Genomic DNA, 57,671 nt, shown 5'->3' on the forward strand with positions numbered 1-57,671 from the left:
CACAAGGTGTGAAAATTTCTGCACCAATGGTCCATATTTTTTGGTTGATTTCTTCAAATGGAATCATGTTTTCGGAAACCAATTTGTTGCCGTCTTTGTTTAGGAATAAGGTTCTGATTTCTTCGAAAGAGAAACCATTTTCGTTGATTAATCCTCCGTCTCTATCAATGATTCCAACGATTTTGGCTCCCATTTCAGCCAAATAAAAAGCTGCTGCTGAACCTACGTTTCCAAAACCTTGAACAATCGCTTTTTTACCTTTGATATCGCCACCGTAAATGCTATAATAATGGCCAACAGCTTGAGCAACACCATAACCGGTAATCATATCGGCAACGGTGTATTTTTTGGTTACATCAGGGGAGAATTTTGGGTTTTCGATTACTTTGATTACGCCTTGACGTAATTGCCCGATGCGATTGATTTTGTCTGCTTCTGTAGGTTTGAAGTGTCCGTTAAAAACACCTTCTTGCGGATGCCAAACCCCACATTCTTCGGTCATTGGGATTACTTCGTGGATTTCGTCTACATTCAAATCGCCACCGGTTCCATAATAACTTTTTAATAAAGGAGAAACCGCCTTGTACCAACGTTGCAAAACACCTTTTTTTCTTGGGTCGTTAGGGTCAAAGTTGATACCCGATTTGGCACCACCAATTGCTGGTCCTGAAACAGAGAATTTTACTTCCATCGTTTTGGCTAGAGACAAAACCTCGTTCATATCCAATCCTTTTCTCATTCTTGTACCGCCACCAGCAGCACCTCCACGTAAGGAATTGATTACGGTCCATCCTTCGGCCTCGGTTTCAGAATCTTTCCAATTGAAGATGATTTCAGGCTGTTTATTTTCGAATTTCTTTAATAAATCTTTCATTAAAAATGGGTGTTATTTTGTTAAGCAAATTTACTTTTTTCAGTATATGAAAAAAAAAATTTCACATTTTTTGAAATATTTGATACCAATCGGTATCTTTGCGTATGAAGTCGTCAGAAATTACAAAAGGCAAGGTACTACAAGAAGCAATTACTCTTTTTAATACAAAAGGGTATCGGGCTACTTCGTTGAGTGACATTACCAATGCCACTGGATTGACGAAAGGTGCCATTTATCGCCATTTTGAAAATAAAGAGCAATTGGAAATCGAAGCGTTTCAAAATATGATGCATTCGATTTTCAATACATTGCAAAAAAGAATCAAAGCGGAAAGCAACACAAGGGACAAGTTGTTCTGTGTTTTGGAGCTATTTCAAGGCTACATTAATAATCCTTTTTTTAGTGGAGGTTGTCCTTTACTGAATGTGTCAACAGAAGTTGATGACACCACAATGGTGCTAAAAGACAAAGCCTTACAAGCTTTAACCGTATTTAGAAATTCAATAGAAACGATTGTTATCAACGGTAAAACACATAAAGAGGTCAATGCTATTGTGAACGAAAAATTAGTAGCCATTGTTATGATTTCCTCGCTTGAAGGAGCGATTATGATGAGCAAATTGCAGGATTCTAATAATGATATAGAAACGGTAGTAAAGCATCTAAAAAATTGGATAGTGGCCGATGTTTTACTATAAAAAAATTTATCCAAAACGATACCGATTGGTATCAAAAAACACAAAAGAAGATGAAACTAAAGAGAATGATTCAAAAAAACATAGGATTTTACTTTAATATTTTAGCCTGTGTTCACCCAAAAATGCTACAGCGAAAAGGTTTTGCACTTTTTTGCAACCCATTTGCTCATAAAGTGAAACCACATCAAATGCAATTTTTGAAAAAAGGGATTTCTGAGGTAATTGAGTATGAAAATTATAAAATCCAGACCTATAAATGGGGGAATGGTTCCAAAAAAATACTAATGGTGCATGGCTGGGCAAGTCATTCGTTTAGATGGAAGAAATATGTGGAGCAGTTGGTGCAACAAGATTTTACCGTTTATGCGCTAGATGCACCTGCACACGGATTGTCTTCTGGCAAAATGATTCATGTGGTTTTGTATGCTCAAGTAATTGCGATGTTTTTGCAAAGAAAGCCAGAAGTTAACGCAATCATTAGTCATTCTATTGGTGGATTTGCAACGGCTTATTATTTGAATCAATACAAGACCAATAACATAGAAAAGGTTGTCATTATGGGGGCTCCAGGCGAAGCTACTGATTTTTTTGACTTTTATAAAAAAACGCTGGGGCTGAGTTCAAGAGCTTTGGAGCTAATTATCAAGGAATTTGAGTTGCAGTTAGGACAATTGCCTAGCTATTTCTCAACTGCAAAATTTGCAGAGCATCTTACTATTCCTGCTTTAATCGTTCATGATAAAGGAGATGAAGCAACGCATCATCACTATTCAATTCGATTAAACAAACACTGGAAAAACAGCCAATTGGTCTTGACTGAAGGATTAGGTCACGATTTAAAAAGTAAAGAAGTAATTCAAACGGTTGTAAGTTTTGTCAACTAACATGCTTAAAAAAAAAATGCCGCTGCTGATGATGATCAGTAACGGCATATCCTTTTTTGGGCAAAAAGGGGGATTGTGCGATGCTTTTATTTTATTTTATTTTTCCTAAGAGTGCATCTTTAAGTTCAGCATCTACAGGATTGTTAGATAACCAAATTCCAAAAAAAGCTTTTTTAAAATCAAACCCCGGAATTTTCCCTTCTAATTTGTTGTTTTTGTATACTAAGATTGCTTTTTCTGTAGAAGAATAAATCAAATTAAAAGCATCATTTTCTACTGTTGCTTCTCGATTTAATAGTTCTTCTAACTTATCCAATTGCATTTTGATTTGCGGGAGATTTTCTTCACCAATAGATTTCACCATCCCCTTGTGTAAAGATTTTGAAAGCTTTTGTGAACTCACCAAAGAAGAAGTAATTTGCAAACGAATGCCCATATTAGTATCGCTTTCTAAAATATCCTTAGCATCTTCTGATAATTGTGTCAAATACAAAGCTTGTACATAAACATCTGTCCAAAATTTTGTTCGAGATCCGAACCCGTTCAATTGTAATTTTTGATTCTCAAAATCGATGGTTCTTGGAACTGTAACCCCATTGATCTTAAATTTTTCTTGGGCAATTCCTTTTGAAAATGAAAGTGTTAAAAAGAATACCACAAGTAAAGTAATCGCTTTTTTCATAAATTGTACTGAATTAAATATAGAGTGCAAATTTATAGTAAGCCAAAGGTTATTCAATATAGATTTTTGACCCACTGATAAGTATTAAGCATTTTGTTTTAATTTAAGTCGGTATCATTTAGTAAGTCAAAATATTAATTTAAAAAAATAAAATTTACATTATTATTATGTTAAATTATTGTGTATTTAAAACATGATAAAATGGCTCTTTTGATCAATAAGTTAAATTTTTCATAGTGATGACAGATTAAAAGTCGTATTCTCTGTTCTAAAAACGGATGATCTTTCTGTTTTTAAAAAAATCTTATTTTGTGCAAAAACAGAAGATTCTAGACCATATTTTTAGCGATGTACAAAAAAAAATGTCAATTATTTTAAACAAAAGCTAAATTGACGAAATCGTTTGAGTTTTTAATATATAAATTCTACTTTTGGATTCAAAATTTGAATACTTACTTAATATAAACTAAATACAACATGGATTTTAACCTTACTGAAGAGCATTTGATGATTCAGCAGGCAGCAAGAGATTTTGCTCAAACGGAATTGCAACCTGGAGTTATTGAAAGAGACGAACATTCTAAGTTTCCAACTGAGCAAGTGAAAATGATGGGTAACCTTGGTTTTCTAGGGATGATGGTAGATCCCAAATATGGTGGCGCTGGTTTGGATAGTGTGTCTTATGTTTTGGCTATGACCGAAATTGCCAAAGTAGATGCTTCTGCAGCAGTAATTATGTCTGTGAACAATTCATTGGTTTGCGCAGGATTAGAAAAATACTGTAACGAAGAGCAAAAAATGAAATATCTTGTACCCCTGGCTAAAGGTGAAGTGATTGGTGCGTTTTGCTTATCAGAGCCAGAAGCAGGCTCGGATGCTACTTCGCAAAAAACTACAGCAATAGATAAGGGAGACCATTATGTTTTGAATGGAACCAAAAACTGGATTACAAATGGCGGTACGGCTTCTACCTATATCGTAATTGCTCAAACCGATATCGAAAAAGGACACAAAGGAATCAATGCTTTTATCGTAGAAAAAGGTTGGGCAGGTTTTGAAATTGGTCCAAAAGAAAAGAAAATGGGAATTCGCGGTAGTGATACCCACTCCTTATTATTTACTGATGTAAAAGTGCCTAAAGAAAACAGAATTGGTGCCGATGGTTTTGGATTTGCTTTTGCCATGAATGTTTTGAACGGAGGTAGAATCGGGATTGCTTCTCAAGCCTTAGGAATTGCAACAGGCGCTTATGAACTAGCCTTGAAATATTCGCAAGAGCGCAAAGCCTTTGGAAAAGAAATTTTCAAACACCAAGCCATTGCTTTTAAATTAGCCGATATGTATGTTAAAATTACAGCCGCTAAGTTATTGGTGATGAAAGCAGCTTGCGAAAAAGATGCTGGACAAGATATTGCACATTCTGGAGCTATGGCCAAATTGTATGCTTCTGAGATTGCACTTGAAGTAGCCAACGAAGCGGTTCAAATTCACGGTGGAAACGGTTACGTAGCAGAATACCACGTAGAGCGTATGATGCGCGATTCCAAAATAACTCAAATTTATGAGGGAACTTCAGAAATCCAACGTATTGTAATTTCTAGAGGTTTGGTTTCGTAATTAAACTAAATATATTTTCAAACCATTAAAAAAGTAAGACGGTAAGTTCCTAATTTACCCCATCTTATTTTTTTGATGGTTTTTTTATTTATTTATGATACATTTGTTTCATGTATGAAGAATTAAAATATTGGTATCTGCGTGACCACAAGTTGTTTTCGACCCTAAGTGGTAGCCAATTGAAACAATTGTGCATAATTACAGGTTTTAAAAAAGCGAAGAAAGGAGAAGTTATTTATTTTCCCTCTACGGATTTGCCACGCGTTTTTTTGCTTAAAAAAGGGAATATCAAAATTGTTTCGGTAGACGAAGATGGCAATGAAACCATAAAAGACATTATTCAAAAAGGAGATATGTTTGGTGAATTAGAATTAGAGAGCGACAAAAACTCGAATGAATACGCCAAAGCATTAACCGACGAAATTTTTATTTGCAGCTTCCTACTGTCTGATTTTGAAAATTTATTATTGCAACATCCTACCTTGGCGTTGTCTTATACTAAGTTTGTGGGGTTAAAAATGAAACGCATCAAGAACAACTACGCGAATCTTATTTCAAAAGACGCCAAAACACGCTTACTTACTTTTCTAAAAGAATGGGCTGAGCGAGATGGGAAACACAATGACAATCGCATCGTTATTGACAATTATCTCACGCAAAACGATATTGCCCAAATCATTTGTACCTCTAGACAAACCGCAACTCAATTACTCAATGAGTTGGAAGAAAAAGGCATCTTACATTACAGCCGGAAAGAAATTATAATTGAGAATATCGCACTTTTGTAGTATTTGAGAAAACATAAAGGGTTCTACACTGAATTGTGTGGGTTTTACTGTTTTAAATTGTGTTACTCTAACACTAACAACTTCTGTTTTTGAACCATTTAAGGCATTTAAGGGCATATAAGTTTGATAAAAATACCGCTCTTATTTCTTAGACAATTCTTACTGTCTCTACTACAGCGAATGAATCTACTACATTTATAAATAGATAATGGTGCATTTTCTCAATTCTTATATGACCTTACAGAATCTTATATGGTTGTTTTTTTGCTTGTGTGTTTACCCACACAGTTGAGGGTAGCACCTTCACAACTTAACTGATTTCCAAATGGATTGGCTATTAGCGGGTCGAATTTTAACCTAAATCGTCTTTTTTATTTGAAATGTAAAGTAGCAGACAAATCATTACAACTAAAACGGCTAGCTTTGCTCAACAAAAAAGGAAAATTATGAGCACTAAATTTTTACTGTTACCAATACTAGCCTTATTTTGTTCCTGTGAAACTGAAGGTGTACTGACTAAAGACAAAATAGAAAGCACAATTGATCCTGCTACCTCAATCACGGTTGCTCAAGGTAGTTTTGCACCCAATGCAGGAATTAAAGTTTCGGGTGCTGCAAAGATCGTTAAGGATGGCAATCAATTTAAAGTAGTTTTCGACAACTTTAGCATTTCTAGCGGTCCGGATTTAAAAGTGTATTTGTCAAAATCCAATTCTCCAACTGATTTTATTACACTAGGGAATTTAACTTCAGCAACTGTTTATCCAATTCCTGATGCCGTTTTGTTGGCATCTTATCCATTTGTATTAATCCACTGCCAGCAATACAATCATTTATTTGCTTCGGCTAATCTTAAATAATAACACTATGAAAAATATAATCTTTATTAGTTTGTTGTGCTTTTCAGTACAAGGAACGTATGGTCAAGGATGCAGTGATGCAGGAATTTGTTCCATTGGTCATGGATTTGAAAAGGCAAATGATCAAAAAAACACACTTGAAATAGCTACAATTTTTGGTGCAGGAGAAGCCGATGTGACTTATTTTTCTCCTTATATCTCCTATACAAGAAAGGTAAGTGAGCGTTTTTCTTGGAGCAGTAAGGTAACGTTTTCATCTGCAAATGGAAGTTTTGGAACAAGAACTAGTTTAGGAGATGCTTTCTTAGTTGGTAATTATCGCTTTACAGAAAAAAAGGATACACAATGGAGTATCACTTCGGGCTTGAAAATTCCGTTTACAACAGCAAACCTTAAAATAAATGGTTATTCAATACCCTTAGATTATCAGGCCAGTCTTGGTACATTTGATTGGTTGTTAAATACCAATTTAAAATACAAAAAATGGGACTTTAACACAGCGATTCAAGTCCCCGTGTTTAATAACAATAAAAACTCCTATTTCAAGGAGTTTTCAGGAACAGATGACTTTCCATCAACCAATTTATTTGAACGCAAAGCCGATGCACTTTTTAGAACAACGTATACGTTACAAACAGCCAATAAAAAATGGATTTTTAAACCCAACATTCTATTTATTTATCATTTAGGCGAAGATACTTTTGAGAACCGTTTTGGTATTCGCGAAAAAATTATAGGCTCTGATGGATTAACCATCAACGGAAATTTAATTTCTTCATATGCACTTACACCAAGCAGTGCGCTTGAAGTTTCTGTAGCCACACCGTTTGTCGTTAGAGACGTACGTCCCGATGGTTTGACTCGAAGTTTTGTCTTTGCATTACAATACAACATCTCATTTTAACAAATTTTAAAATAGAAAAAATATGAGAAAAACTATTTTCACCTTACTTATCGCTATTTCTTCAACAATAGCAATCGCACAAACAGATAATAGTGCAGAACACACCAACCTAAAAAACGGAATTGCCCTCCAAGGATATGATCCTGTGGCTTATTTTACTGTTTCGAAACCAACACCAGGAGATAAAACAATTCAAGCGACTTACGAGGGAGCAACGTACTATTTTACTTCGCAAGAAAACAGAGACGCTTTTACTAAAAATCCTGAGCAGTATGTGCCTCAATTTGGTGGTTTTTGTGCTTATGGAATGTCCGAAGGTTACGAAGCTCCCATTAAACCCGAAGCATTTACTATTGAAAATAACAAACTCTACTTAAACTATAATTTGAAAGTTAGAGAAGATTGGTCCAAAAACAAGAACGTTCGCATTGCCAAAGCAACCGTTAATTGGGAAAAAATAAAGAATTTATAAGCAAATGTAAACTAACGGACAAAAGGTGAATAATTCACTCAATACATTTGTACCATAAGAAAACAACCATTTAAAAATAAATGAAATGAAAAAAATAATTATACTATTCTTGCTAGCCTTTACAACGGTTACGACATTTGCTCAAAGTGCTACTAAACGCGCAACAGCATTTAATTTAGAAAAAAAAGTAGCGATTCAGGGATATGACCCTGTGGCTTACTTTAAACAAAACAAAGCACTAGAAGGCAAAGCTAATTTAGCGGCCACTTACGAAGGAGTTACCTATTACTTCTCCTCGCCTACTAATAAAGATAGTTTCCTCAAAAATCCAGCGGGTTTTGAACCACAATATGGAGGTTGGTGTGCTTATGCCATGGGAAGTGCAGGTGAAAAAGTGGAAATCAATCCAGAAACATTCAAGATTGTAGAAGGCAAATTGTATCTGTTTTATAATGCCTTTTTTACTAATACTTTGAAAAGTTGGAATAAAGACGAAAACCAATTGAAAGCAAAAGCTGATTCGAATTGGAAAAAAATAATTAAATAAAATTACTATGAAAGCCACCATTTTACCCTGGATATTGCGTTTAATAGCCGCTGCCATTTTGATTCAAACCTTGTTTTTTAAGTTTACTGCTGCGCCAGAAAGTGTCTATATTTTTACCACTTTAGGAATGGAACCTTTTGGTAGAATTGGATCTGGAGTTGCCGAATTAATTGCTGCCATTCTACTTCTTATCCCAAGAACTACTTTGTTAGGTGCCTTTTTGAGTTGCGGAGTAATGCTAGGAGCCATTGCATCACATGTCTTGATTTTAGGGTATGAGGTTCAAAATGATGGAGGGACACTTTTTATTTTGGCTTTAATTACGTTTATTTGTTCAGCGGCTTTGGTTTTTATTTATAAAAATCAGATTTTTAATCTGTTAAAATTTAAATTTTAATATGCTGATAGCATCTGTTAGAAATAGTTTGAACGAGTTAATTGCACTTTTAGAGCAGTTATCTGATGCAGAGTATTCATTTCCTTGTCCCGAACTTAGCGGAGCAAGTATTGGAGAACATACGCGCCACATCATTGAAATGTATCAATGTTTACAAAACCAATACAAAACTGGAATTGTAAATTATGATTTAAGATCGCGAAACCGACAAATTCAAACCGATATCCTTTTTGCAATCACTAAAATTGAGGAGGTAAAAGACAACATAGATTTAGCGAATAAATCTTTGATTTTACAACAAGTAATAGATGGAGAAACAATTGTTATCGAAAGCAATTACACCAGAGAGCTATTGTATAATTTAGAACATTGTATTCATCACCAAGCCTTGATAAAAGTAGGGTTGCTACATTGTAACACAATTACCATCGACGATAATTTTGGTGTGGCACGTTCTACCATCGAATATAGAAAACAATGTGCACAGTAAGTTTTGTTCACACGAACGGAAAAATAATCCTTACTTCTAATCGGGATGAAAAAGTAAATCGCCCAGCAATTGCGCCTAAGCGTTATTGTCATAACGGAAAAGTAGTGCTATTTCCTAAAGATCCAAAAGCAGGTGGAACTTGGTTTGCCGTTTCGGAAGAGGGTATGGTGGCCATTTTGCTTAATGGTGCCGAAGAAAAACACCAAGTGCTACCCCATTACAAAAAAAGCAGAGGCTTAATTACATTGGAAATTTGCAGTGCCAATGACGCTATACAACAATGGAAAACCCTCGATTTAAGCACTGTAGAACCTTTTACATTGGTGGTTTTTGAGAACCAAAAGTTGTTTCAATTGCGTTGGAATGGGAAACTAAAAACCCAACAAGAATTATCTATTTCTGAGAAGCATATTTGGTCCTCAGCCACATTGTACACACCCGAAATTAGAAAGCTCAGAACAGAATGGTTTGACGCTTTTATTCAAGAAACGCCCAAACCAACTCCTGAAGAAGTGCTCCATTTTCATCGACACACCCAATCTGATAATAAAAAATTTGGATTAGTAATCGATCAAAACAACCTATTAAAAACTACAAGTATTACCCAAACGGTTATAGAATCCAACAAAGTAACATTAATCTATCAAGATCTATTGCTGGAGGAAAATACAATCGATAGTTTTATCATTATTTAAAACCTCAAAATTGAAGTTATTTTTGCACAAACTTTTTCATTGGGAGTATTGGCCATTTCAAGTGGTGTACTTTCCTATATATTTCCTTTGGGCTTATTATTCCATAAAAGCGCGTGCTATTTTTTTCTTTAATGCTGCTAATCCATCTATTAAAAATGGAGGTTTCATGATGGAATCCAAAATGGCAATTTTTGATTTGATACCCAAAAACAATTACCCAGAAACACTTTTAATATATGAAGGAACCACTGTTGAAACGGTTTTGGAATACATTGAAAAAGCAAAAATAAGCTTTCCTTGTATCGCTAAACCCGATATTGGTTTAAGAGGTTCTGGAGTAAAAAAAATTAAAACCTTAGCCGATTTAGAAAGTTATGTTAAACATGCTGATTTTGATTTTTTGATTCAAAATTTAATCCCTTTTTCCAATGAAGTAGGTATCTTTTACGTACGATACCCCCACGAAAAATCAGGAAGAATCACAGGAATAGTAGCCAAAGAATTTTTGATTGTCGAAGGAGATGGTATTTCGACAATAACCCAATTGCTACAAAAAAATCCTCGCTATGCTATGCAATTGAAAGCCTTGCAAAAAGAGTATGGCAAAAAACTAAATAAAATCCTTCCAAAAGGGAAAAAGCGAAACCTAGTCCCCTACGGCAATCATGCTCGTGGAGCTAAATTTATAGATGCAAGCGATGTAATCACCGAGAAGTTGAACGCAGTAATTAACGCAATATGCATTCAAATTCCTGGGTTTTATTTTGGGCGCATGGACGTAATGTATAATAGCTTTGAGGAATTAGAACGAGGCCTTAATTTTTCGATTGTGGAATTGAATGGAGCCGCAAGCGAACCCACTCATATTTATGACCCTAAACATTCCCTTTGGTTTGCTTGGAAAGAATTAGCGAGACATATTACTTACATGTTTGAAATTAGTGTGGCTAATCATAAATTAGGCGTTCCATATTTGAGCTATTCAGAAGGAATGAAACAGTATCTCATGCATTTGAATCAAAACAAAAAAATAATTAATTTTTAAACGATGCCAATTCTTAAGAATCTTTTTTTTGGATTTCTTGTTAGTTTCTTAGGATCACTTCCTTTGGGATATCTCAATATTGTTGGAGTAGCGATTTTGGCACATTCCAAATGGCAATCTTTGACATTCTATCTATTGGGAGTCATTTTGGTAGAAGTACTAGTGGTTTACGGGACTATTCTTTTTGTCAATCGGTTGGTGATCAATAAAAAATGGATGAGAAATATTGATTTTTTTGCTATATTTTTTTTGTTAGGACTGGCTTTGGCGTTTCGGTTGAGCTCCCGTTATTCGGTTACTTCTGTTGATTTTTTGAAACAATATGTTGCCTATTCTTCTTTCGTTATAGGATTAGTATTGTGTGCGCTTAATTTTTTGCAAATTCCGTTTTGGGTGGGTTGGAATTTATATTTGGTCAACGCTAACCGTATTGTTTTGACCCACAGACTTAAGCATTTTTATCTTCTAGGCATTGTATTGGGAACTTTTTGGGGTATGCTTCTGGCTATTGTCGTATTGGATTCACTTGCCCAAGAAAATTTCTTTTTCAGTTCTTATATCTTACCCGTTTTCATTCCTGTTTTCTTTGTGGTTTTGGCAATTTTTCAAACGAAAAAAGTATACCAAAAATACTTAAGATGAGTGCATCACTTTTTGTTGCATTTCGTAAGCCAAAACATAATAGACATTGCTGTTATAATGGAATTCATCGATTACCTCCCAAGAAAGTTTCTGTGTATGCGCCTTATAAGAAGGAATATTGATTTTGTTGATAAAGGTTAAAGACAAAGGATATTTATCCATCATTTGAATTCTCATATAGTCAAAGAGCTCCGTGATGATGCCTTGCCCTCGGTAGTTTTTGTGGATACAGATCGGCCCATATTGAAAGCTATTAGTAGTTGTTATTTCGAAATTTTTAAAAGAAAAACTCGGAAACAATTGGATCATATATTCAAAAATGGGCCATTGTTTAAAAAATTCCCAGTCGGCTGCAATAATAAATCCAATGATGGCATTTTCATCTTTTGCAATAAAGACGCCTTGTTGTTGGATTACTGTTTGGATTTGTTCAACGGTCAAAGCAGTGGTCACAAATCCTCCTTGTTGTTCTACTTCGGTTAAGTTGACTACCAAATTGGCTTTGTGCAGGGCTACAATTCCTGGAATATCTCCTTCAGTAGCAATTGTTATTTTGATGTTTGACGGCATAGTTTCGGATAATAGATTTTAAAAATACAAAATTGAGACTAAAAATAGTATTGTATGATAAGCTTTTGTATTTTTCAAAGTCAATTTGTTTCGGTTTTGTTATTTTTGCCGTATGAAAAAAATTATCATTACTGGCACCAGTAGAGGCATCGGATTTGAATTGGCTTTGCAATTCGCCAATGCGGGTCATCAAGTGTTGGCCATTTCTAGAAAAATTCCCCAAGCGTTGATCGAGAACGAAAACATCACTTGCCTGTCTGTTGATTTGTCTACAGAAGACGATTTGTATCAAGTAACCGATTTTCTAGATAGCAGTTGGAAAAAGGTAGATGCCATTATCCACAATGCAGGCGCTTTATTGAATAAGCCTTTTGCTACCATTACGCAAGCGGATTTTGAAGCCATTTACAAAGTTAATGTTTTTGGAGTGGCCAATTTGACGCGAGTTGTTTTGCCATATTTGCAAAAAGGAAGTCATGTGGTTACCATTAGTTCGATGGGTGGCGTACAAGGAAGTTTAAAATTTGCTGGTTTAGCCGCATATAGCTCAAGCAAAGGCGCAGTGATTACCTTATCAGAATTATTGGCCGAGGAATATAAAGAGCAAGGCATTGCATTTAATGTTTTAGCGCTTGGAGCTGTTCAAACCGAAATGCTTGAAGAAGCTTTTCCTGGGTATCAAGCACCACTTTCAGCCTCGGAAATGGCTAATTATATCTTCGATTTCACACTTACCGGAAATAAATACTATAACGGAAAAGTATTGCAAGTTACAACGAGTAATCCGTAAAAATTATCGATTATCGGTTAGCTGTTATCGGTTGTCTGTTAGCTGTTATGGATTGTGATTTTTAAGATATGAGTGAAAGTATTATTAAAACAAAAAGTTTTGAATTAGCGATAAGAGGTGTTAATTTCCACAAATATTTAGTTGCTGAGAAGAAAGAATTTGTACCCAGTAAGCAATTCTTAAGGTCTGCAACTTCTGTTCGTGCAAATGCAAGAGAGGCAATAAATGCTCAAAGTAGGCTGATTTTATTCATAAATTATCAATTTCTCAAAAGGAATATGATGGTTAGAACTTAATAAAGAAACAAATTATATTTCTGAAAATGATTTTTTTTTCAATTCATCAGCAAAGCAATGAAGTTTTAAAAATCATTAGAAGTATACTAATTACGTCAAAGAAAAACTCATAACTGATAACAGATAACCGATAATCGATAACAGCTAACCCATAACTGATAACCGATAACTCAAAACCGATAACAGAAAACGGATAACCGATAACATAACTCAATTTGTCAGACACTCTCTTAAAATATTTGCCTGAACATGCCGTGAAACCAGTTTTTGATCTGATTGTTGCGAATCAGGTACATTTGAAAATTGTCAATGAACGGGTGACGCGTCATGGGGATTATCGAAGAGGAAGTAGCGGAAAACACGAAATCACGGTAAATTCAAACTTAAACAAATACCGTTTTTTAATCACTTTAATTCACGAAATCGCCCATTTGGTCGCTTTTGAAAAGTTTGGCCGCAACATTAAACCTCATGGCGCCGAATGGAAATATACATTTCAGCGTTTGATGGTTCCGTTTATAAGACCCGAAATTTTTCCAAACCAGTTACTGCCTTTATTAGCAAGACATTTTAAAAATCCGGCAGCAAGTAGTGATACCGATGCTACTTTGGCATTGGCCTTAAAACAGTTTGACCAACAAAGCGATAAAAACTATATCTTTGAACTTCCGTATGGGAGTGTTTTTAGAATCCATAACGGAAAAATTTTCAGGAAAGGGGCACTAAGAACCAAAAGATACGAATGTGTAGAGTTGAGTTCCAATCGGATGTATTTGTTTAATCCTAATGCAGAAGTTGAACTCTTACCACATTAAATGCACTGCCATTTTGTATGGCAAATGTGCTAAATGATACTAAATACCATGAATAAAAATTATTATGCCATCTTGATGGCTGGAGGAGTAGGGTCAAGATTCTGGCCAGTGAGCACGACAGATTTTCCAAAACAATTTCACGATATGTTAGGAACGGGAGAAACGTTGATCCAAAAGACATTCAGCAGATTGTCGCATCTAATCCCTAAAGAAAACATACTAATCCTTACCAATGATGCTTATAATTCCATAGTGCTAGAGCAATTACCTATGGTGAGTCAGGATCAAATTGTATTGGAACCCGCCATGCGAAATACAGCTCCTTGTATTTTATTTGCTTCGCTAAAGATCAAAAAACTGAATCCAAACGCTGTAGTCGTGGTAGCTCCAAGTGATCATTGGATTGAAGATGAAGTGCAGTTTATCGCCAATCTGCAACTCTCTTTTAATTTATGCGAAAAAGAAGATACCCTAATGACTTTGGGTATTTTGCCTACTTTTCCGAATACGGGTTATGGCTACATCGAATATGATAAATTAGATAGCAGACCTATAAAAAAAGTCGTTCAGTTTCGTGAAAAACCTGATTATCCCACCGCCAGAAAATTTATTCAGAGTCGTAACTTTTTATGGAATGCGGGAATTTTTATTTGGAGTATTCCTTCTATTCTCAAGGCTTTCGAGGCTTTTCAACCAGCCATGTTGGCTCATTTTATGAAGGGGTATAGTAGTTATAATACCGCTTCTGAGCATGATTTCATAAAAGAATATTACCCATTAGCCGAGAACATTTCTATAGATTATGCCATCATGGAAAAAGCAAAAAATACTTTTGTTCTATCCGCTACTTTCGATTGGAATGATTTAGGGACTTGGGGGTCACTTTATGACAAATTACCCAAAGACAAACAAGATAATGCCGTGGTCAATGCAACTGTGATTTTAGAAAATGCTTCTAATAATATCATCCGTACGGCTGCCAAAAAACTAGTGGTGATTGATGGATTACATGATTTTATTATTGTAGACAAAGAAGATGTTTTGTTGATTTACCCTAAAAGCAAGGAGCAAGACATCAAATTGATTGCCAATAAATTGAAAAAATAAGGTTTAATAGTCAAAAAAAAGAAAGCCATATAAGTCAATAAAACACTTTGGTTTAGCTATCAAAAATTACTTTTTACTTTTTAATAGTACTATTCATGTCACTAGTGCGGTTTGATACTAAAAAATTCGTTATTCTTGAATTTTAAAGTTAGGGAAATGAAAAAAAGCTGTTGTGGGTCTTCATTTGGAAGAACATAATCTTCCTCTACATATTTAACTTCTCGAAGAATAAGACATCATACACAACAAATTAATCTGCTATTTAGAACGCTTTACGGAGCGGATTCTAAATTATAAAATTTAAGAGTTTAAATGCTCCAATTCCTAATCCAGCTCCAATCAAGACCCAACAAAGTCTTTGTCTTTTGTCTGCTTGAACAATTTGTCTTTCAATTGTCTTACCGTTTTTAACTAATTCCAGTTCGATTTCTCCTTTATCGAATTGTTTGTATTTTGATTTCAAAATAAAATTTTCAGAATGCAAGTTTAGATTGTGTTTCACTCCAGAGAATGAGAATTTTTTAGAAACCGTTTTTCCGTTTAACAAAACACTTTCAATTCCGAACACAGAATTCAGAAATTCTATTTTATTATTTTCAATATTAAATTCAGCGTATTTCATTTTTCGTTAGTTTTTTTTAGCATTGTTTACAACGTTCGGGCACTACAGCGGGATTTTATATAATGATTTGACACATAAAACATCTAAAGATATTTACGTAAAAAGTCAGGAGACTTTTATCACTTTTACGGTTTACAAAACGATTTAAAATGGCGCGAAGTCTGAGACATTCGCGCAGCCTTAACGACAAATTTATCTATTACTAAGAACACTTTGTGGAGCGGGGGGGGGCTTTGTGGCAGTAGGGGATTTATGAAAACCGAAACAATCTACCGTCGCTGAAACTTGATAAAAGTAATAAATTTCAATTAACCACGAAAACCCCTATTGCACAAAACCCTTGTTGTGCGACATCTATCTAGGTTAATGCCTTTCTCAAGGAAATTCCCAATTCATTCATCTTTGAATATATTTCACCAGGTCTAAATTCGTGATTAGCAAAGTTTGGAGTAGGATTACTTCCTCCGAAAGTTTTTCCAATGCCTCGTGCTCTACTCATGTCTACCATAGTTGGATGTTTATTTACAATCATCATTATTCCCGAGTTAACAAATTGTTCTGTGTGTTCTACTGGGAATTTTTTATCATCAAGTTCAAGGAATTTGAACAAATCTTTGATAAATAAATGCTCAATCGCTTTACAACATTTAAGAAACTGTTCATAGGTTATTTTATGTTTTAAAAATGCTTTGAATAATTTTCCGACTATTTCTGCTTTCTGAGAATCTTCACTTTTATCGATTATGTACAGTAACTTTTCACCGACTTTTATTTCATATTCTTTTGAAGATTCAATTTTATTAATTTCATCAAGCCTTATCTTTGGTGGTATTTCAGAAATTTCTTTTAAAAAACGAATTAGTTTTCTAGTGAACAATGCATCTTTAATTCCAATATATCCTTTACCTAGTCCCATAATTGTAGAAAGTACTGGAATTTCTTTAAGAATGCCATCTTTTAAAAAGGTATCTCCAATTATTTCAGCTAATTCAATTGTTATGTTTTGAAGTTCACTTTCTTTAATTGTTGATTCTAAAGCGTCTGATAAAGTGGTTATATTCGTCATATTTTACGTGGATTTTGAATGTGGCACAACGTTCCCGCGCTACACGCAGGCTGGAATTAAAGATGCGTAATCTTTCTGTTAAAAACAAATGCATCAAACACAAACCATTTTTCCATTAAGCCAATTGTCCAAATCCGTTGTAGCTGTTATGCGTTCGGTTTTTTCTGTTTAGTTTTTATTCAGCTTTTTCAGAATTATAATTGGTTTAAATTCAATTTCTTCACAAGCATAACAATTTGCTTTATGAAACTGTTCAAATTCTCCAAACTTTGTCTGATAAGTTTTATAACCAACTTTTTCAATTTCAAAATTTCCGTAACAGTAAGCAAAGGGCAAATCTAATGGTGTATGTATCCATTCAATTCTTGACTTTTCTTCAAGTTGAAAATTTCCATTTTCATCAGTCTTTGTCGTCTGTGATCTATACTTTGTATATTCATAATATCCCCATTTTTTGTTTACTGATTCTAATTCTTCAATTCGAAAAACAATTGCACCTTTTATTGGATTTCTATTTTCGTCAATTACCTTTCCTTTTATTTTAGGTACATATATTACTTTTGATGGATGTATAAAAATTCCAATTACAAGAATTAGAAAAACTGTTAGAAATATTTTAGTTGATTTTTTCATTATTCATTTCGTTCAGTTAAAATAACGGCTAACTTGCTTATAGATCTGTGATTGTATTCTTGCTTTTGTCTCTCCCAAATATATTTCTTTTTCCTTAAAAAATATAGAAATTTTCTGTAAGAATGCTATACAATCTGCAAAATCCCAAATCCCAAATCCTAAATTCCAAATCTCAACTTCTAACTTCGCATAAGGGATAGGAATGGCATCCTTTGCTGGCGGTTCTTTTAGCCAGCAAAGATATAATGGATAGCCCGACCCCGAGGAGCAGGGTCGTGTGGTTTGGCAAGGTTGTGTGGCTCGGGGGTATGCCCAAAACAGAAAAAATGTGAAATTACCAGCCTTGGGTGAGGCCATTTTTTACGACTTCTTCGTAGCGTTCTTTGTCAAAACGGTACAAGTTGGGCGCCTTGTGTGCGACGTTGCTTTTCTTTTCGTCGAGTTTGATGAGGATGCCTATGGCCGTGATTTTTCGGAGGAAATTGCGGCGGTCGAGCTGGCGTCCTAGTATGGTTTCGTAGAGTTTTTGCAACTCGGGTATGGTGAATTTTTCGGGTAAAAGGTTGTAGCCTACGGGCATCAAATTGAGCTCGGTGCGGAGTGTGGCCAAGGCGGTGTCTAGGATTTCGCGGTGGTCCAAAATGAGTTCGGGCACGGCGCTGTGGTCAATCCATTCTACTACTTCTTTGTTGCCCTCGGGTTGTGGTACCGTTTGCGAGAAATCGACCAAGGCATAATAGCCCACGGTGACAAATCGGTTCAAATACCATTGTGCAGCTTCGGGGGTAAGTCCATAAAATTGCACAACTTTTTGACTAAAATCGGCCTGGTTGCGTTGCACTTTTCCAAAGGTGGCAAACTGGCGCAGGAAGATGCCTTTGACTCCCGTTCGTCCGTACAAAATAGAGACTGCTGCTTGGTCCAAATCTTCGTCGACGGGAACAAAACCGCCAGGCAATGCCCATTGGTCGCTGTATTTGGTCTTGTTCAAGAGCACTTTGAGTTGGTTGTTATGAAAACCAAAAATGACACAATCTATGGATAATCCAGGTTGGAATTGGTCTTTATTCTCGAGTATTTTCAGTAACATCTGCATCTTCTTTAAATTAATACGCCGCTATTGTGAGCGCAATTTAGTTTTTTTTGAGGAACAAAATACCAATTTTTTGCTCAAGCCAAGTATTCGCTTTTAAAATTTCCGCCACAAATTACACGAATGAACGCTAATTCATAACTGTTGGATGAAAGTGAAACAAAATAAAAAAATAACCACATAGAATCATAGATAAAATTTTGTAGAAGAAAATAACAGAAATAGCACTATTTCTCACATAGGAATGGCTATGTGAATAGTAAAACGTCTATTTCTTTCTTTCAAAAACTATAAATTCTATGAAACTCCTATGTGGTAAAAAATTAAAACAACTTATTGACAGTGCTTTAACCCAATAAATTCTCATATAGATTTTTGAAATAACTTCTTAATCCTTAAAATTTTACGTACATAAAACTAGATTTCACTAAAAAAGAGGCTTTTTTTTGAGCGATGTGTTTTTTTAATCAAAAATAAATGTACATTGCGTCAAAACAACACAATACTATTTTACTATAAACCAAACCTTTACCAGTATGAGAAAAAGTTATGTTTTGGGATGCTTCTTTTTTGCCGTGCTCTCAGCGAGTGCGCAAACGACCGATTATCGTGAGAAAGCCAAGAAAATAGTGGCACAAATGACGCTTGAAGAAAAAGCATCGTTGTGTTCGGGCGAAACCGCTTGGTCTACACAGGCAATTCCAAGATTGGGTGTTCCGTCGATTTTTATGACCGATGGCCCACACGGTTTGCGCAAAGCAGAAGGTTTTGATTTTACGAATAGTGTTCCTGCGACTTGTTTTCCAACAGCTTCAGGTTTGGCTTCGTCGTGGAATAAAGAATTAGTAAAACGAGTGGGCGAAGCCTTAGCTACCGAATCTCAAGCCAATGACGTACAGATTTTGTTGGGTCCTGGCATCAATATGAAACGTTCTCCGCTTGGTGGACGCAACTTCGAATATTTCTCTGAAGACCCCGTTTTGTCTGGAAAAATTGCCGCTGCTTTTATCAACGGCGTGCAAAGCAAAGGCGTGGGAACTTCGTTAAAACATTTTGCCGCAAACAACCAAGAATTTGAACGTATGTCGAATAGTTCAGTGGTGGACGAACGCACGCTAAGTGAAATTTATTTTCCTGCTTTTGAAATTGCGGTAAAAGAAGCCCAACCTTGGACCGTAATGTGTTCGTACAACAAACTAAACGGGGTATATGCCTCAGAAAACGAATACTTACTGACCGATGTTTTGAAGAAAAAATGGGGATTTCAAGGTTTTGTAGTATCGGATTGGGGCGCTGTCAACGACCGACCTTTGGGCGTAACCGCAGGTTTGAACTTAGAAATGCCTGCTAGTGGAGGTTTTAACAACAAAAAAATTGTAGACGCGGTTAAAAAAGGCACTTTATCCGAATCGAAATTGGATGAAATTGTCATCGAAACCCTGGCCATCACGCTCAAAGCCAAAGACAGTCACCAACAAGGTATCGTGGTCGACAAAGCCAAACATCATACTTTGGCAAGAGAAGCCAGTGGAGAATCGATTGTGCTTCTAAAAAATAGCAATGGGATTTTGCCCCTGAAAGTATCTGCTAAAAAAGTAGCTATCATTGGCGCTTTTGCCAAAAAACCACGCTATCAAGGCGCGGGAAGTTCGCAAGTAAAACCTACTCAAATAGAAAATGCTTTCGACGAATTGCAAAAATTAGCAAAGGGAACTACTTTCAGTTATGCCGAAGGTTATACCTCAGCGGGAGACACTAACGCTACTTTGCTTAACGAAGCTGTAAAAAATGCCAAAGGCGCTGAAACTGTTCTATTGTTTGCAGGCCTTCCAGACGTGTACGAATCCGAAGGTTATGACAGAGCCAATATGGATTTGCCCGCAGGTCACAATCAATTGATTGATGCGGTTGCGAAAGTAAATAAAAACGTGGTCGTTATTCTATTGAATGGGTCGGCAGTAAGCACTCCTTGGAAAAAAGAAGTCGCTTCCATTGTAGAAGCCTATTTGGGCGGACAAGCTGGAGGTGGCGCCATAGCCGATGTGCTTACGGGCAAAGTAAACCCTTCTGGAAAATTGTCTGAAACTTTCCCGATGCGTTTAGAAGATACACCAACGGCTATCGATTTTCCCTCAAAAGATGGAGTTGCTAATTACGGTGAAGGTGTTTTTATTGGTTACCGTTATTACGACAAAAAGAAAATCGAACCTAATTTCCCTTTTGGATTTGGATTGAGTTATACCACTTTTAGCTATTCGGATATCAAAGCCAATATGACTTCTGCCAAAGATTCGGATGCGATTACTATCTCCGTGAAAGTAAAAAACACAGGAAAAGTAGCTGGAAAAGAGGTAGTACAATTGTATGTTCACGAACAAGAAACAGCACTTAGTCGTCCTGAAAACGAATTGAAGCATTTCGAAAAAATAGCTTTGGCACCTGGAGAAGAAAAAACAGTACAGTTTCAATTGTCCTCCCGCGATTTTGCCTATTACAGCACCACCGCTCACGACTGGATTGTGAAATCGGGTAAGTTTGACATTCGTGTGGGAAGCTCCTCTAGAGATTTGCCTTTGCAAGAAACATTGGACATTCAGTCTACCAAAATCCTTACGCCTGTTTTTACCCGTAACTCTTTGTTGAAAGAGTTCAAACAAACCAAAAACAGCGCTGTAATCTACGAGGCCTTGACGCGAAGCTTTACGGGTAGCACTAAAAAAGCGGAAACAGAAGAAGAGAAAAAAGCCGAAGCCTTTATGATAGCAATGCTTGCCGATATGCCTATCAATAAATTCTTGTTGCTTTCTGGCGGAAAATTTACCGAGGAACAGTTACAAGCCTTGTTGCAAGCGGCTAATGCGAAATAGAAATTTAATTTTATCTATAAAACACTGAGTTAATTGCTATAAAATAAATGTATAACCACATAGAATCATAGAACTATGCTAATGCTACAAAGAAAAAATAGAAATAGCACTATTTCCCACATAGCATAACTATGTAAAAGTAAAACGCCTATTTCATTTTTAAAAGCTTTAAATTCTATGCCTCTATGTGGTGGAAAATAATTTCATAGAACAGTTTTCTATAAATTTTGGTTGTTATAAATGTTGTTTCAATTGAGGCTGTTTTGAGCGACAGCCTCATTTTTTAAAATCTTTGCCAATGCAAAATCCAACACTACCTACAAAAAAACATTACGCCATTTTAGATGGTTTGCGAGGAGTGGCTGCTATTATGGTGGTCGCTTTTCATATTATGGAAGCGCACGCCACGAGTCGGTTTGACCAAGTCATCAATCACGGGTACTTGGCGGTTGATTTTTTCTTTTTGCTTTCGGGCTTTGTGATTAGTTATGCTTATGATGACCGCTGGAGCAAAATGTCTATAGGCGATTTTTTCAAAATCAGACTCATTCGATTACAACCAATGGTTATTATGGGAATGATTGTGGGCGCCTTGTGTTTCTATTATCAGGATTCGGTTTTGTGGCCCAACATTCACCAAGTGCCGCTTTGGAAAATGCTGCTCATTATGGTCATTGGCTTTACTTTGATTCCTGTGCCCACTTCAATGGATATTCGAGGATGGCAAGAAATGCATCCGCTAGATGGCCCAGGTTGGTCGCTATTCTTTGAATATATTGGTAATATTTTATATGCCTTGTTCGTGAGAAAATTTTCGAATACTGCTTTGGCTGTGCTCGTTTTTCTATCGGGTTGCTTTTTGATTCATCTAACCTTAACCAGTCCCAACGGAGATGTAATCGGAGGTTGGTCATTGGTTCCCGAACAACTTCACATTGGCTTTGCCCGACTTCTTTTTCCGTTTTTTGGTGGGTTGTTATTGCATCGAATCGTGAGACTTACGACTATCAAAAATGCTTTTCTGTGGTCGAGTTTGTTACTTGTCGTTGTTTTGGCAATGCCAAGAATTGGTGACAGTACGACTGTTTGGCAAAACGGATTATACGATTCGTTGAGCATTATCATTCTTTTTCCGCTCATCGTTTATATTGGCGCTAGCGGAACCCTAGAAGGTAAAAACGCTTCACGGGTTTGCCAATTTTTGGGCGACATCTCCTATCCTATTTACATCACGCATTATCCTTTAATTTATATCTACACGGCTTGGGTTGCCAATGGAAAAATCCCGTTTCAAGAAGCGTTACCGATGAGTATTTTGACCGTGGTGAGCGCAATTGTTTTGGCCTATGCCTGCTTGAAATGGTATGACGAACCCGTTAGAAATTGGCTTAAAAAGAAAGTTCTTAAGTAATTAGTGCTTGGTTAACCCGTTGGGTGAAATACAAATAAAAAAAGAATTAACCACATAGATTCATAGATTAAACTAAATGAACATAGAAAAAATAGAAATAGCAGTATTTTTTACTAGATGAGCTATGTGAATAGTAAAACGTCTTTTATTTCTATTAAAAACCTATAAATTCTATGCTTCTATGTGGTAAAAAGCATTTTACACAATGAGTAATTGGTTATTTAAAAGTAGCTAAAAATTAAAAAGTTAGGAACCCATAAATCCATCAAAGGGAAAATTGCGTATATCAGAAGATACGTTCCTAAAAAATAAAAGGAACACCTCAACAACATATCGACCATTAGCTAATAAAAAACCCAGATAAATACCACACCCCAAAATTCTTTCACTACGAAAGTTCTCCGGAATTTTATTACTAAAAGCCAATGGTTAACTTACCAAAAGAGCGATACTCTCACACAGAAAGTATCGCTCTTGTTTTTATCAAAAATCTTAATGGTCTATTTAACTTGGACGCTTACCGAATTTACAATTTCTTTTGAGGAAGTGCCTATATGAAAAACAAATTCTCCTGGTTCTACTTTCCAGTTGGCATTTTTTTCATCATAAAAAGCCAAATCTTTTATCTTGACTTTAAGCGAAACTTCTTTTTGTTCGCCTGATTTCAACACTACTTTTTCAAAAGCTTTCAACTCTTTTTGAGGTCGTAGCACTGAACAAACGGGTTGACTAGCATACAACTGAAGTACTTCTGCTCCTTCAAGTTGTCCTGTGTTTTTGAGGGTACATTTTAGCGTTACCGTATCGTTTACATCGAAAGTTTTTTTATCTGTTGCAACATTGGAAATAGCAAATGAAGTATACGACAATCCAAAACCGAAAGGATAAAGTGGTTCTATTTTCTTGGTGTCATACCATCTGTAGCCAACTAAAATATCTTCTTCATACTTCACTTTTAAATCCCTTCCCGGATAATTTCCTAAAGCAACATCGGGTGATTGTTGCAAACTAACTGGCAAAGTTATCGGTAATTTTCCTGAAGGATATTGCTTTCCGCTCAACACATCCATCACAGCATTTCCAGCTTCCATTCCACCGTACCACGCCCAAACAATTGAAGGAACACGTGTTTGAATTCCTGACAATTCCAAAGGAGAACCTGCAATGATTACCACAATGGTTTTCGGATTGGCTTTGGTTACTTCTTGAATTAAGGTTTCTTGTCCATAAGGCAAACGCATATGAATTCTATCAAACGACTCCGAATCGAAATCGTGATTTAATCCTGCAAAAACAATCGCCACATCGGACTTTTTGGCTTGAGCCACTGCTTCATCGATTAATTTCCAATCGACAAAATCAGAATTTAATTGCCCTTTGTTGCTGCCTTCTCCTGGCGAAGATTGCTTATTGTAGCCTTGAGCATAATTAATTTGCAATTGGTTTCCGTACTTATTGGTAATCGCTTCTAATGGTGTGATTTCGTACAAAGGCTTAATTTCGGAGCTCAATCCACCGCCACAATGCTTTCTGGTCGCATTGTCCCCAATAACCGCCACCGATTTCAAAGCATTCATGGGCAGAGGCAACAGTTGGTTTTCGTTCTTTAATAAAACTATAGATTCCACTGCCGATTGATACGCTAGCGCTTGGTGTTCCTTGGTATTCACACTGCCTTTGATTCTGGTTTTGGGATCTAAAACTTTCGTTTTAATCATCACTCGCAACACATTGGCTACTTTTTCATCTACTACGCTTTCTTTTACTTTTCCCTCTTGCACCGCTTTAATCAAAGGATCCGCAAAATACCATTCGTTATAATTGGTTTTATTAGTTCCCATTTCTAAATCCAATCCAGCCAAAGCCGCATTGACTGTACTGTGAGTTGCATCCCAATCCGACATATAAACGCCTTTGAATTGGTATAAATCGCGCAAAATAGTTCGTCCCAACAACATATTCTCCGTGCAATAATCACCTCTAAATTTATTGTAAGCGCCCATCACGGTTAACACTTTTGCGTCCATAACTGCAGCTTTAAAACCAGGCAAATAAATTTCGTGCAAAGCCCTGTCGCTCATCGTTACATCAATCACAAATCGATTGTCTTCTTGATTATTCGCCGCAAAATGTTTTACACTTGCCGCCACATCTTTGCTTTGCAAAGCTTTAATATAGCTAACCGTCAATTGAGAAATTAGAAAAGGATCTTCACTTAAATACTCAAAATTTCTTCCACATAAAGGACTTCTAATAATATTGATACCTGGTCCTAAGAGCACATCTTTTTTTCTAAATCGGGCCTCTTCTCCCAAAACATAACCTCGTTGGGCAGTCAAATCTAAATTCCAAGTGGCGGCCATAGCAGTACCGGGAGGAAAACAAGTAACCGCATCATCTTTCCAACCAGCATATTGCCAATTGTGTCGGTTCATTTCGGCACGCACGCCGTGGGGCCCATCAGACAAAGCCCATTCTGGTATGCCCAATCGTTTAATATCGGAAACATAAAACTTAGAATTACCGTGCAATAAACTCACTTTTTCTTGGAGCGTCATTTTTTTTACTAATGACTGAATTCGTTTTTCAGTTGTAGCCTCATTTTGAGAAAACGAAAGCAACCCAACTAATAAAACAAATAATAGCAATATCTTCTTCATAGCATTGATGTTAAAATTTAGCATTAGTTAAAATGAAGGTCACAAGCGCCAATAAAAACACCGTAACTTTCTGTATTACAATATAATGAAATTTGATTATGAATCTCTATTTCAATTGTACTAATTGTGTTGCATTTCTGGGTGATTGCTATCTTTCTTGTTAAGATTTACAATGGCTATGGCAAATTCTTTTCCCAAATCTATATATCCCTCGCTTTTATAATGGTATTTATCCGAATAAAAATACTTGGAGGTGCTTCGCACAATACGCACGTTGGGTTCCGTAAGGGCAAATTTTTCTTGTCCGTATTGAACTAATTCCCCAAAACCCCAAACTTTCCCATCGGGATCATCTCCAGAATCGGATATTTTTCCGATGACAATTGGTAAGTCATTGTTTCTAAAAGCGGCTCGAATGAGTTGCATCAATCGTTTCAAATTGTCATAATAGTGGTTTGCAATTTGTTCTGTTTTGTCGGCATCGCTTTCGCCTTGCATCCAAAGAATTCCGCTAGGCACCAACACGTCTTCAACACCATCGCCATTGATATCCTTTACAGCCATCGCAGCTTGCACTGTTTTTAAAAAATAATCGTATTGATTTTTTACTCTTCTAAAATCAGGCTCCCAAGAACCATATAATTTAGTGCCACTGCTATCAATTGCTGAACCGTTTCGGGCATATTTTATAATGGCAATCTTTTGATTGGGATATGCCTCTTGCAATTTTTGAACAAACGAAAGCTCAACCCCAAATCGGTCAGATAGCGTATTGCTTTTGCCATCCGAAGCAAAACCCGTTCCGTGACCAGGTTGCAAAACGGCCCACTTTCCTAAACCGCCATTGGCATCATTATCCCCAACTGGATTGCCTTGATATATAAAAGCATTTTTACTTTTTTTGCGTAAGGCTTCTGGTAACTCTTTCACATAGCCAAAGCCTTCCATATTAGATTGTCCTCCCAAATAATATACGCTGATGGTATCTTTTTTTGTCTGTGCGAAAAGCACAAAAGGTATCAAAAGAAAAAAGGTCAACTTTTTCAATTTCATTTTTTTAAAGATTAAAATATTAATTCAAAACTGTCTTTCAAGCGAATATCGGCGGATGAAGCTCCTAATTGCACTTCGAACGCACCCGGTTCAGGCGCCCATTCTAATTTGGCATTATAAAAAGCTAATTTTTCTTTATCAATCGTAAACGTAATCTTTTGCGAAGCTCCCGCTTTTAAAAACACTTTTTGAAAATCACGCAACTCTTTTATAGGTCGCACTACGCTACCCACTTGATCTCTTAGATACAATTGTACCACTTCTTCTCCATCGAATTTTCCGGTGTTGGTAAGGGTAAACGAAACGGTTATGGTTTCATTTTTCTTGATTACTTTTTTAGACAATTGTAAATCGGAGTAGTTGAAAGTGGTATAACTCAATCCGTAACCAAAAGGAAACTTCGGACTGTTTTTTAAGTCGATATAAGCCGAAACATAATTAGTAGCCGTTTCGTTCGGCGCTGGTCTTCCGGTATTGAAGTGATTGTAATAAATTGGAATTTGTCCTTCTTCTCTCGGAAAAGACATTGGCAATTTTCCTGAAGGATTGTAATCGCCAAACAACACATCGGCAATGGCATTCCCCGCTTCAGAACCCAACCACCAAGTATACAAAATAGCAGGCACTTGATCTGCTGTCCAATTAAAAATAAGTGGTCTTCCCGCATTGATCAATACGACTACTGGTTTGCCCGTGGCTTGAATGGCTTTTACTAATTCTTCTTGTACTCCTGGCAGACGCAAATTGCTACGGCTTTTGGCCTCGCCACTTTGATCTCTTCGTTCGCCAATGCTCAAAACTACCACATCTGCTTGATTGGCCACGGCAATAGCTTCTGCAAAACCTTCTGTATTGTCTCCTTCGATGTCGCAACCTTTGGCATACAAAAGTTGTGTGTTCTTCCCTACTTTATTTTGCAATCCGTCCCACTGCGAAACAATCTCTTTGGTATAATCCAATTCGGGTAATTCTACCGACCAGAAACCCATATTTTGTTTGTATTCTTTTACCAAAGGACCAATGAATGCAATGGTTTTGATCGATTTTGAAAGTGGTAAAATTCCTTTTTCGTTTTTCAACAAAACAATACTTTTGGCTGCCATTGCTCTAGCCACTTTTCGATGTTCTGGATTGTTTAAGGCTTTTTGCTCGCGCTCTTCATTATTGAATTTGAAGGGATCATCGAACAATCCCAACTCGAATTTCTTTCGTAATATCCGTTTTACCGCATCATCAATCAAAGCCATTGGCACTTTTTTCTCTTTTACCAATTGTGCCAAATGATAACGATAGGCATTGCTTTCCATATCCATATCGCTACCCGCTGTAATCGCGGCCAATGCTGCTTCTTTGTTATCTTTTGCATAACCGTGATTGACCATTTCGCCAATAGAGCCCCAGTCTGAAACTACGAAACCTTTAAAATTCCACTTCCCTTTAAGAATATCGCGTTGCAGATAGGCATTCCCTGTGGCTGGAATTCCGTTCAAGTCATTAAACGAATTCATAAATGTTGCCGCACCCGCATCTAAAGCAGCTTTGAAAGGAGGCAAATAGGTTTCCCACAACATTCTATTACTCATATCTACTGAATTATAGTCGCGTCCGCCCACCGCAGCACCATAGGCCGCAAAGTGTTTGACACAAGCCATCACCGAAGTAACGTCTCCTAAATTTCCTTGAAAACCTTTAACTCTTGCATAAGCAATTTTAAAACCCAAGTAGGTATCTTCTCCAGCACCTTCCATCACACGACCCCATCTTGGATCTCTAGAAATATCGACCATAGGCGCAAACGCCCAGTGAATTCCGGCAGCCGCAGCCTCTGTAGCAGCAATTCTTGCCGTAAGTTCCATCGCCTCCAAATCCCAAGAAGCGGCTTCCGCCAAAGGAATTGGAAAAGTGGTTTTGTATCCGTGAATCACGTCTTGACCAAACAACAACGGAATTTTCAAACGCGATTGCATTGCCAATTCTTGGTATTGTCGCGTATATTTGGTACCCAAAATATTCAACATAGAACCAATTAGTCCTTGTTTGATTTCGGTTTGTTTGTTGGGATTAATGGTGATAGGACCAGTAGCAGCATTATCACCAGTATATTGATTGAGTTGCCCTATTTTTTCTTCCAAAGTCATTTGTCGCAATAACGCCTCGACTTTTTGATCAATATTCTTGGATTGTGCAAAAACCAGCACATTGCACCCCAAAAATAGCATTAGTATTACCTTTTTCATTTTCTTTAGTACTTATTTAGTTGTGGAATGATCCACACATTTTTTTTAAAATCGACACTTCCTTTGCTTTCTTCTTGTACGACTCTATCGATAATTTCAATTCCTTTTTGAGCCATATTTTCAAAAGTGTCGATTCCGTTGTTTGGGAATCCCATTCGGGTTCTGTGAATATTAAATTGATTTGAAAACTTTCGATTAAAGGCTTTTTCAATACCTTCTTTACCCAACATAAAACCTAATAAACCTCCCCAAGTAGCTGTAGGATTATCAGAATCCCAACCTGCTAGTGTTCCTATCTTAATTGTTTCGACGATATTTCCTTCTCCATAAAAAAGGCTGATTAAACTCGAAGCGAAATTAATTCCAGAAGCAAAGCAGCCATTGCAATACCGATTCTTTGAAGTCATATCGTACCCGTCTTTTTGTTCGACTTGATAGCGCTGGTACACCTCATCTCGGGTTTGTTCCCAAGGTATGTTTTTCAAATACCTGCTCTTTACAAAATCATACATTTTGCTAGCATACGAATCTTTAGGAAGTTGCTTTTTAGCAACCTCAGCCATCCAAAGAATACTGTCCTTGTTTGATTTTTTGGTATCCGCAACAGAAGCCAAAGCATACATAGACACATAAAAATTAGCAATCCATTCGGAGTCGTATCTAGCGGTGTTTTGAATGGGAAGTTTCGCCATTTTTAAAGCAATGTCCGGTCTTGATGGCGCAAAAAAACCAAAAATTTCGGTGGTCAATTGTGCGTCAATCATTTCGTATTCAGGATTATTCTTTGGATCTCCGGTAGCAGGAGGAATCATTCCAAGCTGCATTAAATCAAATGCTTTTTGGTTGGAAACCCACAAATAATTTTCCTCTTCTTTTTTAATATGCCGCAACCATCCCTCTCTTATATCTTCGCCTGAAAGGATTGATTTTTGCTTGGTATAAAGAAGTTCTTGGTAGATGTATTCTATGTCGGTATCATCATCGGAACCCCAAATGCCCTCGGGACCTACAAAAACAAAATCGATGTTTTTAGACAAATCACTCGGAACACCTTGTCCCCAAATACTTGGCTGATCTGGTTTTCCCCAATCCAATCGGGTATAAAATTTACCCGTTTTGATCTCTCCGATATTGCCTATTTTGTCCATCTCGGTAACCAAACCTGTCCAATTGGCAATGCATTGTCCTAACCAAAAACCATAAAGCTTGTCTTTATAATCCCTTCTGGAAATGATCAAATCAGTAGTTTTAGTCGGAGTCGTTGTAACTAGAGATTTCCTTTTTTTTGTGTCTTTTTGATTTTGACTGTTTAAGGAAACACTCCAAAGCAAAAGAAAAACAGCTGTAGCAATGGGGTACTTCATTTCTATTTTTTCTTGTTAACTACCAATTCTATATAAACCGGAAAATGATCTGAAGGATAGCGCAAGTCTTTAGCATCAGTCAAAACCGCATATTTTTGAACCGTCAACCCGCTATTTTTGGACAAAAAGATATAATCAATTCGGTCTTTTACCGCCACATCATAACGAAAACCATTAAAAGTTCCCTCGGGTCCAAAAGGTTTTTCTTGGGATAGTTCTCTGGCATCTTCCATCACTTTTTTCAATTCCAAAATTCTACTCTCGTTGGGAGTCGTATTGAAATCGCCCATGAAAATAACGGGGTAATTTTTAGTATTTAGGTCAGCTATAGTTTTTAAAATAAGCTGAATTCCTTTGGTACGGGCTTCCTGACCCATATGATCCAAATGCGTGTTGAATACCCAAAGGAATTGCTTGCTTTTTTTGTCTTTCAATAAAACATAGGTACATACTCGATTGCACGCAGCATCCCATCCCATAGAAACCTGATTAGGCGTTTCGGACAACCAGAAGGTATTGGATTGCAGGAGATCAAATCGGTCTTTTTTAAAATAAATACAAGAAGCTTCCCCTTTTCCTTCCAATTCTCTGCCAATTCCCGTCTTGACATAATTCCCAAAAGCTTGAGTCAAATCCGTTACTTGATTGGGTGTTGCTTCTTGAACCCCAAAAACATCTGGTGCATAAAACTGTAGTTGTGTTATCAAAAAGTCCTTTCGGTGCGACCAATCATTGAGTCCATCGCTGGCTATATCCAAGCGGATATTGTAGGTCATCACTTTTAAAGATTGTGCCGAAACTGTTACTCCAATCAACAGTACTAAAAGTCCAAGGATTTTGTTTGCTTTGCTTTTCATCAGATAAAGGAATTCGTTGGTATTAATTATAGACTCTAATATAATCAATTTCGAAAGTAGATGAAGTAAAATTCGGATCTACGTCTCCACCCCAAACTCCACCCATTGCCAAATTGACAATCAAGTAGAAGTTTTTATTGAATGGAAATTTATCAGAATTTTGAAACGTATAAAACAACACATCATCTACATAAAATTTGATTTCGGAAGCAGACCAATTGGCTTTGTAAATATGAAACTCAGTGCTGCTGTTTGGAACTTTTATGATTCCGGTATCAGGAGTCGCTCCAGAACGTCCAGGCGAATGCAGTGAGGAATGATTTTGATCCAAATTCTTCCCAACTGATTCTAGAATGTCTATTTCTCCACAAGCTGGCCATCCCACGGTTCCAATATTGGCGCCAAGCATCCAAACTGCTGGCCACGTTCCTACACCAACTGGTACTTTGGCTCTGATGACAATCGTTCCATAGGTAAATTCAAACTTGCCATTGCTCTCGATTCTGCCTGAAGTAAATTTACCTTTTCCATAATCTTCTCTGTAAGCCGTAACTTTTAAAACGCCATTTTCAACGATTAGATTTTTAGAACGATTCGTATACGATTGCAACTCATTGTTTACGTGCCCTGGATCCCAAACTTGAGTGTTCCATTTTGAAGGATCAGGAGCTCCGTTTACGTTGAACTCATCAGACCAAACCAATTTTGATTCTACTTTTACCGTTACCGAAATAGACGTGTTAATGTATTTAGCACCATTATAAGCCGAAGCTAAAATGGTATAACTATTTGTTCCTGTAGTTTTAAAAACATAAGCATAATCGGTAGTGGTTACATCAATCACTTTGCCTTCGATCAATAGTTTGTATGAAGTAGCATTGGTGGCATTAATTTTAAAATTAACTTTTCCGCTTCCGTTACCGGTAGGATTTTGCGCATCGGCACCCACAATAGTTGCCGTAACCGAAAGATTGGAAGGTGTTGAAATAACAGGTTCTTCAGAACCGCTACCCGAGCTACTGCAAGAAAGAAAAACTAATAAAAACAAGCCTAAAACAAAGCCTATTTTGGTATTAAAAAGATGTATTTTCATCGTAAGTTCATTTTTTTTTTTAATTTAAAAAAAAGATTTGTAAAAGCCTTATCGCGGTATCTTGCAAATCAATGAATGTTATAGCCTACCAAACAAATGTGGCTACTGCACCGGCATCAAGCGTGATGGTCACCCATTTTCCGCTATTTTTAAGGTTAAACGTTTCGTTGGTATTGCCATCGTTTTCTACAATCAAAACTTTTTTACCCGCAGGCGTTTTGAAAGCTACATTGTTTAGGTTTCCTACTACGTTACTGGCAATTCTTGTAGACCCCGCCGGAACAAATTTAGAAGCATGAGCAATGATATAATAGGCTACATTGCGATCGAAAGATTCACTAGAATTTATTGTCAAAGCACCTTTGCAAGTAGTACAACCGCCATTAGTGTGTGGTCCGAAAGCACCGTCATTGGCCAAATTCCATTCTAAAGCATTTTTACTCCAATTGCGCATAGAGCCAATGATTACATTTTTCACATGCCATTTTAAATCCCCTCCAAAATTACCCTCTGAAGAAGTGTATTGCTCTGTAAAATAAACATTCTTGGTAGGAAAAGCATTGTAGATTGTAGAAAGCGCACTGATATCGCCAGCATACAAATGATACGCTGAGCCGTCTACAAATGGAGCTGCTCCTGCATCGCTAAAAATAGTATTGGCATATTGAATGTTATCGCAATTGTGGTCGTAAGCAATGATCTTAGTCGTAATTCCAGCGGTTTTAAAAGCAGGCCCCAAATTGTTTTTGATAAAATTGGCTTGTTCTACGGCTGTCATAACCATACTTGGATTATTACCACCGTGCAAAGGTTCGTTTTGTGGCGTAATCGCATCGATGGTGATGCCCTCGGCTTTCATGAGTTGGATGTATTTTACAAAATAGTTTGCATATACTCCATAGTATTTTGTTTGCAAACTTCCTCCAACGAAACTGGCTTTGTCTTTCATCCAAAGGGGCGCTGACCATGGCGTTGCTAAAATTTTGATGGCTGGATTGATTGCCTGAATTTCTTTTAAAAGAGCAATTACTCCATTTTTATCTGGGGCTAAACTGAATTTTGACAAAGTCAAATCGGTGTCGCCAGCAGGAAGATCATTGTAAGTGAATGGAGTAGCATTCATGTCTGACGCTCCAATACTGATACGAATGTAGCTCACGCCGATGCTGGTTTCGGACGCACCATAAAGCTCTTGCAATACTTCTTTCTTCTTGGCAGGAGTTAGTTGGTTGATGACATCGGCACTACCGCCTGTTAAGGTATACCCGAATCCGTCTATGGTTTGAAAGGTTTGGGTGTCGTTTACTTCGATAGTAGCATAAGCATTAGGCAAAGTCCCGAAAGCAAGAATCGCATTTTGTTTGGTCAATCGAATGGATTGATCGCCTTTGGTGAGCCAGTAATCGACTTCGTTTTTGGTAGCGGGTGGATTGGGCGTAGGTGTGGGCGTTGGAGTGGGATCTCCTCCTTCGCTTGGGGACGAACAACTGATTTGTATGGCAATGGCCAAACTGTATAGTAAGTATCGTGTGATTTTTTTTATATAAATTTTCATAGTTATGATTGTTTTTGGTTCTACCCTGAATGGTGTGGTTTTTACTATTTTAAGTAGTGTTATTCTAACACAAGCAACTTCTATTATTGAACCATTTAAGGCATTTAAGGTCATATAAGTTTGATAAACATACCGCTCTTATTTCTTACACAACTCTCACCAACTCTACTACAACGAATTAATAGACCTACCTTTATAAATAGCCAATGATTCTTATATGGCTTTACCTACCTTATATGGCTATTTTTTTACTTGTGTGTTTACCCACACAATTGAGGGTAGTACCTTGTTTTTATACTATTAAGATGGTTAGTTTTTATAGGTTGTTTGCTAGTGAATGCTTCCAAAAATTTACAATTGATAGCTGCCTAGCCCCGACAGGAGGGATAAGCAGCTGAGCCGGTGTTCGGCTCGGCTGCTTAGGAAGGATGGCGGGAACGTTGCCTACTGGTACTGCCTAATGTTTCGCTCCTTTTTCCTATTCCTGTTTTTGCTGTTTTAATACAGTAAGGTCTGAATACTATGTGGCGGTATTGTGGTTACGGTTTTGTCGGAAGCGATCATCAAATTGTAGGTAACCTCTTTGTCGCTTTGGTTCATGACCACGGTAACCATAGAGCCATCTGCATTTTGAAATGATGTGCTGATTAGACTACTGCGGCTTGAAGCGGTGGCTACTCTGCGCGCTTGCGGGCGAATGAATTTGGCAAAATGACCAATATAATAATACGACGGCGTGTAGATTAAGGCTCCCGATTGAGAGTCGGCATGGATAGGCGCGAAACAAAAATTGCCCACGTGATTAGGTCCTCCGTTTTCGTCGAGGAGGATATTCCAATCGGTCCACGCTACAGTTCCGTTATTAAAATCATGTATCATTGAAGCTCCATATCGTTCGGCGTTTGGCCAAAATTGGTATTTTTGAGCGTCGAATTTTTCGATACAACCTTCGGTGAAAATGAGGTTTTTGTCTGGGAAAGCTTCGTGCACTTTGGCTACATTCTCATACATTGGCGCGCCTCCTGCCCAAGTTTCGTACCAGTGAAATCCCATTCCCCAAGCGTACTTAGAGGCTTCGGGGTCGGTAAAAATCACATTGGCTCTTTGGTTCATCAAATCGCGGTTGTGATCCCAAACAATGATTTTTTTGTTGCCTAGTCCTTCTTTTTTTAAGGTTGGTCCTAGGTAGTTTTTTAAGAAGTCTCTTTCGGCTTCGGCAGAGAAAACACAAGATTCCCAAGTTTGAACTGCCATGGGTTCGTTTTGAATGGTCAATCCCCAAATAGGCATTCCTTCTTTTTCGTAGGCTTTGATGAACTTGGCGTAATAATTGGCCCAAGCTTGGTAATAGTCTGGCAAGAGTGTTCCGCCTTTTAGCATTTGCTTGTTGCTTTTCATAAAGGCTGGTGGGCTCCAAGGAGAAACATAGGTTACTATTTTTCCACCTGCAGCTTGAGTGGCTTGCTTAATCATTGGGATTCGGAATTGTTTGTCGTGCGCAATAGAAAATGTTTTCAAATCCTTATCGCCTTCTTCGATATAAGTATAGCTTCCACTGCTAAAATCAGAGCTATGAATTGTTGTTCTTAGCAATGAATAGCCTATGCCTTTTTGTGTATCGTAGTAAGCGGTTAAAAATTCTTGCTGTTTTTCTTTTGACAACTTGGCAAACACTTCGGCGCTTGCATCTGTAATGGCGCCACCAATTCCCATCAAGGATTGGAATTTTCGTTGGGGCTCTACAAAAATGGATATTTCTGTTTCTAACGGTTGCGCTGCTTTTGCAAAAACCAAATGAGCTGTGGGGCTTAATCGCAGGTCGGTATTGGCTGCTGTGGTGTAAACGGTTACTTTTTTTCCAGCTGTTGTAAACGCTTGTTTTCCTTTGCTTTCTTTTTGTTGTGCAAAAAGAGTTCCCATAAGAAGCAAACAGAATAGAGATATAGCAGATTTTTTCATTTTATTAAATTTTATTTTAAATGCCTGACAATTAATCTTCTAAGTTACACACTTTTGTTAAAAAATAGCCCATAATCAGAATGAGAATGGGCTATTAAAAACAAAACTCAAAACTTAACTCAACCTAACTTAAACATTTTATTTTCCTCTAAACTCCACTTTGGAAATGGTAATTCCGCTTGGAGTAAATGTGTTTCCGCCGCAGCGAATCACTAGATATATTTTTCCGGTTTGACTAAATTTTACGGTGTTTGAGATCACTCCAGCGGCATTTTTTACGCAACCTACAACTGATAGTTTTCCAGAAAAGGCCGCTTTTGCACAACCGTCCCATGTACTTAATCCCATCACTTTGTTGTCTTTGTATTCTACTCCTGAAGCGGGTACTGTAGTTCCAGCATAGACTTCGAACCAAGTTTCGTTCGAACCATTGTTTGAAGAAACTAGCATATCGATGGTGTACTCTTTATCTTTTACCACATCGATAGCTTGATAAATAGCTTCTTGAGCCCAACCACCATTAGAGTTGATGGTAGCACTTCCTGTTTTGAAGTTCCATTTGGCAGCGCCTGATGGACTCAAATTACAACTCGTCCATTGTGCATGATCAGCAGCATTGGCAAAGTTGCCTCCTTTTACCAAATTTCCTTTTAGTGGGTCTGAAGTAGCTACAACAATTTCTTTAGTCATGGTATTTTCGGCACCACCTCTTCCTACTGCAATGTGTGTGATTTTGTAGGTTCCTGCATCTGGAAGCGAAATTTTTTCGGTCATTTTTCCAGCGTACACTCCATCACCAATGTTCCATTTTGAGGCGATAACATTTTGGGTTTGTGCTTCTAACTTATAGGTATTCACTGCACCTTCTACCGGTGTAATGGTAAATGAAGCATCAACATTAGCATCGGTCAATCCGTTTCCGTCAAGCGCATCATCAGGCTGACAGCTAAGCAAAGTACTTACAGATGCAAAAGCAAAGAATAAGTAAATGGCTCTTTTTGAAATTATATTTACAAACATATTTTTTGATTTACGATTAATAATTTGGATTTTGAACCAGTTTGGTGTTTTCTAATTCTTTCAATGGAATAGGCCAGATTTCGTTTTTACCTGCGACAAAACCTCTACTTGCCAAAACAGCTGCTGCTCTACCAGTACGAACCAAGTCGAACCAGCGGTGCCCTTCGCAAGCCAATTCTAATCTACGTTCTGCTAAGATTGCATTTATAGAGACTGGTACAGAAGGCAATCCAACTCTAGCACGAACGGCATCAAGAAGGGCTTGTGCTCTAGTTCCTGTTCCGCCCAAAGCTTCGGCTTCCATCAAGTAAGTATCGGCCAAACGCATTACATATACGTTTTGTTTGTAGTTCAAAACTGCATCGCCACCCCCAGTCGTTACATCGGCAGTTGTAGGCATAAACTTTTTGATAAAGTACCCTGTGTCTTTATAACCTGGTGAATAATCAGCAAGACCTTGAGCTTTCAAATCTTTCATATCAACAACAGTTGAACTAAAACGAGGGTCGTTTTTTAAGGCATTATACAAATCAACTGTGATTGGATTGAAGCTCCAACCCGCAGCATAATCTGGAGCTGTAGAGTTGCTAGGTCTAGAATATCCTCTAGGTCCAACCATTACGTTAATAGAATTTCCTTCATCCGAACCTGAACCCCAGTTGCCCCAACCAGAATTACTTTTGTTGGTATGAGATACTTCGATAATTGCCTCTGAATTGAACTTGTTACTAATTACCCATAAATCAGAATATTTAGCCAATAATTTATAACCAAAAGGACTTGTTCCTCCAGGTGTTCCATTCACTTCAGCCAATTCGGAAGCCGCCAAAGCATTTTTGCCTTGGTACAAATACACTTTTCCAAGTAATGCTTTAATAGCTCCTTTAGTAAAACGTCCAGATTCTGTAGTAGGGTTAGTAATGGTATTAGGCAAATTAGGAATCGCTTCTTTCAAATCTTTTTCGATTTGAGTGTACACTTCTTCTGGTTTTGCTTGTAATACATTGTAAACTTCACTGGTAGGGATTGGGGCCGTAATCAATGGAATGTTTTTGAATAAACGAACTAACTCAAAATAGTAGTAGGCACGCAAGGCTTTTGTTTCAGCAGTAAATCTTGCTTTTTGAGCATCGGCCATAGGAACATTTGGCAATTTTATTAATAACGTATTGGCTCTAAATATTCCTTGATAAAAATTATTCCAAAAACTTCCTGGAATGGTTACTTGACTGATAGAATAATCTGAAAAAGATTGCATACCGTTTCCATCCGTAGCACCACCTCCACCAGCATAATGATCATCAGAACCAGCGTTCATCATACAAACCATGTTTTCAAATCCACCAGATTGTTTGCCTAGTACATCATAAACTGCTACAAGTCCAGAATAGGCTTCGGCTTCGTTTGCATAATAATTTTCTTCTAGAGCAGTTCCTTTAGGCTCTACTTCTAAAAACTCATCACTACATGACGCCGCCACAAATAAAAGAGCAAACGCATGGATAGTATATTTTAAATTTCTTAGTTTCATGATTTTACGTTTTATTAAAATTGTAAATTAACTCCCAACATAAATGTTTTGGCCTGAGGATAATACCCTCTGTCAATTCCCATTACACCACCACCAATCTCAGGATCGTAGCCTGTATATTTTGTAAAAGTGAATAAGTTTTCACCTGTAAGATACACTCTAGCTTTAGCAATGCTAACTTTTTCGAGTATGTTACTTGGTAAAGAATACCCAAATTGAATGGTTTTGAATCGGAAATAATCCCCATCTTCTAAATAAAAATCAGAAGGATTGTTGAAGTTTTTATTGGTGTCATTTGTAGTTAATCTTGGGAAAGTATTTGAAGAACCTTCTCCTGTCCAACGGCCTAAAGCTTCGGTTTGATAATTAGCATTAGCAATATCTAATCTGCGTAATCCTTGGAAAATTTGATTCCCAGCAACACCTTGACCAAAAACTAACAAGTCAAAGTTTTTGTATTCTAAATTCAGGGTAAAACCAAAAGTAAAATCTGGCAATGGATTTCCAATGAAAGTTCGGTCATCAGCAGTGATTGTTCCATCTCCATTAACATCTTTCCAACGAAAATCTCCTGGAACCGCTCCTGGTTGAATCAATTGTCCTGAGCTGTTGGTATACGCAGTAACTTCGGCTTGATTTTGAAAAATACCATCCGTTTGGAATCCAAAGAAAGAATTTACAGCTTGGCCTACTTGTGTTCTTGTAATAGGATAAGTGCTAGATTGGAACCCTACTCCACCTGATAAGAAATTAATTCCGTTTCCTAAATAAGTCACCTCATTTTTCACATAAGATACATTGGCATTTGCAGAAATAGATAACTCACCTATCTGTTTTTTGTAACCTAACTCCACGTCAAAACCTTTGTTCGTCATATCAGCCACGTTACCTACTGGGCTTCCTGTTGATCCTACATAACCTGGAAGGGTCACGTCTTGAAGAATTCCTGTTGTCTTTTTAGTATACAAATCAAATCCTAAATTAAAATCATTAAACAAGCGTGTTTCAAAACCAACGTTTAACTGACTTGTTTGTTCCCATTTCAAATCTGGATTAGAAGGTGCGTTTGGACTATTACCTACAGTTACTGAACCTGCATTCCCAAAGGTGTAATTTCTTCCTCCGCCAATAGTTGCTAAATATCTAAAATCTCCAATAGCATCATTACCTGTGATTCCGTATCCTCCTCTGAATTTCAATAAGTTTACAATTTCGTTTTCTTTCCAGAATTCTTCTTTAGACACTACCCATCCCAAAGAGAAAGAAGGGAAAGTACCGTATTTGTTATTTGAACCAAAGCGAGAAGAACCATCTCGTCTGATTATACCAGTTACTAAGTATTTTTCGTTGTAATCATAATTCAATCTTGAAAAAATAGAAGTCACAACATGATTATTGCCAGTGTAAGCATAAGCATCAATCTGATCTTGTGGTATACTAAAATTGAAAGAAGCGTCTTTGTAACTCGTTACCGGAATGTTGAAATATGTTACACCATGTCCGCTGGTAATGTTATCCACATAGGCTCCTTGTCCCAACAAAACACTAAAACTATGTTTATTAATTTTAGTACTGTAAGAAGCGGTGTTTTCGATATTCCATCCAAAACCCTTATTGGTACTTCTGAAAATATTGTTCTTCAAATTGATAGTTGATGAATTCAAGTAAGAAACCGGTGTAAAACTCTCATCACCCCAATAGGCCAATTTACCTCCGAGTGTACTTCTTACTTTTAAACCTTTGATCGGCTCGATTTCAAGATAAGCATTCCCAACAAAGTTATCTGACCAACTGTAATTGCCTAATCTAGTTTGGATATAAGCCAATGGATTGGTCATTTCTTGTCCAACATAATTTGAAATTCCATATGGATTTCCGTTTTGGTCTCTAAAAATTCCATTATTAGTATAAGGCGCTGCACCAGCTACCAATGGATCTGTAACCACTAAGGGGGTAATTGGGTCTAAATTGATAGCTGAACTTAAAGGCCCACCAAATTCACTATTTGTGTTTCCAATCCCTACATTTTTTTCTCTTGAATAGCCTAAAGTTTGTCCAAAAGTGATGCCTTTAGCAATCTTGTGAGTAGAGTTCAAACGAATATTTTTACGGATATAACTTGAGATATCTGTAGCCACAATTCCTTCTTGATCTAAAATTCCAAACGAAACAAAATAAGTCGACACATCATTACCTCCAGTTAAGCTAATTTCGTGACCAATTCTCTGAGCGTTGTTATTAAAAATAGCATCTTGCCAATCGGTTCCTTTTCCTAATGCATTCGGATTAGGAAACAAAAGAGACTGATTCGCTGCCGCATGAGCTTCGTTATTTAATGTAGCATATTGAGTAGCATTTAATAAGCCTAATTTTCTAGCTGGCGACGAAACTCCTGTATAACCTGTGTAGCTCACACTCATTTTACCTGATTTTCCTTTTTTGGTAGTCACCAAAATTACCCCAGTTGCAGCTCTAGCTCCATAAATAGCTTGAGAAGCAGCATCTTTTAGTACCTCTATAGATGCGATATCAGATTGGTTCAAATAACCAATTCCTCCTGCATCGACCACTACTCCATCAACAACCCAAAGCGGTTCGTTATTACCAAAAGTGGTAATACCCCTAACTCGAATAGTAGCTGAAGATCCTGGTTGTCCAGAATTGGCCGCAATAGTCAAGCCTGAGCTTCTTCCTTGCAAAGCTTGCTCCACACGGGTTAATGGCAAACTCTCCAAATCTTTAGCTTTGATACTTGAGATAGCTCCAGTAACAACACTTTTCTTTTGTGTTCCATACCCCACAACTACTACTTCATGTAGATCTTGAGATTGTGTTTTTAATTTAAAATCAATTTCGGTTCTACCGTTAATCGATTCTTGAATTGTATTGTAACCAATAAAACTAACAACAAGCATACCGTTCGAAGGCGCTTTAACTGTAAAGCTACCATCATAATCTGTAGTAGTTGCCACTTTTGATCCCTTTACAGCAACAGTTGCCCCAGGAACCAAAAGCCCATTTTCGTCTACTACTTTACCTTTTACAACAGCTTCTTGAGCAAAGCCGCATAAGGAAAACAACAGTGACGAAAAACAAAAAATAAGTGTTTTTGTAAATTTCATTTTTCTAAAAATTTTGGTTAATTAATTTGTATTTTCTCGCAATACTACAGGTTATTTCTTTAAATTCATATTTAAAAATCCATACAAAAACACATCAATAAGTAAAAATAAACTTTACAAAAACTTATCAAAAAAATCATAAAATATTCATTTCCAATAATTTAAAATACAATTAGTATTGTTTTAAAAAATTACAAAAACTAAAAGAAACACTACATTTGTGTAAACAATGCTATTTTTGAGGTTTTAACAAAATTTAAACAATAAAAACCTCTATTTAAGTCATTTTTCAAACAAAAAGAAAACGTTTTCGTTTAATTATCAAATTTTAAGTCCCTTTGCTTTATGATGAACAACTTCAAAAAAAAAACCTATTCTTTTGTTCTTCTCTTTTTTATTTCAATGCTTTTTGCTCAAGTAAAAAACATAGGACTTCCCGATATTAAAAATTACACCCGAGCGGACTATAAAGGAGGCACTCAAAACTGGAACATCGATCAAGATAAAAATGGAAATCTGTATTTTGCCAATAACAATGGCTTATTTCAATTTGATGGAACCACTTGGCGCAACTATAAAATGAGCCATGCAGATGCCATTCGGAGTTTAAAAATAGATCCCAATGGAAAAATTTATGTTGGAGGATATAACGAATTTGGTTATTTTGAACCTAATGAAAAAGGAAAATTAGTCTATCATTCCCTAACCTATTTGGTTCCCAAATCAAAAATCAAAACCATTGACTTTGTTTGGAAAATACATTTGTTTGATAAAGGTGTCGTTTTTCAAGGCTTTTCTAAAGCTTTTTTTTTGAAAAACAATACCATTCAAACTATAAATGCCCCCAAACGCTTCCAATTCTCATTTTTAGTCAACGGTAGATTGTACCTACAAGATATCGCCAATGGATTATTGGAATACAAAAACAAAACTCTTTTTGCTCTACCCGGAACCAAACAACTTAATACAACCGAAGTTTGGAGCATTATCCCTTTGCCAAATCAAAAACTTCTAATTAGCACATTGAATAAGGGTTTGTTTACCTATTCCAATGGCCTACTACAAACTTGGAATACCGAAACCAATGCTTTTGTCAAAAAAAATAGCTCTTTAGGGGGAATTGCGATTAAAGACAAATTTATCGTAATTAACACGGTTTTAAATGGAATAATTGTTTGCGACACTAATGGAAAAATCATTCAACATATCAACCACAAGAAAGGATTACAAAACAACACCGTATTAACCTCCTTCATAGACAACAAAAACAATATATGGTTAGGACTAGACAACGGAATTGCATTTGTTAATGAGAACTCACCATTTACCTATTTTGGTTTTAGTTATGACATCAGTACCGTATATGCCTCGATCGTATATCATCAAAACCTATATGTAGCGACAAATAGAGGGGTTTTTTATCACCATTGGAACCAAAACTTCAAAGAAGATGTCTTCAAATTAGTCGAAGGAACAACAGGACAGTCTTGGAACATTCAAGTCCTAGATAATCAATTATTATGCGGAAACAATAATGGCGCTATGGTAATTCAAGGAGACCGCGTGAGCCAAATTTTGGACAGTAAAGGGTATTTTGGTTTCAAAAAAATACCTGGCAAAGACAATTTACTAATTGGATCCAATTATAATGGCTTTGCTTTGTTTGAAAAAAAAGGAAATAATTGGATGTATCGCCATCAAATATCGGGCTTTGATCATTCATCTATCGCTTTTGAAATAGATGCGGAAACAATATGGCTAAAAAAGGATGGGCTTTTGTATCAAATGACTTTATCCGAGGACTTAAAAAGCTATGCAAAAATTGAAACCCATAAAGCAATTACACAACGATACACAGGAATTGAAAGTATTCAGCGTATAAATAACAAAGTTTATTTTCAAACCAAAAATCATTTCTTTAAATATTCAAACGAGCAGGAACAGTTTTATGAAGACAAAACCTTAAGCAAGCTTTTTCAAAAAATCCCTTTGGTGAATTTAGTTTATGAAGATCAATTAGGCAACATTTGGTACACTTACGGACAAGGTTTGGGCATGTTACAAAAACAGAACAATCGCTATCACAATTGCATAGCGCCGTTCTCTAATCTTACCGGCGAGCTCGTGAGCGACTATCTTTCTATCAATGCAATTGATAAAAAAAATGTTTTCATCGGATTAACCGATGGATTAGCTCATTATAATCCCGAACAGGCGAATAGTTTTGTAACAATCCCAAAAGCTTATATTAGAAATTTTTCCTTCCAAAAAGACACATTACTTTTAGGAAACGGACAAGAAACTACCACAAAATACACACTCCCCTATTCCTCAAATCATGTACAATTCTCCTTTTCGTCACCTACATATGAAAACTTAGACAATGTAGAATTCTCCTATCAACTTGATGGTTTTGACGAAAAATGGAGCCCTTGGTCTAGAATGTTTACCAAAGAATACACCAATTTAAGTGAAGGAAGTTATGTGATGAAAGTAAAAGTCAGAAACAGTTATGGTATACAATCAAAAGAAGCTAAGATAAGGTTTATCGTGATGCCTCCTTGGTACCGTCACTTCTTTGCTTACCTATTATATTTAATTGCTGCGATTGCAGTGATACTTTATGTTCAAAAAACCGTAAAAGCAAAAATCAGAAAAAACAAGTATTACGAGACCATTGAACAAAGACGATTGTATCTAGAAAGAGAATCTAAAATTCGACAAGAACAATATTTATTAGAGAAAGAAATAGAAAAGTTAAAAAATGACCAGCTAAAAATAAAAATCTTAGCCAAAGACAAAGAGCTGGTTAACAACTCGCTCCAAGTAGTAAAAAAGAACAAAACACTCAATGGTATAATCCATAAACTAAAAGAAATCAATCATGACAACTTGGATGACACCTTGAAAACACAATTTACCAAACTCCAAAAGAGTATCGTAAAAGAGGTACACTCGGATAAAAGCTGGAAGGATTTAGAAAAACATATCAAAAATGTGCATTTTGATTTCTTAAAGAGATTAAAAGATCAATATCCAACAATCACTCCAAGAGAATTAGATTTAGCCACTTATCTCTTAATGAATATGTCTACCAAAGAAATAGCAGAAATCATGAACATTTCTAATGGTGGCGTAGAATTAGCGAGATACCGACTACGCAAAAAACTAGAATTAAACAAAAAAGAAAACCTAATTGGATTTTTGATGAAAATTTAACCCCACAAAAAACGCAACTTTTTACAGTTGCGTTTTTGTTATAAAAAATGTAAAGTTCGTTCTAAAGCCATGCCTCTAGAGCCTTTTATCAATAAGGTAGCATCGAAAAAAGGATGATGAATCAAATAATCCGAAAATGCATCAAATGTTGCATAAAAATGAAAATTATCCTGGACAACCGCACAATCAAAAAAAGCATTTCCAATAAAAAAACAACGAACACCAGCTACGCCAGAAAGTCGAGTAACAATCTGCTGATGTTCCAACAAACTTTCAGCACCTAATTCAAACATATCTCCTAAAATCAATATTTTATTAGGTTTATCCAATTGAATAAAGTTATCAATAGCAACAGCCATACTACTTGGATTAGCATTGTAAGCATCTAATAAAATGCTCGTAGAACCTTTAACAATCATTTGTGAGCGATTGTTCTCTGGAATGTATTGTTCTAATGCCTCTTTAATCGATTCTAGAGGTACTTTAAAAAAAGTTCCAATAGCGATTGCCGCATTGATGTTATTGGCATTATACAAGCCTATCAAATGAGTAACAATTGAAAAACCTTGATAAGTAATAGCTACAAAAGGATTTGCTTCAACAGAAGTAATATTACTATCGGCTTCTGATTTGTTCACCCCAAAAGTATAAGAAGAAAGTTCTTTTGATTTTTCTACTTGGATGGGATCCTCAAGATTTATAAAAGTAGTTTTATTTCCAAGAGACAAATAAGTATACATCTCACTCTTTCCTTTTATTACTCCTTCAACGCCCCCAAAACCTTCTAAATGAGCCTTCCCGAAATTAGTAATATAACCATAATCAGGAGTGGTCAATTGGCAAAGAAATTCGATTTCTTTTTGGTGATTTGCTCCCATTTCAACTACTCCTATTTCTGTTTCTTTAGTAAACGAAAGTAAAGTCAAAGGCACGCCAATATGATTGTTTAAATTACCAACTGTTGCCTTTGTATTGAATTTTTTGGAAAGAACGGCGTGAATTAGTTCTTTGGTAGTTGTTTTGCCATTGCTTCCTGTTAAAGCAATAATAGGAATTTTGAGGTAATTTCTATGATATTGCGCCAATTGTTGTAGTGCCGATAAACTATCTTTTACCAAAATAGTTCTCTCATCTATGTAATAATCTGAATTATCAATAAGTACAAATCTAGCGCCTTTGACAAGTGCTTCATTAGCAAATGTATTCGCATCAAAATTATCCCCTTTGATGGCTACAAATAAAGAATTAGGCAAAATCTTGCGAGTATCAATTGAAATTGAATCGCACTGCAGAAACAATTGATGAATGCCAGGTATATCCATAATATTTTAAGAATTAAAACAATAAAAGCCCTAATCAAAGGGCTTTTATTGTTAGTATACTATTGAAATTTAATTTCTTGGTGATTTTCTTTTTTGTGCTTTTGGTCCAACACTAGACATCGCACATCTAAATCCGATATAATCTGTAGCCATATCTTGTGGCAAATATCTTCTTTGTGCTGGATCTAACCAATACGCTCTATCTCTCCAAGATCCTCCTTTGAAAACACGAACTTCATCATTAATCAAAGTTGTTCTTTTACTTGAAGAATCATATTTTCTAGACATTTTTCCTAAACTATCTACAGCTACATTGTGCTTAGGTGAGTTGTACATTTTGTGTGCATCTTTATCTTTCTTAGTTTCGTCACCAGAGTTTCCGAAATCATAAAAACGAGTAGATTGTTTGTCACCGTCTCTGTAGTTGATATTATTACTCTTATCAAAGTTTTGTCTTAAATAAGTTTCATTTTCATCAACAGGCACCTGTGCAATTTGTCCTGGATAAGCTCTTGCAACTATTTTACCATTACTTAAGGTATCGTATTCAATAGTTTTGGTGGTAACAATCTCGATTTTACCATCTTTACCAATTTTGTTTTTGGTATACAAGTTACCTCTAAAATAGTTAAAGTCATTCCACTCGTTATCTATAATAGGGCGGTAAACATCGGCAACCCATTCAGCAACATTTCCTGCCATATCATATAAACCAAAATCATTAGCTGGATATTTTTTTACTTGGTTAGTGATATCTGCTCCGTCATCAGACCAACCTGCTATTCCGCCATAATCACCATTTCCTTGCTTAAAGTTGGCTAATTGATCCCCTTTTCCAACACGTTTTCCTGAACGAGTATAGCTACCTGACCAAGGATATTTCTTTTGACCTTTATACGTATTATACTCTCTTTGCCCTACATCCGCAGCAGCAGCATATTCCCACTCTGCTTCAGTTGGCAAACGGTACTCAGGTAATAAAATACCCGAAGAACGTTGTGCATAAACATTTTTTTGCTCTGCCACTTTACCGTCTTTTCCAGCTTTAGGTGCTTTTCTTTTGGATCTTTCTTTAAGAACAATTTCTTCATTTCCTCCATAAACTGAAGTTGGTGAAGCTAAATACGTCTCAGAACTGAATGTATTTTCAGCAGAAACATCATTTGTTTTAGCATTTTTCTTTAAAAAACCAGCTTTTTCAAGCATACTTTCATTAACACGTTCTGTTCTCCATTTCGCAAACTCATTGGCTTGAATCCAATTTACTCCGACAACAGGATATTCAGCATAAGAAGGATGTCTCAAATAATTATTAGTCATCGTTTCATTATATCCTAATCGATTTCTCCAAACTAAAGTATCAGGAGAAGCTCCTTCGTAAATGTTTTTGTAATTTTCTTCTGTTGGTGGAAATACTTTTTTCAACCATTCTAGATATTCTAGGTACATAGAATTAGTTACCTCGGTTTCATCCATGTAAAAGGATTGAACGTGTTGTTGCGTTGGAGAGTTATTCCAATCGTGCATTACATCATCTTGAACCCTACCCATAGTAAAAGTTCCTCCTTCTACGAAAACCAAACCAGGGCCAGCTTGATTTTTATTTTTTGCAGCAACATTTTTCTGACGATCTAAGTTCCATCCAGTTGCTCTTGAAGCATTACTAGAGCTAGACTTCTTACTACAACTAGCTAATCCTGCAATCAATAAAATTGAAACAATCAATTTTAAGTTCAAAATTTTCTTTACTTTCATACTATTAATAGGTCATAATTTGGTGGCGCAATATAACAATTAACCTTTTACCTACAACACCAAAATTTAATAATTTTAAAGGGGCTAATTAATTTTATTCAGTCCCTATATACCAACGCAAAAATATATTTTTTATTATTAAAACCTAAAGTAATTAAATTATTTTTACCCATTAAAATATGCACTACAAAAGTTCGTTATAAACCCAATGAAAAAAAAAATAGTTACTTGGCTACTACTACTATTGCCTTTTTTGGCCTTAGCACAGCATAATGGTACTTTTGTAATTAATTGGAACCCAACAAAACCAATGAATATGGGAGAATATAGCGTTCGTATTCCTTCATTCAATAGCACAAATTTTCAGTATGACCCTATAAATAAAGCTATCCTTTTTAGTACATTAATCAATGGTTATTTAGCCAATAACCAGATTAGCTTAACGAATATTACTTATGAAAATATAAGCAATGAAGAACTTGGTGATTTATCTGCGTCAAACATTCCGACAACTCCAAATGAAACTATCCATTTAAGCACATCAAGAGACTTAACCGTTACATTTTTAACCCTTTCTCCAATTATAAAAGATGGCTTTGGCTTTAAAAAGATAACTTCATTTTCCTATTCGACACCTTCAAACTCGAATCGGACAGCCAATCAAAACAAAACCACTGCAGTTAAATCCTTAAGCAATTCAGTCTTAGCTTCTGGCAATTGGTATCAATTTCAAATACAAAAATCGGGAGTTTACAAAATATCTAGAAGTTTTTTACAACAATTAGGACTATCCGTAAATTCAATAAACCCAAGAAACATTAAAATATTTGGCAATGGCGGAAAAATGATACCGCTAACCAACACTAATTCATATCCACTAGACCTTGAAGAAACACCTATCCAAATAATTGGTGAAAACGATGAAACCTTTAACAATGAGGATTACATCCTTTTTTATGGAGAAGGGACTGACACTTGGAATACTGAAAGCAAAACATTTAACAATCTGTACGAAGACCAATCCTACTATTACATCACAACTGATGGAGGCGCAGGGAAAAGAATTCAAACTGCGAACCAACCTTCAGGCAATCCAACCCTAAACTTATCAACTTTTGACGATACTCAATTTCATGAATTAGACCAAATCAATATCGGGCAATTAGGACGCCAATGGTTTGGAGAAAAATTTGACGTCAACAACGAACAAGAATTTGATTTTGAATTTCCTAATATTGACACAACAATACCTGTAAAAATTAGTACCGAAACCGCTTCTGCCGCCTTTACTGCAAGCTCATTCATTGTTTCGGCAAACAATTCACCTATCGGAACCATAAATTTTCCTCCGCTTAGCAATAATTCTGGCATTTCTTTTTACACTGGCAATCTTTCCAACACCGCTTCATTCATCGGCTTAGAAAAAAATAAAATAAAATACACCTACAACAATGGAGGCGTTCCAAATGCCATTGGCTATTTAGATTACATAAAAGTTGTTGCTAAAAGAAAACTAGTTGGTTACGGCAAACAATTTCATTTTCAATATGACGCCGCTTTTTCAACAAATGGAATTGTGGAATACTCAATAACTAATGCGACGAGAATAGCTCAAGTATGGGATATCACACAGCTCAATGCTATACAGAAAATTGAAAATAGTAACCAACCACAACTTAGTTTTAAAGCCAATTTGGGCGAAATCAAAAAATATATCGCTCTAGATGCTAATGATTTTCTGACTCCAACAGTTTCTAAAAAAGCAAAAGTCGCCAACCAAAATATAAAAGGAACCATTTTCAAAAACAATCAGGGACAATTTGAAGACATTGACTATGTAATTATTGCACCTAATTTCTTGAGTAATCAAGCCGAAAAACTAGCTAGCTTTCATAGAAATTATTCCAAATTAAATGTAAAAGTAATTCCTATCGAATTAATTTATCACGAATTTGGCTCTGGAAAACAAGATATTGGAGCCATCCGAAATTGCATCAAATACATTTACGACAATGCTTCTGCACCAGACAAAAGAGTAAGATATGTCAACCTTTTTGGAGATGCTTCCTATGATTACAAAAACAGAATCAACAATAATAGCAATATCGTTCCTATTTATCATTCCTTAAGAAGCAATACTACGGGAGAATCTTCTTTTGCCTCAGATGATTTTTTTGGATTAATGGATCCTAATGAAGGTAATATCACCAATACTTTTGGAGGCGTTGATATCGCTGTAGGCCGAATGATTGTGAACGACACCAAACAAGCGGAAGAAATGGTTCAAAAAGTAATTGACTACCACGATTCAAAATCTTTCGGCAATTGGAGAAACAACTTTGTACTTGTTGCAGACGACTCAGATGTTGTTTCAGACGCATCATTACAAGAAAAACAAAACAATTTAGGGGATTTAATATCTAACGAAAAACCATTCCTTAATGTGTCCAAAATTTTACTTGATTCCTACATACAAGAAGCATCTGCTGGAGGATTTCGTTATCCAAAAGCTAGAACTGATTTATTTAATGCTTTCGAAAAAGGCGCTATGGTCTTTAATTATTTAGGGCATGGCGGCGAAGATGGACTCGCTGTTGAACGTATTTGGGAAAAATCAGATGGACAAAACTTAAACAATCCATTCAAATACCCACTTTTCGTAACCATTACTTGTGAGTTTTCAAGATTCGACAACCCATTGCGTCTTACAGCAGGCGAATACACGTATTGGAACCCAAGAGGAGGCGCTATAGCCATGATTACTACAATTCGTTCTATTGGACAATTTAGCGCCGAGAATTTCAATCCATTATTGACAAAAAATTTATTATCATTTGGTTCGAACACCTACGTTTCGATGGCGGAAGCATTACGAATTTCAAAAAACACAAATCCTAATTCATCTACAAACGTTGTGGTTTTTATTGGTGACCCTGCATTACAACTCGCCATAGCCAAACCCAAAATCAATCTAACAAAAGTGAATGACATTGCGATTTCGCAACCAATTGATGATTTCAAATCACTAGCAAAAATCAAGCTCTCTGGGGAAGTAACAGATGAAAACAACAATTTATTACCTAACTACAATGGAACAATAGCAACTCTTATTACTGATAAATCAGTTACCAGAAATACGCTTAACAATGACGGAAACAGCCCTAGCATTTCATTTAAAGTTTTAGGAGAAACCATCTTTAGGGGAAATGCTACCGTAAAAAATGGTCAGTTTGAATTTAGCTTTGTGGTACCAAGAGACATCCGTATTCCTATTGGAAATGGAAGAATTAGTTTTTATGCAAAAAAAGATAATGCTCTTGAGAATCAAACTGGACAAAACACATCAATTAAAATAGGAGGAATTAATGAAAATGCAATTTCAGACAATATTAGTCCAAAATTGAAGTTATATATGAATGACGAAAATTTTGTTTCAGGCGGAACAACGAATCAGTCTCCTATATTAATTGTACAATTAGAGGACGAAAACGGAATTAATACCGCCAGCGGAATAGGTCATGACATTGTTGCTATTTTAGACGGAGACGAAAGCAAACCTTTTATCTTAAATGATTACTATGAAACCAAACTTGATGATTTTACCGCCGGAACTATTAAATTCCCATTTAGAAATCTCTCAATAGGCCTACATACAATAACAATTAAAGCTTGGGATGTTTATAATAACCCCGTAATTAGTGAAATACAGTTTTTGGTAGTAGGAAATGATTCCATAACGCTAACAAACGTTTTGAATTATCCTAATCCATTTGTAAACTATACCGAATTTTGGTTCACTCACAACAGACCATTTGAACCCTTAGAAGTACAAGTGCAAGTCATGACAATTACAGGAAAAATAGTTTGGACTAAAAACCAAATCATAACTACAGAAGGTTTTTTGTCGAGAGAAATCAAATGGGATGGAAGAGATGACTTTGGTGACCGACTAGGAAAAGGGGTGTATGTATACCGATTAACTGTCAAATCATCATTGAATAATAAAAAAGCAGAAAAAATAGAAAAATTGGTTATCCTTTAATTTAATACTATATTTGTTTAATGATTTTAATAAAATAATGAAGAAATTTATTCTAATTTTTATCGGCTTTGTAACCTCCAATACATTTGCTCAAGAAAGAACGATTACAACAGGAGTTCCTTTTTTACAAATTGCTGCCGATGCAAGAGCAGCTGGTATGGGAGACATTGGAGTAGCAACTTCTCCAGATACCTACTCACAACAATGGAATCCTGCCAAGTATGCATTTGCTACAGACAAACAAGGATTTTCTGTAAGTTACACACCCTACCTTACTGATATCGTAAATGATATTTCACTAGGACAAGTAACTTATTACAACCGCTTCAATGAAAGAAGTGCATTTGCAGGAAGTATCAGGTACTTTGGTCTTGGAGAAATTGAACTACGAGAAAATGCCAATGATGTTCCAAGATTAGTTTCCCCTAACGAATTTGCTTTAGATGGGTCTTACGCCCTTCAATTGAGCGATCATTTCTCGATGGCTGTAGGAGGAAGATATATCCGTTCCAATTTAAAAGTCGCCTCAGACAATGTTGACGCTTCAGCTGCAAGCTCATTTAGTGTAGATATTGCAGGGTATTATCAATCAGAAGAAATTGCTTATTCTGACTTCAATGGAAGATGGAGAGGTGGATTTAATATTCAAAATTTAGGCCCAAAGATAAGCTACGACAACGATGAGTTCAACAACAACTTCTTGCCTGCTAACTTAAAAATTGGAGGCGGTTTCGATTTCATTCTAGATGAATACAACAAAATAGGTGTCAATGTTGAATTTAATAAATTATTAGTACCCACCCCTCAATATGAAAGTACTGATACAGCAGCTGAGACAGCAAAAAAAACAGAAGATTACAGTAAAATAGGATGGGTTTCTGGTTTATTCAAGTCCTTTGGTGATGCACCTGGAGGCTTTAGCGAAGAACTAAAAGAAGTTACTTACGCATTGGGAGCTGAATACGAATACCAAGATTCTTTCTCTTTACGTACTGGATATTTCCATGAAAGCGACCAAAAAGGAGCAAGAAAGTTCTTCTCTCTAGGAGCAGGCTTCAAATACAACGTAGTCAAAGTAGATGTCTCGTATTTATTTTCCGCTTCAAAGGTTAAAAATCCTTTAGAAAATACGTTACGTTTTTCTTTAACCTTTAATTTTGGTGACAAATACGAAAATTACTAGAACACGCATTGATCTGATAAAAAAATCCAAATTTCAAAAGCTACAGCCTTGAAATTTGGATTTTTTTTCCTTAATAATAAAACAAAATACAGCTAAAACTTCTTTAAGAAGCAAAAAATAGCTACTCAAAAAAATCCATTATAATGAAAGAAATCTCTATCACTACTTCCTTCAAACAATATGATAGCATAAAAGAATTACCTTCACAAATTCAGGAATTAATGCAAGAAGCGGTTACTATCCGCAAAACCGCTTATGCCCCTTATTCTAATTTTAGAGTGGGAGCCGCATTACTTTTGGAGAATAACAAAGTAGTTTGTGGTTCCAATCAAGAAAATGCAGCATATCCATCTGGTCTTTGCGCAGAACGTGTCGCTATTTTTTATGCTGGAGCTAATTATCCTGGCGTTAGAATAAATAAAATAGCTATTACGGCAGCTTCGGACATTAACCCTACTACTGAACCTATCCCTCCATGCGGTGCTTGCAGACAATCAATAGCCGAATATGAAATCCAACAAGGACAACCTATCGAAATTTATTTTATGGGAGAAACAGGCGTAATCTACCAATCTGATTCACTTAAAAACCTACTCCCTTTTATGTTTAACAAAAAATTCCTCTAATCATAATAAAAACTGGTTGTTAAATTTTATTGCTTACTCGGAATGTGTTATTTTTGCATTTCGCAAATTTGTGTTGGATTAGAAGTTTGGTTTTCAAAAACCTCACTTCAATAAAATAAATTTTACACCATTTCGAATAGTATTAACACTTACAAAAGAATTATTTCAGATGAAAGAAGTTACAAAAGAAGTATATTTAAAGTGGTATGAAGACATGCTTCTTTGGAGAAAGTTTGAAGACAAACTAGCTGCTCTATACATACAACAAAAAATAAGAGGTTTTCTTCATTTGTACAATGGTCAAGAAGCCGTTTTAGCTGGAGCTCTCCATGCTATGGATTTGACAAAAGACAAAATGATTACCGCCTATAGAAACCACGTACAACCAATCGGAATGGGTGTAGACCCAAGAAGAGTAATGGCTGAACTACTAGGTAAAGCTACAGGTACTTCAAAAGGTATGGGAGGCTCTATGCACATTTTCTCAAAAGAACACCGTTTCTACGGAGGACATGGAATTGTAGGAGGACAAATCCCATTAGGAGCTGGCTTAGCTTTTGGAGACAAATACAACAACACTGGAGGCGTTACCCTTACCTACTTTGGCGACGGAGCTGCCCGTCAAGGTTCACTTCATGAGGCATTCAATATGGCCATGCTTTGGAAATTACCAGTAGTTTTTATCGTAGAAAACAACGGTTATGCAATGGGAACTTCTGTTGAAAGAACTGCCAATCACTCTGATATCTGGAAATTAGGTTTAGGTTACGAAATGCCTTGCGGACCTGTTGATGGAATGAACCCAGTGAAAGTAGCCGAAGCTATGACAGAAGCTATCGAAAGAGCTAGACGTGGCGACGGACCAACATTTTTAGAAATGAAAACATACCGTTACAGAGGACATTCAATGTCTGATGCTCAATTGTATCGTTCTAAAGAAGAAATTGAAGAATACAAAAAAATAGATCCTATTACTCAAGTTCTAGATGTAATTTTGGATCAAAAATATGCAACAGAGGAAGAAATCGAAGTAATTGACCAACGTGTAAAAGATTTAGTAGAAGAGTGTGTAAAATTCTCAGAAGAATCTCCATACCCAGAACTACAACAATTATACGATATGGTATACGAAGAAGAAAACTATCCATTCATCCCTCACAAATTATAATCCATTATGGCAACAATTATTACAATGCCCCGTTTGAGCGACACTATGACGGAAGGAACGGTAGCAACTTGGCTTAAAAAAGTAGGTGACAAAATAAATGAAGGAGATATTCTAGCTGAAATCGAAACAGACAAAGCTACAATGGAATTCGAATCCTTCAATGAAGGAACGCTATTATATATTGGAATACCAGAAGGAGAAACTGCACCTGTAGACTCGCTACTTGCAATCATTGGAAATGAAGGCGAAGATGTAACCGCATTAATTGCTGGAGGGGCTATTGCACCAGCACCGGCTGTGACAGAGGCTCCAACAGAAGCAACTACTACTCCAGCGGCAACTACTAACGCTACAGCACTTCCAAAAGGTGTAATCGTAGTGACTATGCCTAGATTAAGCGACACTATGACCGAAGGTACCGTTGCAACTTGGTTAAAAAAAGTAGGAGACACCATTGCCGAAGGGGATATTCTAGCTGAAATCGAAACAGACAAAGCTACAATGGAGTTTGAGTCTTTCAATGCTGGAACTTTACTTTACATAGGAATTCAAGAAGGAAATACTGCACCTGTTGATAGCCTTTTAGCTATTATTGGACCTGCAGGAACTGATATTACTGGAGTAGCAGCTGACTTTACTGCTGGCGGAACTACTGCTGCACCTGTAGCAACAGAAACAGCAGCTGCACCAGCAACTACAGAAAAAAGCATTGAAACTATTCAAGAGCCAAGTGCTGACGGACAAAGAATTTTAGCTTCCCCTCTAGCTAAAAAATTAGCTTCAGAAAAAGGAATCCAATTATCACAAGTTAAAGGAAGCGGTGAAAATGGACGTATCACAAAAAGCGATATCGAAAACTTTACGCCACAAGCAAATACTGCTACTCAAACAGCTCCACAACAAGCACCAGCTGCTAAAACAGAAGCAATTGCAGCTCCAAAACCTTATGTTCCTGCTGGACAAGTAGCAACAGAAGAAATTAAGAATTCGCAAATGCGTAAGATTATCGCAAAACGTTTGTCAGAATCTTTATTCACAGCACCTCATTACAATTTAGTTATTGAAGTCAGTATGGATGAAGCGATGAAATCAAGAGCTGTAATCAATACTGTGCCAGATACAAAAGTTTCTTTCAACGATATGGTAATCAAAGCAAGTGCTTTGGCGTTAAAGAAACACCCAAAAATCAATTCACAGTGGAAAGAGGATGCCATCACTATCAACTATCACGTAAATATCGGTGTAGCAGTAGCTGTTGAAGATGGTTTAGTTGTTCCTGTATTACCTTTTACTGATGGTATGAGTTTATCACAAATTGGTGCAAGTGTAAGAGATTTAGCAGGAAGAGCCAAAAACAAAAAATTATTACCTACTGAAATGGAAGGAAGTACTTTTACCATTTCTAATTTAGGTATGTTTGGAATTACTGAATTCAACTCTATCATCAATCAACCAAATTCAGCTATTCTTTCAGTTGGAGCAATCGTTGAAAAACCTGTAGTGAAAAATGGACAAATTGTAGTTGGTAACACTATGATGTTATCGTTAGCATGTGACCATAGAACTATTGATGGAGCGACAGGCGCTCAGTTTTTACAAACATTAAAACAATACATTGAAAACCCAGTAACTATGTTAGCATAACAAAAGTTTTCTTTACTATAGAAATCCCGTTTTGAAAATTCAAAACGGGATTTTTTTTTACTTATTCTTGGCTTCAATCCACTTGGACATGTATTTTGTACTGGCGAGCGTATGATGTTGCAAAAGGGCACCATAAAAATTATTCCGACGATGTTCCTCAATGGTGAGCAACAAATGCTGTAATCGCTCTACAAAAATACCTTCAAAAAGATCCTTTTGATATCTTTTTTTCAAAATAGAAAAACCATTTTGTTGTGATGTAAACCAGCTGGATTTATCAGTATACAATTGCACTGCTGCATCTACAAAATCTTCAACAGCATAACTAACATAGCCATTCCAAGGCAAATCTCCCTGCATAGACTCTGCACCAATAGCTGTGGTTACACTAGGCGTACCTGTTTGCATCGCTTCTAATAATTTTCCTTTTATACCTGCTCCAAAACGCAAAGGAGCCAAAACTACTTTTGATTGTTGAACTACTTCCTGAGCGTCTTCAGCGCGTCCCATAATAAAAAAATTAGTCTTTGGATGATGAAGCTGTAGTACTTTTTGAGAAGGATACGCTCCATAAATTTTTAAAGTAGCATTCGGTAATTTTTGAAGAATTTTAGGCCAAATCGTCTCTTTCAAATATTGAACGGCATTCCAATTAGGCTCATGAAGAAAGTTTCCAATAAAGACAAAACCTTCTCGATCTTCAAAAGAAGGTAATTTTTCCTCAAAAGAAGGTTCGATTGCGTCCAAAAGAATCGGCAAATAAAACAATAGCGAGGAATCGATTTTAAAAACAGTCTGCAGAAGATCCATCTCAAATTCGGATATCATTAAAGTCAAATCACATCTCAAAATACTAGCAATCTCTCGCTTTGCAACATCTTCAACTAGCAAGTCATTGATGGAAAATGGTCGATTTTGCTTAAACGCCTTTTGTCGCGCTATTCGCAAACAATGCAAATCTTCTGTATCTAAAATTCTAACTGCATTAGGGCAATTTTCTATAACTCGCCACCCAAACTGTTCTTCAATCATAAATCGATCAAACAAAAGCACATCGGGTTGCATTGCTTTGACAAACTCATCAAAACTAGAATCATTTAGCTTTATAGTAACTTTATGAATACCGAATTCCGGCAAATTAACCATAAAATCACTATCCTGTGCAGCACTGGCAAAAGTAACTTCATATCCTTGGTTTTGAAACAAACCAATGAGTTGCATCATTCTACTTCCCGCAGCCGAAGAATTGGGCTCTGGCCAAACAAAACCAATTATCAATAGTTTTTTCATATTAAATTAATTGTGGGTACAAAATAATACTATTTCATTCTGATTCTAGCGTTTTGAAAGAAAAATCAAAACTAAAAAGCTAAATTTGTAGTCAATAAATTGAATA

Annotated in this window: 46 protein-coding genes (1 of these 46 running past the window's edge); 25 read left to right on the forward strand and 21 right to left on the reverse strand. The window is 36.4% G+C overall.

Translation table 11 applies throughout. The features are described 5' to 3' along the window. A protein-coding gene (locus tag FLB_RS12275; protein ID WP_064716245.1) for a Glu/Leu/Phe/Val dehydrogenase dimerization domain-containing protein crosses the window boundary here: on the reverse strand, positions 1–874 show its 5' portion. Its footprint begins 353 nt before the window's first position; 874 of the gene's 1,227 nt are visible here — the first part of the coding sequence; it begins with the start codon at positions 872–874; its stop codon lies off the left edge, out of view. A 104-nt stretch (positions 875–978) separates the two neighbouring features. On the opposite strand from FLB_RS12275, the gene FLB_RS12280 reads away from it, so the two are divergent. Both FLB_RS12280 and FLB_RS12285 read left to right on the forward strand, forming a co-directional pair. Next, entirely contained in the window at positions 979–1,572 is a 594-nt protein-coding gene (locus tag FLB_RS12280; RefSeq protein WP_064716246.1) for a TetR/AcrR family transcriptional regulator, read from the forward strand. 50 nt (positions 1,573–1,622) lie between these two features. Further along, positions 1,623–2,456 (forward strand): alpha/beta hydrolase, encoded by an 834-nt coding sequence (locus tag FLB_RS12285; protein WP_157490611.1) that lies wholly within the window; start codon positions 1,623–1,625, stop codon positions 2,454–2,456. A 91-nt stretch (positions 2,457–2,547) separates the two neighbouring features. Here FLB_RS12285 and FLB_RS12290 read toward each other — a convergent pair whose 3' ends face one another. Continuing rightward, positions 2,548–3,138 carry a chalcone isomerase family protein gene (locus FLB_RS12290; RefSeq protein WP_064716248.1) on the reverse strand — a complete coding sequence of 197 codons (591 nt, stop codon included), beginning with the start codon at positions 3,136–3,138 and terminating at the stop codon, positions 2,548–2,550. 477 nt (positions 3,139–3,615) lie between these two features. Between FLB_RS12290 and FLB_RS12295 the strand changes: the two genes are divergently transcribed. The 11 genes from FLB_RS12295 to FLB_RS12345 all read left to right on the forward strand — a co-directional run bounded on the left by FLB_RS12295 (position 3,616) and on the right by FLB_RS12345 (position 11,595). Next, on the forward strand, positions 3,616–4,755 hold the full coding sequence (locus tag FLB_RS12295; RefSeq protein WP_064716249.1) for an acyl-CoA dehydrogenase family protein: 1,140 nt from the start codon (positions 3,616–3,618) through the stop codon (positions 4,753–4,755). Positions 4,756–4,865: 110 nt separating this feature from the next. After that, the gene (locus FLB_RS12300) at positions 4,866–5,543 is read left to right on the forward strand and encodes a Crp/Fnr family transcriptional regulator (protein ID WP_064716250.1); all 678 of its coding nucleotides are present in this window, start codon (positions 4,866–4,868) and stop codon (positions 5,541–5,543) included. A 446-nt stretch (positions 5,544–5,989) separates the two neighbouring features. Beyond that, a complete protein-coding gene (locus tag FLB_RS12305) occupies positions 5,990–6,403 on the forward strand; it encodes a DM13 domain-containing protein (RefSeq protein WP_064716251.1) in 414 nt (137 codons plus the stop codon). Between the two features lie 7 nt (positions 6,404–6,410). Continuing rightward, on the forward strand, positions 6,411–7,307 hold the full coding sequence (locus FLB_RS12310; RefSeq protein ID WP_064716252.1) for a hypothetical protein: 897 nt from the start codon (positions 6,411–6,413) through the stop codon (positions 7,305–7,307). Between the two features lie 22 nt (positions 7,308–7,329). Then, positions 7,330–7,779, forward strand: coding sequence for a YHS domain-containing (seleno)protein (locus FLB_RS12315; RefSeq protein ID WP_064716253.1), 450 nt, complete (start codon positions 7,330–7,332; stop codon positions 7,777–7,779). Positions 7,780–7,864: 85 nt separating this feature from the next. Then, positions 7,865–8,326: a YHS domain-containing (seleno)protein gene (locus tag FLB_RS12320; protein WP_064716254.1), complete on the forward strand. Its 462-nt coding sequence runs from the start codon at positions 7,865–7,867 to the stop codon at positions 8,324–8,326. 7 nt (positions 8,327–8,333) lie between these two features. Then, positions 8,334–8,723: a DoxX family protein gene (locus FLB_RS12325; protein WP_064716255.1), complete on the forward strand. Its 390-nt coding sequence runs from the start codon at positions 8,334–8,336 to the stop codon at positions 8,721–8,723. 1 nt (position 8,724) lies between these two features. Then, positions 8,725–9,213, forward strand: a complete 489-nt coding sequence (locus tag FLB_RS12330) for a hypothetical protein (protein ID WP_064716256.1) — start codon at positions 8,725–8,727, stop codon at positions 9,211–9,213. Next, a complete protein-coding gene (locus FLB_RS12335) occupies positions 9,201–9,908 on the forward strand; it encodes an NRDE family protein (protein ID WP_064716257.1) in 708 nt (235 codons plus the stop codon). Before FLB_RS12330 ends, FLB_RS12335 begins: the two co-directional genes overlap by 13 nt. A gap of 22 nt (positions 9,909–9,930) precedes the next feature. Next, positions 9,931–10,953: an ATP-grasp domain-containing protein gene (locus tag FLB_RS12340; protein WP_231891076.1), complete on the forward strand. Its 1,023-nt coding sequence runs from the start codon at positions 9,931–9,933 to the stop codon at positions 10,951–10,953. A gap of 3 nt (positions 10,954–10,956) precedes the next feature. Further along, positions 10,957–11,595 carry a hypothetical protein gene (locus tag FLB_RS12345; protein WP_064716259.1) on the forward strand — a complete coding sequence of 213 codons (639 nt, stop codon included), beginning with the start codon at positions 10,957–10,959 and terminating at the stop codon, positions 11,593–11,595. Here FLB_RS12345 and FLB_RS12350 read toward each other — a convergent pair. Then, positions 11,587–12,165, reverse strand: a complete 579-nt coding sequence (locus FLB_RS12350) for a GNAT family N-acetyltransferase (RefSeq protein WP_064716260.1) — start codon at positions 12,163–12,165, stop codon at positions 11,587–11,589. The two genes, FLB_RS12345 and FLB_RS12350, sit on opposite strands and share 9 nt — an antisense overlap. 112 nt (positions 12,166–12,277) lie before the next feature. On the opposite strand from FLB_RS12350, the gene FLB_RS12355 reads away from it, so the two are divergent. From FLB_RS12355 to FLB_RS12370, 4 genes are all read left to right on the forward strand, one after another. After that, the gene (locus FLB_RS12355; protein ID WP_064716261.1) at positions 12,278–12,955 is read left to right on the forward strand and encodes an SDR family NAD(P)-dependent oxidoreductase; all 678 of its coding nucleotides are present in this window, start codon (positions 12,278–12,280) and stop codon (positions 12,953–12,955) included. A 68-nt stretch (positions 12,956–13,023) separates the two neighbouring features. Continuing rightward, positions 13,024–13,251 (forward strand): four helix bundle protein, encoded by a 228-nt coding sequence (locus FLB_RS14410; RefSeq protein WP_231891077.1) that lies wholly within the window; start codon positions 13,024–13,026, stop codon positions 13,249–13,251. A gap of 215 nt (positions 13,252–13,466) precedes the next feature. Continuing rightward, a complete protein-coding gene (locus tag FLB_RS12365) occupies positions 13,467–14,066 on the forward strand; it encodes a SprT-like domain-containing protein (RefSeq protein WP_064716262.1) in 600 nt (199 codons plus the stop codon). A 48-nt stretch (positions 14,067–14,114) separates the two neighbouring features. Beyond that, on the forward strand, positions 14,115–15,173 hold the full coding sequence (locus FLB_RS12370; protein WP_064716263.1) for a mannose-1-phosphate guanylyltransferase: 1,059 nt from the start codon (positions 14,115–14,117) through the stop codon (positions 15,171–15,173). Between the two features lie 286 nt (positions 15,174–15,459). Here FLB_RS12370 and FLB_RS12375 read toward each other — a convergent pair whose 3' ends face one another. From FLB_RS12375 to FLB_RS12395, 4 genes are all read right to left on the reverse strand, one after another. After that, positions 15,460–15,795, reverse strand: a complete 336-nt coding sequence (locus tag FLB_RS12375) for a hypothetical protein (RefSeq protein WP_064716264.1) — start codon at positions 15,793–15,795, stop codon at positions 15,460–15,462. Between the two features lie 358 nt (positions 15,796–16,153). Next, a complete protein-coding gene (locus FLB_RS12380) occupies positions 16,154–16,861 on the reverse strand; it encodes a hypothetical protein (RefSeq protein ID WP_064716265.1) in 708 nt (235 codons plus the stop codon). Between the two features lie 168 nt (positions 16,862–17,029). Beyond that, complete coding sequence (locus tag FLB_RS12385) at positions 17,030–17,494, reverse strand: hypothetical protein (RefSeq protein ID WP_064716266.1); 465 nt, start codon at positions 17,492–17,494, stop codon at positions 17,030–17,032. A 334-nt stretch (positions 17,495–17,828) separates the two neighbouring features. Beyond that, positions 17,829–18,584, reverse strand: a complete 756-nt coding sequence (locus FLB_RS12395) for an NUDIX hydrolase (protein ID WP_064716268.1) — start codon at positions 18,582–18,584, stop codon at positions 17,829–17,831. A gap of 539 nt (positions 18,585–19,123) precedes the next feature. On the opposite strand from FLB_RS12395, the gene FLB_RS12400 reads away from it, so the two are divergent. Continuing rightward, the gene (locus FLB_RS12400; protein ID WP_197488961.1) at positions 19,124–21,454 is read left to right on the forward strand and encodes a glycoside hydrolase family 3 C-terminal domain-containing protein; all 2,331 of its coding nucleotides are present in this window, start codon (positions 19,124–19,126) and stop codon (positions 21,452–21,454) included. Between the two features lie 298 nt (positions 21,455–21,752). Beyond that, positions 21,753–22,865, forward strand: coding sequence for an acyltransferase family protein (locus tag FLB_RS12405; RefSeq protein WP_064716269.1), 1,113 nt, complete (start codon positions 21,753–21,755; stop codon positions 22,863–22,865). Between the two features lie 500 nt (positions 22,866–23,365). Here the strand turns inward: FLB_RS12405 and FLB_RS12410 are convergent, their stop codons facing one another. The 11 genes from FLB_RS12410 to FLB_RS12460 form a co-directional block, all read right to left on the reverse strand. After that, on the reverse strand, positions 23,366–25,525 hold the full coding sequence (locus FLB_RS12410; protein WP_064716297.1) for a beta-glucosidase: 2,160 nt from the start codon (positions 25,523–25,525) through the stop codon (positions 23,366–23,368). A gap of 120 nt (positions 25,526–25,645) precedes the next feature. Beyond that, entirely contained in the window at positions 25,646–26,578 is a 933-nt protein-coding gene (locus FLB_RS12415) for a sialate O-acetylesterase (protein WP_082923287.1), read from the reverse strand. An 11-nt stretch (positions 26,579–26,589) separates the two neighbouring features. After that, a complete protein-coding gene (locus FLB_RS12420; protein WP_064716270.1) occupies positions 26,590–28,815 on the reverse strand; it encodes a glycoside hydrolase family 3 N-terminal domain-containing protein in 2,226 nt (741 codons plus the stop codon). 5 nt (positions 28,816–28,820) lie between these two features. Next, positions 28,821–30,179, reverse strand: coding sequence for an ADP-ribosylglycohydrolase family protein (locus tag FLB_RS12425; RefSeq protein ID WP_064716271.1), 1,359 nt, complete (start codon positions 30,177–30,179; stop codon positions 28,821–28,823). A gap of 2 nt (positions 30,180–30,181) precedes the next feature. Further along, positions 30,182–31,036, reverse strand: coding sequence for an endonuclease/exonuclease/phosphatase family protein (locus FLB_RS12430; protein WP_064716299.1), 855 nt, complete (start codon positions 31,034–31,036; stop codon positions 30,182–30,184). A 22-nt stretch (positions 31,037–31,058) separates the two neighbouring features. After that, positions 31,059–32,129 (reverse strand): family 16 glycosylhydrolase, encoded by a 1,071-nt coding sequence (locus FLB_RS12435; RefSeq protein ID WP_064716272.1) that lies wholly within the window; start codon positions 32,127–32,129, stop codon positions 31,059–31,061. Between the two features lie 85 nt (positions 32,130–32,214). Next, a complete protein-coding gene (locus FLB_RS12440; RefSeq protein WP_064716300.1) occupies positions 32,215–33,684 on the reverse strand; it encodes a glycoside hydrolase family 30 protein in 1,470 nt (489 codons plus the stop codon). Positions 33,685–34,182: 498 nt separating this feature from the next. Next, on the reverse strand, positions 34,183–35,643 hold the full coding sequence (locus FLB_RS12445; RefSeq protein WP_064716273.1) for a glycoside hydrolase family 30 protein: 1,461 nt from the start codon (positions 35,641–35,643) through the stop codon (positions 34,183–34,185). Positions 35,644–35,781: 138 nt separating this feature from the next. Continuing rightward, positions 35,782–36,663, reverse strand: a complete 882-nt coding sequence (locus tag FLB_RS12450) for a hypothetical protein (RefSeq protein WP_064716274.1) — start codon at positions 36,661–36,663, stop codon at positions 35,782–35,784. A gap of 16 nt (positions 36,664–36,679) precedes the next feature. Further along, positions 36,680–38,194 carry a RagB/SusD family nutrient uptake outer membrane protein gene (locus FLB_RS12455; protein ID WP_064716275.1) on the reverse strand — a complete coding sequence of 505 codons (1,515 nt, stop codon included), beginning with the start codon at positions 38,192–38,194 and terminating at the stop codon, positions 36,680–36,682. Positions 38,195–38,208: 14 nt separating this feature from the next. Then, complete coding sequence (locus FLB_RS12460) at positions 38,209–41,316, reverse strand: SusC/RagA family TonB-linked outer membrane protein (RefSeq protein ID WP_064716276.1); 3,108 nt, start codon at positions 41,314–41,316, stop codon at positions 38,209–38,211. A gap of 345 nt (positions 41,317–41,661) precedes the next feature. Here FLB_RS12460 and FLB_RS12465 point away from each other — a divergent pair, with 345 nt between their 5' ends. Further along, on the forward strand, positions 41,662–44,535 hold the full coding sequence (locus FLB_RS12465) for a triple tyrosine motif-containing protein (RefSeq protein ID WP_231891078.1): 2,874 nt from the start codon (positions 41,662–41,664) through the stop codon (positions 44,533–44,535). A gap of 38 nt (positions 44,536–44,573) precedes the next feature. On the opposite strand, the gene FLB_RS12470 is transcribed toward FLB_RS12465, so the two are convergent. Together FLB_RS12470 and gldJ are read right to left on the reverse strand one after the other, a co-directional pair. After that, positions 44,574–45,857 carry a UDP-N-acetylmuramoyl-tripeptide--D-alanyl-D-alanine ligase gene (locus tag FLB_RS12470; RefSeq protein ID WP_064716277.1) on the reverse strand — a complete coding sequence of 428 codons (1,284 nt, stop codon included), beginning with the start codon at positions 45,855–45,857 and terminating at the stop codon, positions 44,574–44,576. A gap of 69 nt (positions 45,858–45,926) precedes the next feature. Further along, on the reverse strand, positions 45,927–47,612 hold the full coding sequence (gene gldJ, locus FLB_RS12475; RefSeq protein WP_064716278.1) for a gliding motility lipoprotein GldJ: 1,686 nt from the start codon (positions 47,610–47,612) through the stop codon (positions 45,927–45,929). A 208-nt stretch (positions 47,613–47,820) separates the two neighbouring features. Between gldJ and porU the strand changes: the two genes are divergently transcribed. The 5 genes from porU (at position 47,821) to FLB_RS12500 (ending at position 56,275) form a co-directional block, all read left to right on the forward strand. After that, positions 47,821–51,654, forward strand: coding sequence for a type IX secretion system sortase PorU (gene porU / locus FLB_RS12480; protein WP_064716279.1), 3,834 nt, complete (start codon positions 47,821–47,823; stop codon positions 51,652–51,654). 37 nt (positions 51,655–51,691) lie between these two features. Next, a complete protein-coding gene (gene porV / locus FLB_RS12485) occupies positions 51,692–52,837 on the forward strand; it encodes a type IX secretion system outer membrane channel protein PorV (protein WP_064716280.1) in 1,146 nt (381 codons plus the stop codon). A 143-nt stretch (positions 52,838–52,980) separates the two neighbouring features. Further along, entirely contained in the window at positions 52,981–53,463 is a 483-nt protein-coding gene (gene cdd / locus FLB_RS12490; RefSeq protein ID WP_064716281.1) for a cytidine deaminase, read from the forward strand. Positions 53,464–53,632: 169 nt separating this feature from the next. Continuing rightward, positions 53,633–54,631, forward strand: a complete 999-nt coding sequence (pdhA, locus tag FLB_RS12495; RefSeq protein ID WP_064716282.1) for a pyruvate dehydrogenase (acetyl-transferring) E1 component subunit alpha — start codon at positions 53,633–53,635, stop codon at positions 54,629–54,631. 6 nt (positions 54,632–54,637) lie between these two features. After that, positions 54,638–56,275 carry a dihydrolipoamide acetyltransferase family protein gene (locus FLB_RS12500; RefSeq protein WP_064716283.1) on the forward strand — a complete coding sequence of 546 codons (1,638 nt, stop codon included), beginning with the start codon at positions 54,638–54,640 and terminating at the stop codon, positions 56,273–56,275. 57 nt (positions 56,276–56,332) lie between these two features. On the opposite strand, the gene FLB_RS12505 is transcribed toward FLB_RS12500, so the two are convergent. Then, positions 56,333–57,565, reverse strand: coding sequence for a glycosyltransferase (locus tag FLB_RS12505; protein ID WP_064716284.1), 1,233 nt, complete (start codon positions 57,563–57,565; stop codon positions 56,333–56,335). Between the last annotated feature and the right edge of the window lie 106 nt (positions 57,566–57,671).

Source organism: Flavobacterium succinicans (assembly GCF_001662485.1).
In the GTDB taxonomy this organism is placed as follows: domain Bacteria; phylum Bacteroidota; class Bacteroidia; order Flavobacteriales; family Flavobacteriaceae; genus Flavobacterium; species Flavobacterium succinicans_A.

What these genes read in the sequence shown, in the direction of transcription:
- FLB_RS12350 (WP_064716260.1), bottom strand. Translation starts at nt 12,165, where the DNA reads ATGCCGTCAAACATCAAAATAACAATTGCTACTGAAGGAGATATTCCA.
- FLB_RS12505 (WP_064716284.1), bottom strand. Translation starts at nt 57,565, where the DNA reads ATGAAAAAACTATTGATAATTGGTTTTGTTTGGCCAGAGCCCAATTCT.
- porU (WP_064716279.1), top strand. Translation starts at nt 47,821, where the DNA reads ATGAAAAAAAAAATAGTTACTTGGCTACTACTACTATTGCCTTTTTTG.
- FLB_RS12420 (WP_064716270.1), bottom strand. Translation starts at nt 28,815, where the DNA reads ATGAAAAAGGTAATACTAATGCTATTTTTGGGGTGCAATGTGCTGGTT.
- FLB_RS14410 (WP_231891077.1), top strand. Translation starts at nt 13,024, where the DNA reads ATGAGTGAAAGTATTATTAAAACAAAAAGTTTTGAATTAGCGATAAGA.
- FLB_RS12280 (WP_064716246.1), top strand. Translation starts at nt 979, where the DNA reads ATGAAGTCGTCAGAAATTACAAAAGGCAAGGTACTACAAGAAGCAATT.
- FLB_RS12285 (WP_157490611.1), top strand. Translation starts at nt 1,623, where the DNA reads ATGAAACTAAAGAGAATGATTCAAAAAAACATAGGATTTTACTTTAAT.
- FLB_RS12315 (WP_064716253.1), top strand. Translation starts at nt 7,330, where the DNA reads ATGAGAAAAACTATTTTCACCTTACTTATCGCTATTTCTTCAACAATA.
- FLB_RS12435 (WP_064716272.1), bottom strand. Translation starts at nt 32,129, where the DNA reads ATGAAAATACATCTTTTTAATACCAAAATAGGCTTTGTTTTAGGCTTG.
- FLB_RS12355 (WP_064716261.1), top strand. Translation starts at nt 12,278, where the DNA reads ATGAAAAAAATTATCATTACTGGCACCAGTAGAGGCATCGGATTTGAA.
- FLB_RS12450 (WP_064716274.1), bottom strand. Translation starts at nt 36,663, where the DNA reads ATGTTTGTAAATATAATTTCAAAAAGAGCCATTTACTTATTCTTTGCT.
- FLB_RS12405 (WP_064716269.1), top strand. Translation starts at nt 21,753, where the DNA reads ATGCAAAATCCAACACTACCTACAAAAAAACATTACGCCATTTTAGAT.
- FLB_RS12455 (WP_064716275.1), bottom strand. Translation starts at nt 38,194, where the DNA reads ATGAAACTAAGAAATTTAAAATATACTATCCATGCGTTTGCTCTTTTA.
- FLB_RS12430 (WP_064716299.1), bottom strand. Translation starts at nt 31,036, where the DNA reads ATGAAAAGCAAAGCAAACAAAATCCTTGGACTTTTAGTACTGTTGATT.
- FLB_RS12370 (WP_064716263.1), top strand. Translation starts at nt 14,115, where the DNA reads ATGAATAAAAATTATTATGCCATCTTGATGGCTGGAGGAGTAGGGTCA.
- FLB_RS12330 (WP_064716256.1), top strand. Translation starts at nt 8,725, where the DNA reads ATGCTGATAGCATCTGTTAGAAATAGTTTGAACGAGTTAATTGCACTT.
- cdd (WP_064716281.1), top strand. Translation starts at nt 52,981, where the DNA reads ATGAAAGAAATCTCTATCACTACTTCCTTCAAACAATATGATAGCATA.
- FLB_RS12380 (WP_064716265.1), bottom strand. Translation starts at nt 16,861, where the DNA reads ATGACGAATATAACCACTTTATCAGACGCTTTAGAATCAACAATTAAA.
- FLB_RS12300 (WP_064716250.1), top strand. Translation starts at nt 4,866, where the DNA reads ATGTATGAAGAATTAAAATATTGGTATCTGCGTGACCACAAGTTGTTT.
- FLB_RS12320 (WP_064716254.1), top strand. Translation starts at nt 7,865, where the DNA reads ATGAAAAAAATAATTATACTATTCTTGCTAGCCTTTACAACGGTTACG.
- FLB_RS12425 (WP_064716271.1), bottom strand. Translation starts at nt 30,179, where the DNA reads ATGAAGTACCCCATTGCTACAGCTGTTTTTCTTTTGCTTTGGAGTGTT.
- FLB_RS12290 (WP_064716248.1), bottom strand. Translation starts at nt 3,138, where the DNA reads ATGAAAAAAGCGATTACTTTACTTGTGGTATTCTTTTTAACACTTTCA.
- FLB_RS12375 (WP_064716264.1), bottom strand. Translation starts at nt 15,795, where the DNA reads ATGAAATACGCTGAATTTAATATTGAAAATAATAAAATAGAATTTCTG.
- FLB_RS12415 (WP_082923287.1), bottom strand. Translation starts at nt 26,578, where the DNA reads ATGAAATTGAAAAAGTTGACCTTTTTTCTTTTGATACCTTTTGTGCTT.
- FLB_RS12385 (WP_064716266.1), bottom strand. Translation starts at nt 17,494, where the DNA reads ATGAAAAAATCAACTAAAATATTTCTAACAGTTTTTCTAATTCTTGTA.
- FLB_RS12395 (WP_064716268.1), bottom strand. Translation starts at nt 18,584, where the DNA reads ATGTTACTGAAAATACTCGAGAATAAAGACCAATTCCAACCTGGATTA.
- FLB_RS12400 (WP_197488961.1), top strand. Translation starts at nt 19,124, where the DNA reads ATGAGAAAAAGTTATGTTTTGGGATGCTTCTTTTTTGCCGTGCTCTCA.
- FLB_RS12500 (WP_064716283.1), top strand. Translation starts at nt 54,638, where the DNA reads ATGGCAACAATTATTACAATGCCCCGTTTGAGCGACACTATGACGGAA.
- FLB_RS12335 (WP_064716257.1), top strand. Translation starts at nt 9,201, where the DNA reads ATGTGCACAGTAAGTTTTGTTCACACGAACGGAAAAATAATCCTTACT.
- porV (WP_064716280.1), top strand. Translation starts at nt 51,692, where the DNA reads ATGAAGAAATTTATTCTAATTTTTATCGGCTTTGTAACCTCCAATACA.
- FLB_RS12440 (WP_064716300.1), bottom strand. Translation starts at nt 33,684, where the DNA reads ATGAAAATTTATATAAAAAAAATCACACGATACTTACTATACAGTTTG.
- pdhA (WP_064716282.1), top strand. Translation starts at nt 53,633, where the DNA reads ATGAAAGAAGTTACAAAAGAAGTATATTTAAAGTGGTATGAAGACATG.
- FLB_RS12465 (WP_231891078.1), top strand. Translation starts at nt 41,662, where the DNA reads ATGATGAACAACTTCAAAAAAAAAACCTATTCTTTTGTTCTTCTCTTT.
- FLB_RS12305 (WP_064716251.1), top strand. Translation starts at nt 5,990, where the DNA reads ATGAGCACTAAATTTTTACTGTTACCAATACTAGCCTTATTTTGTTCC.
- FLB_RS12310 (WP_064716252.1), top strand. Translation starts at nt 6,411, where the DNA reads ATGAAAAATATAATCTTTATTAGTTTGTTGTGCTTTTCAGTACAAGGA.
- FLB_RS12470 (WP_064716277.1), bottom strand. Translation starts at nt 45,857, where the DNA reads ATGGATATACCTGGCATTCATCAATTGTTTCTGCAGTGCGATTCAATT.
- FLB_RS12295 (WP_064716249.1), top strand. Translation starts at nt 3,616, where the DNA reads ATGGATTTTAACCTTACTGAAGAGCATTTGATGATTCAGCAGGCAGCA.
- FLB_RS12460 (WP_064716276.1), bottom strand. Translation starts at nt 41,316, where the DNA reads ATGAAATTTACAAAAACACTTATTTTTTGTTTTTCGTCACTGTTGTTT.
- FLB_RS12325 (WP_064716255.1), top strand. Translation starts at nt 8,334, where the DNA reads ATGAAAGCCACCATTTTACCCTGGATATTGCGTTTAATAGCCGCTGCC.
- FLB_RS12445 (WP_064716273.1), bottom strand. Translation starts at nt 35,643, where the DNA reads ATGAAAAAATCTGCTATATCTCTATTCTGTTTGCTTCTTATGGGAACT.
- gldJ (WP_064716278.1), bottom strand. Translation starts at nt 47,612, where the DNA reads ATGAAAGTAAAGAAAATTTTGAACTTAAAATTGATTGTTTCAATTTTA.
- FLB_RS12410 (WP_064716297.1), bottom strand. Translation starts at nt 25,525, where the DNA reads ATGAAGAAGATATTGCTATTATTTGTTTTATTAGTTGGGTTGCTTTCG.
- FLB_RS12345 (WP_064716259.1), top strand. Translation starts at nt 10,957, where the DNA reads ATGCCAATTCTTAAGAATCTTTTTTTTGGATTTCTTGTTAGTTTCTTA.